The organism is Pseudooceanicola antarcticus (assembly GCF_900215355.1).
GTDB classification, from domain to species: domain Bacteria; phylum Pseudomonadota; class Alphaproteobacteria; order Rhodobacterales; family Rhodobacteraceae; genus Pseudooceanicola; species Pseudooceanicola antarcticus.
In genome coordinates this window covers 384925-441857 of record NZ_OBEA01000001.1, presented here as the reverse complement: position 1 = coordinate 441857, position 56933 = coordinate 384925, and the positions used below count along the sequence as shown (strand labels likewise).

Sequence of the window (56933 nt, the reverse complement as noted above, 5' to 3'; positions counted from 1 at the left end):
CGCTGAACGCTGCCAATGCCCGCTGGGGTTCGCTTTACGATGCGCTCTATGGCACCGACGCCCTGCCCGGCGCGCCCGAGGGCAAGAGCTATGACCCCAAGCGCGGTGCGCAGGCGGTGGCCTGGGCGGCCGAGTTCCTGGACCTGGCAGTGCCGCTGAAGACGATCTCTCATGCCGAGGTGACCGAGTACCGCCGCGGCGGCGAAGAGCTGGTGGCCGTGTCGCCTTCGGGCGTACATGGGTTCAAGGACCCCGCAGCCTTTGTCGGCTACCGCGAGGAAGGCGAGACCGCCACCTACATGCTGCGCCACAACGGCATGCACATCGGGTTGCTGATCGACCCCGCCCATCCGGTGGGCCGTGACAGCCCCTCTGGTCTGAAGGACGTGCTGCTGGAAAGCGCCCTGACCGCGATCCAGGATTGCGAAGACAGCGTTGCCGCCGTCGATGCCGCCGACAAGACCGCCGTCTATGCCAATTGGCTGGGCCTGATGAAGGGTGACCTTGAAGAGAGCTTCGAGAAGGGCGGCAAGCAGATGACCCGCCGCCTGGCCCCCGACATGGCGCTGCTCTCCCCCGCCGGAGAGCCGATGTCGCTGCAGGGCCGTGCCCTGCTGCTGGTGCGCAACGTGGGCCACCTGATGACCACCGACGCCGTGCTCTGCGAGGGCGAAGAGACCCCCGAGGGCATGCTGGACGCCCTGGTCACCGTCGCCTGCGCCATGCACGACCTGAAGAAGGAGAGCGGGCCGCGCAATTCCCGCAAGGGCTCGGTCTACGTGGTGAAGCCGAAGATGCACGGCCCCGAGGAAGTGGCTTTCGCCGAGAAGCTCTATGCCGAGGTCGAGGTGATCCTGGGTCTGCCCAAGAATACCGTGAAGCTGGGGGTGATGGACGAAGAGCGCCGCACCTCGGTGAACCTGCGCGAATGCATCCGCGCGGTGAAGGACCGGCTGGTCTTCATCAACACCGGCTTCCTCGATCGGACCGGCGACGAGATCCATACCTCGATGCAGGCCGGGCCCTTCATTCCCAAGGCAGAGATGGCCGGTGCCGCCTGGCTCCAGGCCTATGAGAACGGCAACGTGGACACGGGCCTGGCCTGTGGCCTGCAGGGGCGCGCCCAGATCGGCAAGGGCATGTGGGCCAAGCCCGACCGCATGGCCGAGATGCTGGAGGCCAAGACCGGCCATCCGATGGCCGGGGCCAATACAGCCTGGGTCCCCTCCCCCACGGCCGCCACGCTGCACGCGACGCATTACCACCAGGTCGATGTCTTCGCCCGCCAGGACGAGCTGAAATCGCGTGAGAAGGCCTCTCTCGACGCCCTGCTGACCCCGCCGCTGCTTGCGGGCCGCAACCTGACCGAGGAAGAGGTCTCCCGCGATCTGGACAACAATTGCCAGGGCATCCTGGGCTATGTGGTGCGCTGGATCGACCAGGGAGTAGGCTGCTCCAAGGTGCCGGACATCAACGATGTCGGGCTGATGGAGGATCGTGCCACGCTGCGGATCTCGTCCCAGTACCTGGCCAACTGGCTGCTGCATGGTCTGGTGACCGAGGCGCAGGTGGAAGAGGCGCTGAAGCGCATGGCGGTGAAGGTGGATGCCCAGAACGCGGGCGATCCCAGCTACACCCCCATGGCACCCGGTTTCGACGGCGTGGCCTTTGCCGCCGCGCGGGACCTGATCTTCACCGGCACCACCCAGCCCTCGGGCTATACCGAGCCAGTGCTGCATGCCCGCCGCCGCGAGGCCAAGGCCAAGGCAAGCCCCCAATGATCCAGGTCACCCGCCTCGACCTCGCCGATGCGCGCCTGTTGCTGGACGGTGCCAAGGCCAAGGCCACGGAAATCGGCGTGCCCATGTGCATCGCCATCACGGACGAAGGCGGCAACCTGCTGGCCTTCGAGCGGATGGAGGGCGGCAAGGTGACCTCGATCACCATCGCCATCGACAAGAGCTTTACCGCCTCGGGCGCGAAGAAGGCGACCCATGAGTATGGCGCCGCCGCCCAGCCCGGCGCGCCGGCCCATGGCATCGGTTCGGCCATTGGTGGGCGGCTGATGGTCGTGGCCGGTGGTCTGCCGGTCATGGCCGGCGGCGAATGCGTCGGCGGTATCGGTGTCAGCTCGGGCACGCCGGGACAGGACCGTGAGGTCGCCGAGGCCGGGCTTGCGGCATTCGAGGCGACACTCTGAGGCGCCAGCCAAGCCCCGGGATCACGCGCGGCCCCCTCGGGGGCCGTTTGCCCTTGCGGACTACAGGTAGCCTTCGGAGCGGAAGCTCATCTCGCGTGAGCGCCCGACGATGATGTGATCATGCAGCACCAGGCCAAGCGCCTGGGCTGCCGCATCTATCTGTGCCGTCATGTCGATATCCGCCTGGCTGGGTGTCGGATCGCCGGAGGGGTGGTTGTGCACCAGGATCAGGGCGGAGGCATTGAGGGCAAGCGCCCGTTTCACCACCTCGCGCGGGTAGACGGGCACGTGGTCGACCGTGCCCCTCCCCTGTTCTTCGTCGGCGATCAGCACGTTCTTCCGATCCAGGTAGAGCACCCGAAATTGCTCGGTCTCGCGGTGCGCCATGGCGGTGTGGCAATAGTCGATCAGCGCGTTCCACGAGCTGACGACGGGCCTTCCCATCACCCTTGCCCGCGCCAGCCTTTGCGCGGCGGCCTCGATCAGCTTCAGTTCGCAGATCACGGCCGGCCCGACCTGCGCGACCTCTACCAGATGCTCGGGCGGAGCAGTCACGACCGAGTTGAAATCCCCGAACCGTTCCAGCAGCCGCCTTGCCAGGGGCTTCATGTCCTGCCGCACATTGGCGCGGAACAGCACGAGCTCCAGCATCTCGTAATCCGGCAGGGCATTCGCCCCGCCCTGCATGAAGCGTTCCCGCAGGCGCTTGCGGTGGTCGGCGATATAGGAGGGCAGCTTGCCGGAGGGCAGCGGCACCTCCGGCGCTTCCTCCGAAGGGAAGAGCGGCAGAGAGGCTTCGTGAAAGGCGCGCGGGTCGGTCATGCGCACAGGGTGCGCGAGGGGTGGTTAATGGGGGGTGAAGGGGGGCGAATCTACAGCCTTCATAAAGTTCGTAGAATAGAGCAAAAAATGCGCAGATTTATACCGGAAAATTCTGTATTTTAGCTAGCGTGCTGGCGCATGGTAGATGGCATACGTCAGTGTTGATACCTATTTGAATTGTAAAGTGTTTTGGACGGTCGGACACGTGAACCGAAAATGCCAATGCAAATAGTCAGGATTCTGAAATGAAGAAAATAGATTGGCATCTAAGGATCGGAGTCCTGTCTGTTGTCGTTACTATTGCCTTGGCCTTCCTTGCGATGTGGTGGGATTACATGTTGGAAACAAGGACTTCGAGCTCAGATCGGTCTAATCTCGCTGCTAAAAGTGCGTCTAACCGGGTGTCCACCAAACCGCTGCCTGAGGTCGCCTCCGTCACCAACGATAAGCTTCATGTAGTTATAATAGTCGACATATCTGGTAGTATTGAGGATGAGTATACCCTGCTTAAGAGCCAAGTTAAGTCTTTAGCTGCAGGGTTGTGGAAGTATGGATTTTCAGATTCCATTATCTCGGTAGTTCATACTCCGCTGATAGCTCAAGGTCATGAACAAGATGGTGAGAGGGGCTATGCATATGAACATGAAGTGCCTCCAATTGGGCAGGAAAGCCCTATAGCCCGAACGTTCGAGGTGCCTCGCCAGACGGCAGACATTCTGGAGTACATGGATAGTTTTAGGGCTCATGGGCCAACCGAGTTGGAGCTAGTTCTGCAGGTTTCGACCCGTCTTGTAAGTGAAAGAGCGGCGGAACGAAGAAAGGCAATAGTATTCTTTTTCTCAGACGGTATCGTGAATGCATATCGATCTGGAAACTCTATTTTTGCTAGACCTACTCCCTTTGTCGTAAACCCTTGCGTAGAAGATCCAAATAGCGACCCGGAAATATGCTTGTCAGACCCAAAATTTCTTGATGCCGATGGAGAATTGGTTTTCGGGCTCAGTCAGCTTAATGGAACAGCGGACGGAAGCGACGAGATCGGAAACCTGAAGTTGATTACCGACTACATTGAATCATTCATGGTGGGAGGGTACGGCTGGGCTCAAGAGGACATAATGCAATCGATTTCGACCACGGGTACTTTTGCTTTACTTGAAGGTCCTGAAGATCGGCTACTACGCTGGGTTCCCTGGCTCTACCAGACCGGTAAAGTCAAAGGAAACTATACCCCGTTAGACTAATCTAGAGATGAGTGGGTTAATAAAAAGGGCGGCCCAACGGACCGCCCCTCTCAAATCTCACCGAAGCGCCCGGCCTCAGCTCTTCATCGAATCCCAGAAGCCCTTGACGGATTTGAAGAAACCCTCGCTCTCGGGGTTGTTCTCTTCCGACAGGTCCTCGAACTCGCGCAGCAGTTCCTTCTGGCGCGAGGTCAGGTTCACCGGGGTTTCCACCGCCAGTTCGATGAACATGTCACCCTGACCGCCGCCGCGCAGGGCGGGCATGCCCTTGCCGCGCAGGCGCATCTGGCGGCCCGATTGCGACCCCTCGGGGATCTTCACGCGGGAGCGGCCGCCGTCGATGGTCGGCACCTCGATATCGCCGCCGAGCGCTGCCTTGGCCACCGAGACGGGGACGCGGCAGAAGAGGTTGACGCCCTCACGCTCGAAGATCTCGTGCTTGGCGACCTCGATGAAGATGTAGAGATCGCCCGCCGGACCGCCGCGCAGCCCGGCTTCGCCCTCTCCGCCCAGGCGGATGCGGGTGCCGGTCTCGACGCCTGCGGGGATGTTCACCGACAGCTGGCGATCCCGCTCGACACGGCCCTGGCCGCCACAGGCGGAACAGGGGTTCTTGATGATCTGGCCCATGCCCGAGCAGGTCGGACAGGTGCGCTCGACGGTGAAGAAGCCCTGCTGCGCGCGGACCTTGCCCATGCCCGAGCAGGTCGGGCAGGTGGTGGGCTCTGCCCCGCCTTCGGCACCGGACCCCTCGCAGGTGCCGCATTGCACCGAGGTCGGCACGCGGATGGCCTTCTGCAGGCCGGCGTAGGCCTCTTCCATGGAGATGCGCAGGTTGTAGCGCAGGTCCGAGCCGCGGGTGGCACGCTGGCGTCCGCCGCCGGGCTGACGCCCGCCCATGAAATCGCCGAAGAGGTCGTCGAAGACATCCGAGAAGGCAGAGGCGAAGTCCGCCTGCCCGCCGGCGCCGGGACGGCCACCGCCACCCATGCCGCCCTCGAAGGCCGCGTGACCGTAACGGTCATAGGCAGCTTTCTTGTCGGGGTCCTTCAGGCAGTCATAGGCCTCGTTGGCCTCCTTGAACTGCTCTTCTGCATTGGGGTTGTCCGAGTTGCGGTCGGGGTGAAGCTCTTTCGCCTTCTTGCGATAGGCCTTCTTGATCTCCTCCGCCGAGGCCCCTTTGGCGAGGCCAAGCACCTCGTAGTAATCTCGTTTTGCCACGGTCGGTTATCCCTTGCCTCAGGAACGTGGAAGGCCGGCCCGCCCGAAGGGAGGACCGGCCCCAGAGGTTCCTCAGCGTGGGCTGAAAGGATCAGCCACGCTTGTTGTCATCCAGATCCTCGAAATCGGCGTCGACGATGTCGTCGTCATCCGAAGATCCCTCGGCGGCGCTGTCGGCGGCCTCGGGCTCGTCCGAGCCCTCGTCCATCTGCGACTTGTAGATCGCCTCACCCAGCTTCATCGACGCTTCGGTGACGTTCTGGATGCCCGCCTTGATCTTGTCGGCGTTGCCTTTTTCCAGCTCGTCCTTCAGCGCGGCGACGGCCAGCTCGATCGCCTCGACGGTCGAGGGGTCGACCTTGTCGCCGTGGTCCTCGATCGACTTCTCGGTCGAGTGGATCAGGCTTTCCGCCTGGTTGGTGGCTTCCACCAGCTCGCGGCGCTGCTTGTCCGCCTCGGCGTTCTCCTCGGCGTCCTTGACCATCTGTTCGATGTCGCTGTCCGAGAGGCCACCGGAGGCCTGGATGGTGATCTTCTGCTCCTTGTTGGTGCCCTTGTCCTTGGCAGAGACCGACACGATGCCGTTGGCGTCGATGTCGAAGGTCACCTCGATCTGGGGCATGCCACGCGGCGCCGGCGGGATGTCTTCCAGGTTGAACTGGCCGAGCATCTTGTTGTCGGCGGCCATCTCACGCTCACCCTGGAACACGCGGATCGTCACGGCGTTCTGGTTGTCCTCGGCGGTCGAGAAGACCTGGGACTTCTTGGTGGGGATGGTCGTGTTGCGGTCGATCAGGCGGGTGAAGACACCGCCCAGGGTTTCGATGCCCAGGGACAGCGGGGTCACGTCCAGCAGGACCACGTCCTTCACGTCACCCTGCAGAACGCCGGCCTGGATGGCGGCGCCCATGGCGACGACTTCATCCGGGTTCACGCCCTTGTGGGGTTCCTTGCCGAAGAACTTGGTCACCTCTTCGATGACCTTCGGCATGCGGGTCATGCCGCCGACCAGAACGACTTCGTCGATGTCGGAGGTGGACAGGCCCGCATCCTTCAGGGCTGCCTGGCAGGGCTTCAGCGAGCCCTTGATCAGGTCACCCACCAGGCTTTCCAGCTTGGCACGGGTCAGCTTCATGACCATGTGCAGGGGCTGACCGTTGGCACCCATCGAGATGAAGGGCTGGTTGATCTCGGTCGACTGGCTGGAGGAGAGCTCGATCTTGGCCTTTTCGGCGGCTTCCTTCAGACGCTGCAGGGCCATCTTGTCCTGGGTCAGGTCGACGTTGTGCTCTTTCTTGAACTCGCCGGCCAGGTAGTTGACGATCCGCATGTCGAAGTCTTCGCCACCCAGGAAGGTGTCGCCGTTGGTCGACTTCACTTCAAACAGGCCGTCGTCGATTTCCAGGATCGTGACGTCGAAGGTACCGCCGCCGAGGTCATAGACCGCGATGGTGTGGCTTTCTTCCTTGTCCAGGCCATAGGCGAGGGCAGCGGCGGTCGGCTCGTTGATGATCCGCAGCACTTCCAGACCGGCGATCTTGCCGGCATCCTTGGTGGCCTGACGCTGGGCGTCGTTGAAGTAGGCCGGGACGGTGATGACCGCCTGGTCGACTTCTTCGCCGAGGTAGCTCTCGGCGGTTTCCTTCATCTTGCCGAGGATGAAGGCGGAAATCTGGCTGGGAGAGTACTTCTCGCCCTTGGATTCCACCCATGCATCACCGTTGCCGCCGTCGATGACGTTGAACGGCAGGTTCTTCAGGTCCTTGGCCAGATCCGCGTCGTCTGCACGACGGCCGATCAGGCGCTTCACGCCGAAGATGGTGTTGGTGGAGTTGGTGACGGCCTGGCGCTTTGCGCTCTGGCCGACCAGCCGCTCTTCATCGGTGAAGGCGACGATCGAAGGCGTGGTACGTGCGCCTTCGGAGTTTTCGATAACTTTCGGCTGTGCGCCATCCATAATGGCGACGCAGGAGTTGGTGGTGCCGAGGTCAATCCCGATCACTTTACCCATGTTTGCAATCCCTTCTACTTAAGGCGATGGTCTGGCAGTCCGACCCGATTACGGCATCGGCTCTTCCGAGACCCGGTCCGGCGGGGGTTTCGCCCCGCCCGCCGGGCTTCGAGGGGTATATAAGGAGGGGGTTTCGGGCCTGCAAGCCGCTCACAAGCGCGAGATCGTCAAAAAATACTGCTAATCCCCGCGCCGCTACGTTCTTTGGTGTCGGTTTGGGCGGTTTTCCGGGATTCCGTTCTGCCGATTCTTCCCTTTCCTGCGGGACGTTCCGGGCCCGAGGCGCAGGAAACGGGTTGCCCGAGCGCCCTCCGGGCCTACCCTACGGCCAGGGAAACAGGAGCCCCGGATGAGTCTTCCCCCCAGCCTGACCCTGCGCGGGGTCCAGATCTACCAGCAGGCGCTTGACCGCGCCGCGCAGGAAGCGCTGCTCGAGGATCTGCGCGCCGTGCAGCGTGCCGCGCCGCTCTTTTCGCCCGAGACACGCTTCGGCCGGAAGATGTCGGTGCAGATGACCTCGGCGGGGAAATACGGCTGGTACTCGGACCGGCGCGGCTATCGCTACGAGCGGCGGCATCCCTCGGGGGTGGACTGGCCGCCGATCCCGCAGGCGGTGCTGGAGCTCTGGCATCGTATCACCGGCCTCGACCGCACCCCGGATTGCTGCCTGGTGAACTTCTACCGCGAGGGCGCCCGCATGGGGCTGCACCAGGACCGTGACGAGGCCGATTTCAGCTGGCCCGTGCTGTCGATCTCCCTGGGCGATGACGGGCTTTTCCGCATCGGCAACCTGGAGCGCGGCGGCCCTACCGAGTCGATCTGGCTGCAAAGCGGCGACGTGGCGGTTCTGGGCGGAGAGGCGCGGCTGCTGCACCACGGGGTCGACAAGATCCGCGCGGGGTCTTCCACGCTGCTGGCCCAGGGCGGTCGGATCAACCTGACCTGCCGGGTGGTGGACTAGGGCAGCGGCCCCTCAGCGGCGCGCGTTCCAGCTGAGCGAGGCATGGCGGCGGGTGTAGAACTCTCCGATCATGCCGATGCAGAAGATCGCCACCGCCACGATGAGCGCATAGGTCAGCGACGAGAAATGCGGATTGTAGTTGATGAAGGTGTAGCCGCGCGCCTGGTCGATGGTGTGATAGAGCGGGTTCCAGTCGAAGATGTTGCGCATCGACGGGGGCACCTGGTTGGCGACGAACATCTTGCCCGAGGCGATCATGTTGGCGCGGGTATAGAGCTGGGCGGCAATGCCGGTGAACTCGGGGAACCAGGGTTTCAGCGCCAGGAAGCAGACTCCGACCGCGATTCCGTAGAACCAGGCCACCATGATGCAGGCGAAGGCCCCGGCGGGATCGTAGATGTCGAAGGGCGTGACCGCGACGTGGTAGACGAAGAGGATCACGAAGAGCGTCAGGATCTGCAGGTAGAGCGTCGACATCGCCGAGGAGGCCAGCGCGATCAGCGTGTTCATCGGCGCGTGTTTCATCATCGGAGAGCTGGGGCCATCCGCCCCCATCACCGCCGAGACCGTCTTCACGTGTGTCATGTAGAGGAAGATCCCCGAGAGCATGAACAACAGGAAGTCGCCCCGGATCGCCGTGCGGCGCAGCCCGAGGATGGCGAACATGCCGTAGAAGACCGCCAGCATGATCGCCACGCGGATCAGGTTGTTGACGATCGACAGGATCGCGTTGTTGTGGCTCTTGCGGATGTTGTGGGCGGTGGAATGGAAGATGAGCTCTGCCATCGAGATGGCAGATTGCAGCCGTGTCTTCCTGGCGCGTTGCTGAAACATATGCCGAAACTCTGCCCTGGACCCGCCCGACCGCCGTTTCGGCGTGCCATTGGGGGTCTGTCCTGGGGCGAAGATAACCTGCCCTGCGGTGTCAGGCAAATGGGGTGATCACCCGCGCGATCAAGGGCGCCTTTCCCGGCATGTTCCCGGTGACCGAGGGCCCCGCCCCGAGGCCTTCGCGCAACACCCCTGACCCTCCGGACGGCTTGCCCGCCCCGGTTGTGCTGCGGCGCGGCGGCGTGAAAGCGCCGGCAACAGGCCCTTTGCCGGTTGTTTCGGCGGGCCGGCCCGGCCCGCGTGGCCGCGTGTTGCCGAAGGGCGCGCCCCGGCGGGCCTTGCGGGCGCGGGCCATGTGTTCCCTGGGTGCCTCCGTGACAGAGTTGTTGAATTACAAAAGCTTAGGGTGGTCCTTCGGCGGGGTCCGCTCGGATCTCAGCTTGGCGCGGGGCTGCCTGTGCTCCTGCTGACGGGGGCCAGAGGTGATGCGCGGGGCCTCCGGATCATGGATCCAATCACATTTTGCTTATTTCGTGGACTGCACTACCATGACCAGAAGCGCCCTGCGTCCGGCAGCGGCGCAATCGGAGCGCATGGGTGGAAGAGGAAGGCATCCCGGCTCGCGGCGAAAACTTTGGCAGATTCCGGGCAATGAGCCGCCCGTGGTCATCAAAGTCACCCGTCTGCTGTGGTAACTCCCCAGGGATTAAGCAATGGTCATCTTGGTCAGAGATTATTGGTCCATTCTACCTATCCAGCCGTGCGCGAAAGCCTCGGCATTCTTGTTGAAGCTGATGGGTCCTTGAACCCGAAGCACAGTCATTGAGGGCAAACAGTGAAGAACAAAGTCACCAAAGCCATTTTCCCCGTTGCCGGCCTGGGCACCCGTTTCCTTCCCGCGACGAAGTCGGTTCCGAAGGAGATCATGACCCTGGTTGACCGCCCGCTCATCCAGTACGCGATCGACGAGGCCCGCGCCGCCGGGATCGAGGAATTCATTTTCGTCACCTCGCGGGGCAAATCCGCGCTCGAGGATTACTTCGACCACAGCGCCATCCTGGAAGCCGAGCTTCAGGCCAAGGGCAAGGACGACCTGCTTGAGGTGCTCAAGTCCACCTACATGGACAGCGGTCAGATCGCCTATATCCGCCAGCACAAGGCCCTGGGCCTGGGTCACGCGGTCTGGTGTGCCCGCCGCCTGCTGCGCGCCGATGAACCCTTCGCGGTGATCCTGCCCGACGATGTCATCGCCGCCGAGAAGCCCTGCCTGCAGCAGATGGTCGAAGCCTTTGAAGAGAACCCCGCCTGCATGGTCGCCGCCATGGAAGTGCCCTCGGACAAGGCCAAGTCCTACGGTATCCTCGACGTGAAAGAGGACATGGGCTCTGTCGTGTCGGTCAAGGGCATGGTCGAGAAGCCCGCCCCCGGCACCGAGCCGTCGAACCTGGCGGTCATCGGCCGCTACGTGCTGACGCCGAATGTCATGGAAAACCTGCACCAGATGAAGACCGGCGCCGGTGGAGAGATCCAGCTGACCGACGCCATCGCCGACGAACTCACCGCCGGGCGCCCCGTCCACGGGTTCCGTTTCAACGGCCAGCGCTTCGACTGCGGCTCGAAGGCCGGGTTCCTGCAGGCCACCGTGTCCTTCGGTCTGGCCCGTGACGACCTGCGCGACGAGCTGATGGGCTACCTGCAGGATGTGGTTCAGCATCCGCAGGCCGCACAGTAAGGACGCAGGCCTTGGAGAACGTCCTCGTGACAGGGGGTGCGGGCTATATCGGCTCGCACGCCTGCAAGGCCCTGAAACGGGCCGGCTATACGCCCGTCACCTTCGATTCCCTTGTCACCGGATGGGAAGATTCGGTGAAATTCGGGCCTTTTGAACAAGGTGACCTTCTGGACCGCGCCCGATTGGACGCGGTCTTTGCCAAGTATGAGCCCGTCGCCGTGATGCATTTCGCCGCCCTCAGCCAGGTCGGCGAAAGCATGAAGGAGCCGGGGCTCTACTGGCGCAACAACGTCATGGGCTCTCTCAACCTGATCGAGGCCGCCGTTGGCGCGGGCTGCATGAATTTCGTCTTCTCCTCGACCTGCGCCACCTATGGCGAACACGACAACGTCGTGCTGGACGAAGAGACGCCGCAGCATCCGATCAACGCCTATGGCGCCTCCAAGCAGGCGGTGGAAGAGATCCTGAAGAACTTCGGCGAGGCCTACGGGCTGCGCCACGTGATCTTCCGCTACTTCAATGTCGCCGGCGCCGATCCCGAAGGCGAAGTGGGCGAGCATCACCGCCCCGAGACCCACCTGATTCCCATCATGCTGGAGGCCATCGACGGCCAGCGCGATGCGCTGACCATCTTCGGCACCGATTACGACACCCCCGACGGCACCTGCATCCGCGATTACGTCCATGTCTGCGACCTGGTGGATGCCCATGTGCTGGGGGTGAAGTGGCTGGAGAACGGCAAGGGCAACCGGGTGTTCAACCTGGGCACCGGCTCTGGCTTCTCGGTGCGGCAGGTGATGGACCAGTCACGTGTGGTGACCAACAAGGAGGTGCCGCACCGCGAGGGGCCGCGCCGGCCGGGCGATTGCACCAAGCTGGTGTCGGGCTCGGTCCGCGCCGAGACGGAACTGGGCTGGACTCCGCAGCGCTCAAGCCTCGATATGATGATCGAGGATGCATATCGGTGGCACAGGACAGGATCATATCAGAAGTGAGCCGCGGCGCGGACGGGGGGCCTCCGGGTCCGCCGCCGCGTCCCGGCCCGTGGCGGCGCTATCGGCAGAGGCTGTTGCGCCGCCGTCTGCTTTGGCGCGCGTTCCGGGCCCGTCATGCGCTGAGCCCGCTCTCCGACCGCACCGACGGGATCTCGGACGGCGAGGTTCTGCTTTTCGTTTGCCTGCGCAACGAGGCGCTCAGGCTGCCCTACTTCATGAGCCATTACCGTAGCCTCGGGGTGTCCCACTTCCTTGTCGTGGACAATGGAAGCCAGGATGGCTCCGCCGAGTGGATGGCCGACCAGGGCGATGTCTCGATCTGGCGCACAGGGCGCAGCTACCGGGCCGCGCGGTTTGGCATGGACTGGCTGGGCTGGCTGCTGATGCGCCACGGCCATGGTCACTGGTGCCTGACGGTGGATGCCGACGAGCTTCTGGTGACGCCGGGCATGGAGAGCCTGCCGCGCCTGACCCGCCGCCTGGAGGTCGCCGGGCGCCCGGCCATGGGCGCGCTGATGCTGGATCTGCTACCCGAGGCGCCCCTGGGCCAGGGCATCTACCAGCCGGGCGAGGACCCGGTGCAGCTGCTGACCCATTTTGACCCCGGCCCCTTCCGCGCCCGCTGGCAGGCGCGGCACGGCAATCTCTGGCTGCAGGGCGGCAGCCGCGACCGGGTCTTCTTCGCCGAGACCCCGGAGCGCGCGCCGACGCTGAACAAGCTGCCGCTGGTCCGGTGGAACCGCCGCTACGCCTATCTGAACTCGACCCATTCGCTGCTGCCGGCGCGGCTCAACGCGCTTTATTCCGGGCCCGAGGGCGATGACCCCTCGGGGGTGCTGCTGCACACCAAGTTCCTGCCCGACAGTCCTAGCCGGGCCCGCGAAGAGCGCAGCCGGCGCGAGCATTTCGGCGCGCCCGAGGACTTCGATGATTACTATCGCGCCGTCGCGGCGGGGGCGCAGATGCTCTCTCCTGCGAGCCTGCGCTACGAAAGCCCCGAGCAGCTGGAATATCTTGGCCTGATGCAAGCGCTGAAGCTTCCCTGAGCCCTGATGCCCCGCCCTGCTGCCAAGTTCCCGCTTTCAGTGGGTTCCTTTTTCATAGAGAAATGACTTGTAGAAGGATCGAAACAATGGCGGGGCCGGGACGCAGCCCGGTCGGGGAGCAGCGCATTGGGCCTGATGGACGCCTACAAACTGGGACGAGAGAGGCGCTTTCATCTCTACCGCGCCCTGCGCAAACGCCATCAGCTCAAGCCCGTAAGCAACCGTGCCCGCAAGATCCGCCGCCGCGATATCCTGGCCTTCACGACGCTGCGAAACGAGCGCGTCCGGCTGCCCTACTTCCTTGAATACTACCGCGATCTGGGGGTGAATCATTTCCTTTTCGTGGACAATGACAGCAGCGATGGCTCCCGAGAGTACCTGGCCGGGCAGGAGGATTGCTCGGTCTGGACCACCTCGGCCAGCTACCGGCAGTCGCGTTACGGCATGGATTGGATCAACTGGCTCTTGATGCGCTACGGCCACGAGCACTGGTGCCTGACCGTCGATCCCGACGAGTTCTTCGTCTACCCCTTCTGCGACACCCGCCCCATGGCCGCGCTCTGCGACTGGCTGGACGCCTGCGAGATCCGCTCGTTCTCGGCCATGCTGCTGGACATGTACCCCAAGGGGCCGCTCAGCGCGCAGCCCTACGTCGAAGGGCAGGACCCGCTTGAGATCGCCTGCTGGTTCGATGCGGGAAATTACACCATCAGCCGCAACTGGAAGCACGGAAACCTGTGGATCCAGGGCGGTCCGCGCATGCGGGTCTTCTTCGACGATGACCCCTGGAAGGCTCCGGCGCTGAACAAGATCCCGCTGGTGCGCTGGAGCCGGCGCTACGCCTACAACTCCTCGACCCATTCGCTGCTGCCACGCGGGCTGAACCTGGTCTTCGATGAGTGGGGCGGCGAGAAGGCCTCGGGCGCGCTGCTGCACACCAAGTTCCTGGATACCTTCGGCGCCAAGGCCCAGGAAGAGCTGCTGCGCGGTCAGCACTACGGCAAGTCGCGCGAATATATCGCCTATCACGAGCGCCTGCAGGCCGACCCCGATCTGTGGTGCAAATGGAGCGAGAAATACATCAACTGGCGCCAGCTCGAGATTCTCGGGCTGATGTCCAAGGGGAACTGGGCATGAGCGTCGGCATCGTCATGCTGGTGCACACCGCCCTTGGCCGGGCCGAGCAGGTGGCGCGGCACTGGGCCGCTGCCGGTTGCCCGGTGGTGATCCATGTCGATGCCAAGGTCTCGGATCGCCGCTACAAGGCCTTTCGCGAGGCGCTGTCGGATGTGGCCCTGATCCGTTTCAGCAGCCGACATGTCTGTACCTGGGGCGCCTGGGGCATCGTCGCCGCCACCCAGGATGCCTGCGAGATGCTGCTGGGGGACCATGCGGAGGTGCAGCATGTCTTCCTGTCCTCGGGCTCCTGCCTGCCTCTGCGCCCGGTGGACGAGCTGAAGACCTACCTGGCCGCCCGTCCGCGCACCGATTTCATCGAAAGCGCCACCACGGCCGATGTGCCCTGGACCGTCGGCGGCCTGGACGAGGAACGCTTCACCCTGCGCTTCCCCTTCTCGTGGAAGACCCAGCGACGGGCCTTCGACAGATACGTGGAGTTCCAGCGCAAGCTGGGCTTTCGCCGCCGTATCCCCGATGGCGTGGTGCCGCATATGGGCAGCCAGTGGTGGTGCCTGACCCGGCAGACCCTTCAGGCCATCCTGACGGACCCGCAGCGCGCCGAGTACGACCGCTACTTCCGCAAGGTCTGGATTCCGGACGAAAGCTATTTCCAGACCCTGGCGCGCAAGCATTCCACCCATGTGGAAAGCCGCTCTCTGACGCTGTCGAAGTTCGATTTCCAGGGCAAGCCGCATATCTTCTACGACGATCACCTGCAGCTGCTGCGCCGTTCGGATTGCTTCGTCGCCCGCAAGATCTGGCCCCATGCCAACCGGCTCTACCGGGTCTTCCTGACCGATGCCGAAGGCGCGATGAAGCGGCGCGAGCCGAACCCCGGCAAGATCGACCGCATCTTCTCGACCGCCTCGGAGCGGCGCACCCGCGGGCGCACCGGGCTCTACATGCAGTCGCGCTTCCCGCGCGAGGGCTGGGAGGGCGGGCTCACCGGGGCCAGGTATTCGGTCTTCCAGGGGTTCACCGAGCTCTTCGAGGATTTCGAGGCCTGGCTGTCGCGCACCGCGGGCTGCCGCGTGCATGGCCAGATCTTCGGCCCCGGCGACGCCGAGTTCTCGGGGGGGCAGCAGGTGATCAACGGCGCGCTGACGGCCAAGGCGGCGCTGCGCGATCACAGCCCGCGCACCTTCCTGACCAACCTGATCTGGAACACCCGTGGCGAGCGCCAGTGCTTCCAGTATTCCCCCCGCGCCAACCAGGCGGTTGCCTGGGACATGGCCAAGGATGGCAACGCCCATGTCTCGGTCATTGCCGGGGCCTGGGCGGTGCCGCTCTTCCGCACCCGCCGCCCCTTCGAGGAGATCCGCCGCGAGGCCGCGCGGCTGCAACGGATCGAGCATGAGTTTCTGGATGCGCTGCGCTCTCCCTGGGCGAAGGCGCGGGCGCAGATCTGGTCCATGGCCGAGGTGGTCGAGGCCCCCTCCGAGGCGCTGCAGGCCAGCATCGACGAGATGGGCCTGCGCACCGCCCGACGCCTGCCCGAGCTCCCCGAGATGCGCGACCTGACGGGGTTCGGGGCCTTCCTGCAATCGCTGAAGAACCAGGGGATGCACCCCTACCTGATGGGCGATTTCCCCGCCGAGGTCGACGAGCCGGCCCAGGACGAAGAGCCAGACGACAAGCCGCGCCGACCCTATATGGTGAAGAAATAGATGACCCGCTTCCACTCCTTCATCCTGCTCGCCGAGATGCGCACCGGCTCGAATCTTCTCGAGGCCAACCTGAATGCGCTTGAGGGCGTCTCGTGCCTGGGCGAGGTCTTCAACCCGGCCTTCATCGCCTATCCCAATGCCGAGGACTGCCTCGGCTTCGACAAGGCGGCGCGGGATGCCGACCCCCTTGCGCTGTTGCAGGCGATACGCCAGGCGCCGGGGCTCAACGGGTTCCGCTTCTTCCACGACCATGACCAGCGGGTGCTGGACCTGCTGCTGACCGATCCCGGCTGCGCCAAGATCGTGCTGACCCGCAACCCGGCGGAAAGCTATGTCAGCTGGAAGATCGCCCAGGCCACCGGCCAGTGGAAGCTGACCGACGTGCGCCGCCGCAAGGAGACCCGCGCCTCTTTCGACGCCGCCGAGTTCGAGGCCCACCTCGAGGCGCTCCAGGGCTTCCAGATGCGCGTGATGCGCAGCCTCCAGGTCACCGGGCAGACCGCCTTCTATGTCGATTACGACGACCTGCAGAGCCTCGAGGTGATGAACGGGCTGGCCGCCTTCCTGGGCGTCGAGGCGCGGCTGGAGGGGCTGGAGCAGAAGCTGAAGGTGCAGAACCCCGAGCCCCTCTCCGAGAAGGTCGAGAACTTCGCGGAGATGGCCGAGAGCCTCGCCCGGCTGGACCGTTTCAACCTCTCGCGCACCCCGAACTTCGAGCCCCGGCGCGGGCCGCAGGTGCCCAGTTTCGCCGCCTGCCGGGACGTGCCGCTGCTCTACATGCCGGTGAAGGGCGGGCCCGAGCGGCAGGTCTTGCAGTGGCTGGCCGCGCTGGAGGGGGGCAAGCCGCGGGATTTGCAGAGAAAACTCAGCCAGAAGGAGCTGCGGCAATGGCTGCGGGCGCGGCCCGGACATCGCAGCTTCACCGTGCTGCCCCATCCCGTCCGGCGGGCGCACAGGGTGTTCTGTGACAAGATCCTGGGCGGCGGTTTCGCCGAGATCCGCAAGGTGCTGCGCCAGCGCTACAAGCTGCCCATCCCCGGCACGCCCGGTGGTGCCTATTCGCAGGAGCAGCACCGCGAGGCCTTCCTGGGCTTCCTGGGTTTCCTGAAGGCCAACCTGGCGCAGCAGACCGGCCTCAGGATCGACCCCCATTGGGCCAGCCAGGCGGCGGTGCTCGAGGGGTTCTCTCAGTTCGTCACGCCGGACCTGGTGCTGCGCGAGGACGAGATGGAGGCCGATCTGGCGCATCTCGCCGCCCGTGTCGGGCGCGCGGCGCCGCAGCTGGCGGAGGGGCCGAAGGACAGCCCATTCGAGCTGGCGGAGATATACGACGAAGAGATCGAGGCCGCCGCCGCAGATGCCTATGCGCGTGACTACCTGCTGTTCGGCTTCGGCCCCTGGCGGTAGCAGGGCCCGCCCGCGGCCTGGGTACCGGCGCGGTGGTGGCGCCCCGGGACTTCACCGGGTTGAACCGGGCGCCTGGCTTCGACCTTGCGGTCTTCCGCTTGCAGCCCTGGTCGCGCGGCCGCCCCGGTCAGGCGGCCTGAACGTTCTGGTCCGAGGTCAGCAGCGCGTAGAGCGTCGAGGCATCGGGATTGGCGCGCAGCTTGCGGCACAGCGCCTGGTCGCGCAGCGAACGCGAGACGAGGGCCAGGGCCTTCAGGTGATCGACACCGGCTTCCTGCGGCGCGAAGAGCGCAAAGACCAGGTCCACCGGCTGGCGGTCGATGGCGTCGAAATCGACGGGCTTCTCGAGCATGATGAAGCAGCCACGGACCGAATCCACGCCGTCCAGGCGCGCATGCGGAAGCGCAACGCCATGGCCGACGCCGGTAGGGCCGAGCGATTCACGCTCTTGCAGCGCCTCGACAACGCGCGACTGGTTCAGCTTCAGAGCCGAATGGGCCAGTTCGCCAACGTCATGCAAAAGGCGTTTCTTGCTCGAAGCCGAGGCGATCACCTTGATCGCCTCGGGCTTGAGGATCTGTGACAGTTTCATTCTGCCTCACGTTTTTCGGGCGGTTCACCCCTGCAGAGGGGCGCCATGGCCTCTAACTGCGTGGGTCGATCCAGCCGATATTTCCATCATCGCGGCGATACACCACGTTCAGCCCGTTCTTACCTTCATTTCGGAACACCAACACCGGGGCTCCGGCCAGTTCCATTTGCATGACGGCCTCGCCGACGGAGAGCGACGGGATCCGGGTTTCCATTTCCGCCACGATGACGGGTTGCAGGCTTTCCGGTTCAGGGTCCGTGCTCTCTTGATCCGAGGCGAGGATATACGAGGACCCCTCCATAATTTCAACCGGGGTCGCCCGCGTTTTGTGGTGGTCCTTCAACCGGCGCTTGTAACGGCGCAGCTGCTTCTCCATCTTGTCGCAGCATTTCTCGAAAGCGGCGTAAATTTCGGTCGAATTTGCCTTGGCCTGGGCGGTCAGCCCGGTCGACAGGTGAACGGTGGTTTCGCAGGTATATTCGTGGGCGTCCTTGGAGAAGGTCACGCTCGCGTCCGTAGGTCGTTCGGCGTATTTCGCAATTGCCGCGTTCACGCCGTCCTTGACGTGGGTTTGCAACGCATCGCCGATGTCGATCTGTTTGCCGGTGATCTTGTAACGCATTCCGTCTCCTCTCATGACATGTCGGGCGTCAGCCTGCGGCGGGTGCCGCGGGCTCAGGCTCGAATGCTGCGGAAAATCGACAGGTTGCGGCGCCAATATCCCCCGCTTCCGCAAGGGCGGACCGAAAATCCGAATTCGGCGTGTCGCAAAGCTGTCATGGGTTCATTTGACGAGGAGTCGGGCGCTTCTGTCAATGAAATCCGGTAGGGTAGCTTGCCAAGGCGTAACCCTGCCCATGCCGGTGCGGCCTTGGGCTTTTTCCCGCCCTCTCAAGGGTTTGTGAGGGAAATGCCCTTGAAAACCGCGCCGGGACCGCACGGAAAAATCACTTGGATTGGCCCGGTTTGCGGGGCGGCCCGAGGTGGCCGGTGTCAGCCGATGCGGAAAGAGTCGCCAAGGTAGACGCGGCGCACATTGTCGTTCTGCACCACTTCGTCGGGGGTGCCCGACATCAGCACCTTGCCGTCGTGCAGGATATAGGCGCGGTCGACGATCTCGAGGGTTTCGCGGACGTTGTGATCGGTGATCAGCACCCCGATGCCGCGGGTTTTCAGGTCCGCCACCAGGTGGCGGATATCCGCGACCGAGATCGGATCGACGCCGGCGAAGGGCTCGTCCAGCAGCAGGTACTTGGGTTCGGCGGCAAGGCAGCGGGCGATCTCGACCCGGCGTCTTTCGCCGCCCGACAGGGCCAGGGCGGGGGCGCGGCGGAGGTGCTCGATCGAGAATTCCGACAGCAGTTCTTCCAGCCGCTCGCGCCGCTTGTGGCGGTCGGAATAGGTGATGTCGAGAATCGAGGCGATGTTGTCCTCGACGTTCATGCCGCGGAAGATCGACATCTCCTGCGGCAAATAGCCTATGCCCAGCTTGGCGCGGCGATACATCGGCAGGCCGGTCACGTCGGTGCCGTCGAGAATCACCCGGCCGCCCTCGGGAATCACCAGCCCGGCGATGGAATAGAAGGTGGTCGTCTTGCCGGAGCCATTGGGCCCGAGCAGCGCCACCACCTCGCCCCGGTCCAGGCTCATCGAGACATCGCGGATCACCACGCGCTTGCGATAGGCCTTGCGCAGGGACTGGATGCGCAGGCCCTGCTGACCTTCCTCAAGCGTGAGATGGGCGGCGGTCATGGCTCAGTTACCGTCCTGGGTCAGGAAGGTGCGCACGCGGCCTTCCATCACGGCGGTGCCGGCGTCGACATTGATGCGCATCCGCTCGGCCGAGATGGTCGAGAGGCCGCGCACCAGCAGCACGTTGCCGGAAAGCACGAGATCGCCATCCTCGACAGCGTAATCGGCGCGATCGGCCTCGGCGGCGTCCTCGCCCGAGACCAGGGTCACACCGCCGGTGGCTTCGAGCCGCTCGATGCGGGACTGGTCCTCGTCATAGATCACCTCGACCCTGGCGGCGGTCAGGCGCATTTCGTCCTGCTCGACCAGCACGGCCCCCTGGAAGATCGCCGCGCCATCGTCCTGGCTGACCGAGAGCGTCTCGGATTCGACCTGGATCGGTGCGGCGCTGTCCGAGGCGGTGCCGAAGGGGATCGAGGTCTCCTGGGCCTGGGCGCCGAGGCTCATCGCGGCAAGCATCCCGGTCACGAGGGTGAGGCTGCGCAGCGAAATCTGGCGGGTCTTGGCGCGGGTCATGGCGGTCACTCCTCGGTCGTTCCGGGCAGATATACCAGCTTCACCCCTTGGGTGAAAACCAAATAGGGCTTGCCGGTTTCCGGGTCGGTGGTCAGTTCCATGCGCCCGGCGGTGAAGCGGCCCGGCGGACCTTCGGCGCGGATCTCTCCGGCGGTCTGGGCGCGCAGGGCCTTCATGCCCATGTCGATCTCTTCGGTCTGGATCCGGTAGCCGGTGGTGGTGGTGATCAGCACCCCGCCCGCCAGCGTCGCGGTATCGGCGGGCTGGTCGATCAGCCCCGTCGCGGCGCTGACGTCGAGCCCGTTGCCGGAGGTCATGTCGATCCGCGCGTTGAGCTCGGTGGCGTCGAGCCGGTTGTCGTCGCGGGGGCGGGCCTCGGCGGCGGTGAAGGCGATCAGGTCGCCCTCGGCACTGGCGCCGGCGAAGCTGGGCCGGGTGACGCGCTGGCTGCGGGCGGATTCCTCGAGGTCGATGGTCGAGAAGGGGATCTCGGCCATGGGATCGGCATTGTCCGAGAGCAGGAAGAGCGTCGACAGCAGGGCCATGGCCGCCAGCGGCAGGGCGATCTTCAGCCAGCGGATATACCGGGCGCGGGATGCCTCGCTGACGGCCATTGGCGCTCCTTACGAATGGGCGAAGATGTCGATCTCGGGCCAGCCGGCCAGGTCGAGCTTGGCGCGCATCGGCAGGAAGTCGAAGCAGGCCTGGGCCATCTCCGTGCGGCCTTCACGGGCGAGGCGCTGGTCCAGCTTGTCGCGCAGCTGGTGCAGGTAGAGGACATCCGAGGCCGCGTAGTCGAGCTGCGCATCGGTCAGCTCGGGCGCGCCCCAGTCCGACATCTGCTGCTGTTTCGAGATATCGACGCCGATCAGCTCCTGGGTCAGGTTCTTCAGCCCGTGGCGGTCGGTATAGGTGCGCACCAGCCGGCTGGCGATCTTGGTGCAATAGACCGGCGCGGCGAGCGCGCCGAAGGCATTGTACATGGCCGCGATGTCGAAGCGCCCGAAGTGGAAGAGCTTCAGGACCTGCGGGTCCTCCAGCATGCGGCAGAGGTTCGGGGCCTCGGTTTGGCCCTTCTCGACCTGGACGATATGGGAATTGCCGTCGCCCCCGGACATCTGGATCACGCAGAGCCGGTCGCGGTGCGGGTTCAGGCCCATGGTCTCGCAGTCGATGGCCACCACGGGGCCGAGGTCCAGACCGTCGGGCAGGTCGTTCTTGTACAGGTGATTGGTCACGGGCGGCATCCTTCGGCAGTTGGAAATGACTTAGGGCGTTGCGGGGCAGGATGCAAATGTCGCTTGGGGGTGGGGGCTCTGCCCCCCTTGAGCCTGCGGCTCAATTCCCCCCCGGAGTATTTTCAGCCTGGTGATGAGGCTAGAGGAGCCCGGCAAGGCCGCGGGTCGCGGTGACCGCTGCCGTGACGCCCAGCAGGGCGGTGGCGGCGGTGCGGTAGCCGCCTTCGCCCAGTTTCTCGAAGGCGCGGCCTCCGGCCCAGGTGCCGATCAGCAGCGCCGGGAAGGCGATCAGGGCCTGGGTGAAGGTTTCCGCATGTAGCCGGCCGGTCAGCCAGAGGCCCGGCATGGCGATCAGCGAGGTCAGGAAGAAGAAGACCATGAGCGAGGCGCGGGTCTGTTTCGCCGGGGTTTCCGTGCCCAGGAAGTAGGCGATGGCGGGCGGGCCGGGCATGGCCGCCAGCCCCGAGAAGAGCCCCGAGGCGAAGCCCGCGCCAATGGCCGGGCCGGGGCCCGGCGGCAGGCGGGTCTTCAGGATCAGCGCGGCGAGGCCGATGCCGACGATCCCCGCCAGCACCAGCCGCATGACATCCGCCGGCAGCAGCGTCAGCCCCCAGATGCCCAGTGGCGTGCCGATCAGCGCGCCCGCGCCCATCAGGCCAAGCGCTCGGAATTGCACCAGTTTCCGCATCAGCGCCAGGTCGCGCAGACCCACCATGCATTGCAGCAGGATGGCGATGGTCACCGCCTGCGCCGGGTCCAGGAAGAGACTGAGCGCGGGCACCGCCGCCAGGGCGAAGCCGAAGCCCGTCAGCCCGCGCAGCACCGCCGCCGCGAAGACGGCGGTGCAGATAAGCGTGATCTGATCCATCAGTCGAAGTTCAGAACGATGGTTTTCGACCGGGTGAAATGTGCCAGCATGGCCTCCAGCGAGGCCTCCTTGCCCAGCCCCGAGCGCCCGAAGCCGCCGTAGGAGACATTGGGCTGGATGGTCAGGTTCTGGTTCACCTGCACGTAGCCCGCGTTGAGTCGCGCCGTGCTGTCGAGCGCGGTGGACAGAGAGGTCGTCCAGACCGAGGCCGCGAGGCCGTAGTGGGTGTCATTGGCCTTGGCCATCACCTCTTCGTAGTCGGTCCAGGCCTCCAGATAGGCGACGGGGCCGAAGATTTCCTGCTGGATGCAGGGGTGATCGGCGGGCAGGTCCATCAGCAGCGTGGGCTGCAGGAAGAGATCGGGCGAGAGGTCAGTGCCCTCGGGCAGCTGGCCGAAGCGCAACACGCGGGCGCCGGGGGTCTCTTCCGCCTTGGCGACGAAATCGCGGATCACCTTTGCCTGCTTGGCGTTGATGATGGTGCCGACGTCGGTGGACTCGTCCAGCGGGTCGCCGATCTTCAGCTTCTCCAGTGCCTCGGTCAGCTGGGACAGGAAGGGCTCCATCAGGTCGGCGTGGACGTAGATGCGGCTGGCGGCGGTGCAGCTTTGCCCCTGGCGGGTGAAGCGCATGCCCGAGATGGCCCCGGAGACAGCCTTGCCCAGATCCGCATCGGCGCAGACGATCATCGGGGATTTGCCGCCGAGTTCCAGGCTGACCGGGATGATTTTCTTGGCGGCGGCTTCATAGACGGCCTGGCCGACGGCCTCGGAGCCGGTGAAGGTGATCTTGGCGACCTTCGGGTGGGCGCAGAGCGGTGCGCCGCAGGCCGGGCCGGTGCCGTTGATCACGTTCACCGTGCCTTCGGGCAGGATCCGGGCGATCAGGTCGACCATGGCGAAGGTGGCGAAGGGGGCCTCTTCGGAGGCTTTCACCACCACGGTGTTGCCCGCCACCAGCGCCGGGGCGATCTTCAGCATCATCAGCACCAGCGGCACGTTCCAGGGCAGGATGGCGCCGACCACGCCGAGCGGTTCGCGGATGGTGGTGGTCAGCGAGCGGGGGTGGAAGGGCACCGTCTCGCCCTTCAGCTCGGAGCCGAGGCCGGCGTAGAAGTCCAGGATGTCGATAGCGGTGGCGACTTCACCGCGGCATTCGGTGCGGATGGCCTTGCCGGTCTCGCGGGCCAGGACCTGGGCGATGACCTCGGCGTTGGCGCTCAGCGCGCGGGCGGCTTCGGCGACCAGCTTGCCACGGGCGCGGGCCGGGGTCTGCGACCAGGCGGTGAAGGCGGCGGCGGCGACCTCGATGGCGACGGCGGTCTCGGCTTCGTCCGAGGCGGCGGCCAGGCCGATCTGCGCGCCGGTGGCGGGGTTCATCACCGGCAGGGTCGCCGCAGCAGGGACCTTCGCGCCGCCGACCAGGTTGACGCCTTCATAGGTGGCGATCAGGGCTTCGGGGGAGTGGGGAAGGACAGGCGTGGTCATTGTTGTTCTCCTTGGCGCCTCGGGCGCATGGGTCGCAATTGGGGGAGGGGCCGCCTCGGAGGAGATGCGGCCGGTCGGCGCGAACCTAGGAGGATCGGGGCGGGGCCGATAGGGCCAGAATCGCGCTTTGATGTGGCCAGATCAGCGCAGGCTGTCGGCAGCGCGTCCCAGCTCTGCCAGGCCGTCGTCGATCCGCGCTTCGTCGATATGAGAGATCCCGAGGCGCAGGAAGCGCCCGGCCTGTTCTTCGGGGACGAAGGCGTCACCGGATTCGATCAGTACCCCGCGCCGGGCGGCTTCCGTGATCAGGGCGCGGCCGTCCAGGCCCTCGGGGCATTCCAGCCAGAGCGAGGTGCCGCCCGAGGTCTCGGGGTGACGGAAGCCCGGCAGGTAGCGGGCGCAGGCGGCCAGCACCTCGGCGTGGCGGCGCATGAGGGCCTCGCGCAGGCGGCGTTGCAGGGCCAGGTAGTGGCCTTCGGCCAGGAAGATCCCGGCGGTGCGCTGGTTGTTCAGCGGGGCAGAGCGGTGGATGAGGCGACGCAGCCAGCGGGCCTCGGCCACCAGCGCCGGGTCGGCGACGAGGAAGCCAAGCCGCACGCCCGGCGCCAGGATCTTCGACAGCGTGCCCAGGTAGGCGACCCGGCCCGAGCGGTCGAGCCCGCGCAGGGTGGTGGTGCCTGGCGCGGCGGTGGCGCCTTCGTAATCGTCCTCGATCAGCAGGATGTCGTCGCGGGCGGCGCGGTCCAGCACCTCGGCCTGGCGGGCGGGGGACATGGTGACCATGGTGGGGCTCTGGAAGCCCGGTGTCAGCACGGCCAGGTCCATGGCCCCCTCCAGCCTTGCCCCTTCGCCGTCCACCGACAGGTCGCGGATCGCGGCGCCCGAGAGCTGCATGATGTGGCGGCTGTCGGGATAGCCGGGGCGCTCGCAGCCCACGGTGGTGCCGGGCCCGGCCAGCAGGCGGGCCAGCAGGTAGAGCCCCTCCTGCGCGCCGAGCGTCACGAGGATCTCGTCGCTGCGGGCGTAGATCCCGCGCTGGGGCAGGATCTGGCTGCGAATCTGCTCGACCAGCAGGGGGTCGTCCTCGTCGGCGCGGTCGGCGGTCCACCAGTCGATGGCCGAGCGGCCAAGCGCATCGCGGGAACAGCTGCGCCAGGTGTTGATCGGAAACAGGCTGGGATCGACCTGCCCCGAGATGAAGGGATAGCGGTAATCCTGCCAGTTCGAGGGCTTCTGCAGGTGGCGCAGGCGCGAGGGGCGCTGGTTCAGGCGGGTGTCCCAGTCGGGCCCGTCGCCGGGGCGGGGGCGCGGCGCGGTGCCGGGTTCGGCGGGCAGGTCGCGGGCGACGAAGACGCCCAGCCGGGGCCGCGATTCCAGGTAGCCGCGCGCCACCAGGTCCTCGTAGACCGCCGTCACCGTGTTGCGGGCAATGCCGAGCTGCCCGGCCAGCTGCCGCGAGGCGGGCATCTTCTGGCCCAGTTGCATCTGGCCCGAGTGAATCGCATCCACGATGCCCCGCCGCAGCTGCGACTGGATCGGCTCTGAGCCGTGACGGGAGATGAAATTCAGCATGGTTCGTGGTCTACTGGCGGGGTCCGGGGCCGCAGGATAGCCCCTTGGCTGCCGAATGTCGCGGCACCGGGGCGGGTGATCCGGCGGAAATCGGGCGAAAACGCCTCTGGCCCCATGGAAGTCCGCCCGCTGGACCTGTCCCAACACCGGTCAGATGGTCTTTTAGGGCGCAGAACCCCTCAGGGAGAAGAACATGTACGATAACGATCTCAGCGATGTCGTGGCCGCCGACAAGGCCCACGTCTGGCACCACCTGACCCAGCATAAGCCCTTCGAGACCTCCGATCCCCGCGTGATCGTCGAGGGCAAGGGCATCCATGTCTGGGATGCCAAGGGCACCCGCTACCTGGACGCCGTCTCGGGCGGGGTCTGGACGGTCAATGTCGGCTATGGCCGCGAAAGCATCGCCGATGCGGTGCGCGAGCAGCTGGTGAAGCTGAACTACTTCGCCGGTTCCGCGGGCTCGATCCCCGGTGCGAAGTTCTCGGAAAAGCTGATCGAGAAGATGCCGGGCCTGAGCCGCGTCTACTATTGCAACTCGGGCTCCGAGGCGAACGAGAAGGCCTTCAAGATGGTCCGCCAGATCGCGCACAAGCGCTTTGGCGGCAAGAAGACCAAGATCCTGTTCCGCGAGCGCGACTACCACGGCACCACCATTGCCGCCCTGTCGGCCTGCGGTCAGCCCGAGCGCCACATGCAGTACGGCCCGCTGACCCCCGGCTTCGTCGAGGTCCCGCATTGCCTTGAGTACCGCAAGCAGTGGGATGTCGAGGACTACGGCCAGCGCGCCGCCGATGCCATTGAAGAGGTCATCCTGCGCGAAGGCCCCGAGACCGTCGGTGCCATCTGCCTGGAACCCGTCACCGCCGGCGGTGGCGTTATCACCCCGCCCAAGGGCTACTGGGAGCGCGTGCAGGAGATCTGCAAGAAGTACGAAGTGCTGCTGCACATCGACGAGGTCGTCTGCGGCGTCGGCCGGACCGGCACCTGGTTCGGCTATCAGCACTATGGCATCAAGCCCGATTTCGTCACCATGGCGAAGGGTGTGGCCTCGGGCTATGCCGCCATCGCCTGCCTTGTCACGACCGAAGAGGTCTTCGACATGTTCAAGGACGATGCCAGCGACCCGCTGAACTACTTCCGCGATATCTCCACCTTCGGCGGCTGCACCGCTGGTCCGGCGGCGGCCCTGGCCAACATGGAGATCATCGAGAACGAAGGTCTGCTGGAGAACACCACCCAGATGGGTGAGTACTGCCTGACCAAGCTCGAAGAGCTGATGGAGAAGCACAAGGTCGTGGGCGACGTGCGCGGCAAGGGCCTGTTCCTGGGTGCCGAGCTGGTGGCCGACCGTGCCACCAAGGAACCCGTGGCCGAGAAGCTGGCCCAGCAGGTGGTGGCCGAATGTGGCGCCCAGGGCGTGATGATCGGTGTCACCAACCGCTCGCTGCCCGGCTTCAACAACACGCTCTGCCTCAGCCCCGCGCTGATCGCGACGAAGGACAATATCGACGAGATCACCGGCGCCATGGACGTGGCCCTGACTCGCGTCTTCGGCTGATCGGTCCCTCTTCCCCGGCCGGCCCCTGGCCCCGGCTCCCGACATCGGGCGCCGGGGTTTTTTCGTCCGGCCCGGTCCTGCGTCGCCGCATCGGTCGGCTGGCCGTGGCCGGGGGACCTTGCGGGGCGTTTCTGGAAGGGTGCCCTGGGGCTTGGGCAACAAAAAACCCCCGGAAACCAGAGGTTTCACGGGGGCTTGTTTGTGGTGCCCAGGAGAGGACTCGAACCTCCACACCCTTGCGAGTACTAGCACCTGAAGCTAGCGCGTCTACCAATTCCGCCACCTGGGCCGGTGTCGTGGAGGGCGATATATGGGTCAGCCCGGAGAGTGTCAACGAGGTTTTTTCGTATTTTCCGAAACTCCGTAGCGCAAAGCTGCCAAGCGCCTTGCTCACAAGGAAAAGCGGGGCTAGGAACAGGAAGAATTCGATCAGCCGGAGGTCTTCCATGCCCAATTCGAAGCTTGTCACCATTTTCGGCGGGTCGGGATTCGTCGGCCGTTATATCGCCCGGCGCATGGCGCAGCAGGGCTGGCGCGTGCGTGTGGCCTGCCGTCGGCCCGGCGAAGCGGGTTTCGTGCGCACCTATGGGGTCGTCGGCCAGGTCGAGCCGATCTTCTGCAACATCCGCGATGACGATTCGGTGCGTGCCGCCACCCGCGGCTCGGACGTGGTCGTGAACTGCGTCGGCACCTTCGCCGCCAAGGGCAAGAACAACTTCGAGGCCGTTCAGGCCGAGGGCGCGGGGCGCATCGCCCGTATCGCCGCCGAAGAAGCCGTGGCCGGCATGGTGCATGTCTCGGCCATCGGGGCGGATGCCGAGAGCGAAAGCCTCTATGCGCAGAGCAAGGCCGCCGGTGAAGAGGCCGTTCTGGACGCCATGCCCGGCGCCGTGATCCTGCGCCCCTCGGTGATCTTCGGGACCGAAGACGCGTTCTTCAACCGTTTCGCCAACATGGCCAAGATGAGCCCGATCCTGCCGCTCTTCGGTGCCGGCTCCAAATTCCAGCCGGTCTGGGTGGATGATGTGGCCGCCGCTGCCGAGAAGGCCGTGCTGGGCCAGGCCGATGCCGGCGTCTACGAGCTGGGCGGGCCCGAGGTCGACACCTTCTCCGGTTGGGTCAAGACCATGCTGGGCATCGTGCAGCGCCGCCGCCTGATCATGGGCCTACCCTTCGTGGTCGGCCAGTTCATGGCCTGGTGCCTGGATCTGGCGCAGACGCTCAGCCTTGGCCTGTTCAACAACAGCGTTCTGACCCGTGACCAGGTGCGTCAGCTGCGCTCGGACAATGTGGTTGCCGAAGGCGCCAGGGGCTTTGCCGACCTGGGCCTCGAGCCCGTCGCGCCGGAAGCGGTGATGCCCGACTACCTCTGGCCGCACCGCCCCTCGGGCCAATACGCGGCCATCAAGGCCTCGGCGGCGAATCTCAAGAACTGAGAGCGCCCCGCCTGACAGTGAAAGCCCGGCCATTGGCCGGGCTTTTTCTTTGGCTGATCGGGAAGGTGGATGCCGATCCACCTTCAGGCGCCAGTTTCTTCAGGCGTAGGCCCACCACAGCAGGAAGGCTCCCAGCAGGACCCGATAGATCACGTAGGGCGTGAAGCTGACTGACTTCAGAAGCCGCATCATCAGCACCAGGGCCAGCAGCGCCGACAGGAACGAGAAGAAGGCCGCGATGGTGCCGTCGATCGCCGCCCTGGCATCCGCCGTGGCGATGACCTCGCCCGAGAGATAGGCCGCCGAGGCCAGGATCATCGGAATCGACATCAGCATCGAGATCTTCGCCGCCGCCTGGCGGTCGAAGCCGCCGAAGAGCGCGCCGGTGATGCAGATGCCCGACCGCGAGGTGCCGGGAATCAGCGCCACCGCCTGCCAGAGGCCCAGCACCAGCGCATCGCGCAGGGTCCAGTCCTTGGCGGCGCGGCCGCTGTCTCCGCGCCGGTCGGCGATAAAGAGCACCACGCCGAAAATCAGCATGGTCCAGCCGATCACCGCGACCGAGCGCAGCTTGTCGTCGATGCCGGTGATGGCAAGGAAGAGCCCGAAGAGCACGCCGGGAATCGTCGCAATGATCAGCAGGAAGGCCATTCGCGCGCCGGGCGTATCGGTCTTTCCGCGCAGGAGACGTGGAATGCCGCCGAGGGCCTCTCTCACATCGTCCCAGAAATATAGCACAACGGCGCCAAGAGTGCCGACATGAACGGCAACATCGATCACCTGGCCCTGATCCTGCATGCCGGTCAGGCCGGGCAGGAGAATCAGGTGACCTGAGGAAGAAATCGGAAGAAACTCGGTAATACCCTGAATAATCGCGAGAAGAAGTAGCTGAAAGAGGGGCATGTGAAATCCTGGAGGAGAAAGCGTGCCTGAAGGATTAACCCTTTGGGAGTCAGAGGGAAGCACGTTAATTGTTCCGAACCGGACCTAATAAACCGAAGAAAAATGCACTTGGGGCCTCGGGGTGGTGTGAAAGCTGGGATATAGGTCACTACTTCTGACTTTTATTCCTGAAACACCTGCTGTAGAAGGCGCCCCACAAGGTAGCGACAATCGAAACGAGGAGTTGGCCGTGGCGAAGCAACCGATGCTGAAATTCGTGAACGTCGACCGGGACATGCCCGAGAAGCGCGATGCGAAGGTCCGCTCGCATGATTTCGACGAAATCTATGCCGAATATGCTGCCGCCAAGGCTGAAGAGCAGGCGAGCCGCTGCAGCCAGTGTGGCGTGCCCTACTGTCAGAGCCATTGCCCGCTGCACAACAACATCCCCGACTGGCTGCGCCTGACCGCGACCAACCGGCTGGAAGAGGCCTACGCGGTGTCGCAGGCCACCAATACCTTCCCCGAGATCTGTGGCCGCATCTGCCCGCAGGACCGCCTCTGCGAAGGCAATTGCGTCATCGAGCAGTCGGGTCACGGCACCGTCACCATCGGCGCCGTCGAGAAGTACATCACCGATACCGCCTGGGAGAACGGCTGGGTCAAGCCCGTCGTCCCCGATGTCGAGCGCGAGGAGAGCGTTGCGATCATCGGCGCCGGCCCCGGTGGCCTGGCGGCCGCCGACATGCTGCGCCGCGCCGGTGTGCAGGTCACGGTCTACGACCGTTACGACCGCGCCGGTGGCCTGCTGACCTACGGCATTCCCGGCTTCAAGCTGGAAAAGGACGTGGTCATGCGCCGCGTCGCCCAGCTCGAGGCCTCGGGCGTCGAATTCGTGCTGAACTGCAACGTCGGCGAGGATATCTCCTTCGACGCGATCCGCGGCAAGCATGACGCCGTGCTGATTGCCACCGGCGTTTACAAGACCCGCGACCTCACCGGCCCCAATGCGGGTGCCGAGGGCATCGTGCGCGCCATCGACTATCTGACCTGCTCCAACAAGGTCTCCTTCGGTGACGAAGTTGCCGAATACGAGAGCGGCGAGCTGAACGCCAAGGGCAAGAAGGTCGTCGTGGTCGGCGGTGGTGACACCGCGATGGACTGCGTCCGCACCGCGATCCGCCAGGGCGCCGAGAGCGTGAAGTGCCTCTACCGCCGCGACCGCAAGAACATGCCGGGCTCGCAGCGCGAAGTGCAGAACGCCGAGGAAGAAGGCGTGGAATTCGTCTGGCTGTCCAACCCCGTCGGTTTCACCACCGGCGTGATCGAGCCCGAGGGCGCCGGTGCCGGTGCCGGTCGTGTTCGCCAGGCCATGGTGCAGAAGATGCGCCTGGGCCAGCCCGACGCCTCGGGCCGTCAGAGCCCCGAGGTGATCGAGGGCAGCGACTATGCCGAAGAGGCCGACCTGGTGATCAAGGCCCTGGGCTTCGAGCCCGAGGATCTGCCCGCCCTCTGGGATACCGAGGGCCTGGAAGTGACCCGCTGGGGCACCGTGCGCGCCGACTTCGGCTCGGGCCGGACCTCTCTGGACCGGGTCTATGCCGTCGGCGACATCGTGCGCGGTGCCTCGCTGGTGGTCTGGGCGATCCGGGACGGGCGCGATTGCGCCGCCGCGATCCTCGAGGATCTGGATGCCCCCGCCGCGGTGGCCGCGGAATAAGCAGAACCATGGCGCGCCGGCCCGCCCCGGCGCGCGTCAGCAGGCAGCAGAGGATGGCCCCGGCGTCCGGGGAGGTGACATGGCCGATGAACTCGACATCTCCGTTGTATCCGACAGCGATCAGCTGAAGGTCTGGCTGTACCGTGGCACCAGCAAGCGTCTCGTGCTGTCCTTCTGGGACAGCGAAGAGGGCGGGGCGCCGCTGGCGGCCTTCGCCCATGCCGCCAGCCATGGTGGTCGCGACAACGTGCTTTTCTTCGCCGATCCCGGTGATACTTGGCTCAACGGCGAGCGCCTGGTGGAAGAGATCGTCGAATGGGCCATCGCCTATCGCCGCGAATGCGAGGCGCAGAGCGTGATGGCCCTCGGCCAGGGGATGGGTGGCTTCATGGCGCTCGCCATGCCCGCCTATATCGAGATCGACGTGGCGCTGGCGCTGAGCCCGCTCTACGCCATCCCGACCCGCGCCATCCCCGAGGGCCAGAGCCTGGAAGACCTGCGCCTGCACAACCTCGGCGAGGTCATGGGGCAGCATGCCGATTACTACCTCATCCACGGCGAAGCGCCGGGTGAGGCCGCCCACCTGGAAAGCTTCCCGGTGGCGCCGAACATTCATCAATATGTCCTGCCGACCGGCACCAACACGGTGCCCGAGCTGCTGGACGAGGCCGGACTGACCGGAGAGGTGCTGGAACGCGCCTTCCTCAACCAGGCCCGCAAGCTGCGGCTCGCCCTGGAACCGCTTGGCGTCTACCGCCGTGAAGATGTGCTGCCCGAAGGTGGCGAAACCGAAACAGCCGGAGAGCAGGGCTGAGGCCCGCTCTTCCCCGCAAAAACCCGCCACTTCGGCAAAGGGAGACCTGATCATGACCAAGTACGATGCAGACTGGGTGCGCGCCGAGGAAGCCAAGCGCAAGTGGATGGAAGAGAACGGCCTGTTCCGCGAGGAGCATGAGCATTCCTCCTGCGGCGTTGGCCTCGTCGTGTCCATCGACGGCAAGCCCTCGCGCAAGGTCGTCGAGGCGGGCATCACCGCGCTGAAGGCGATCTGGCACCGTGGTGCCGTGGACGCCGACGGCAAGACCGGCGACGGCGCGGGCATCCACGTGCAGATCCCCGTTCCCTTCTTCTACGACCAGATCAAGCGCACCGGCCACGAGCCCCGCAAGGATGAGCTGATGGCCGTCGGCCAGGTCTTCCTGCCGCGCACCGACCACGGTGCCCAGGAAACCTGCCGGACGATCGTCGAATCCGAAGTCCTGAAGATGGGCTACTACATCTACGGCTGGCGTCACGTGCCCGTGGACATCGACTGCCTGGGCGAGAAGGCCAATGCCACCCGCCCCGAGATCGAGCAGATCCTGATCTCGAACATCAAGGGCGTCGACGAAGACACCTTCGAGCGCGAGCTCTACGTGATCCGCCGCCGGATCGAGAAGGCCGCCGCCGCGGCAGGCATCAACGAGCTCTACCTGGCGTCGCTCAGCTGCCGGTCGATCATCTACAAGGGCATGATGCTGGCCGAGCAGGTCGCCGTCTTCTACCCGGACCTGATGGACGAGCGCTTCGAATCGACCTTCGCGCTCTATCACCAGCGCTATTCCACCAACACCTTCCCCCAGTGGTGGCTGGCCCAGCCCTTCCGCATGCTGGCCCACAACGGCGAGATCAACACGCTGAAGGGCAACGTCAACTGGATGAAGAGCCACGAGATCCGCATGGCCTCGGGCGCCTTCGGCGACCTGGCCGAGGATATCAAGCCGATCATCCCCGGTGGGTCCTCGGACTCTGCCGCGCTGGATGCGGTTTTCGAGGTGCTGGTGCGTGCCGGTCGCTCGGCGCCCATGGCCAAGACCATGCTGGTGCCCGAAAGCTGGTCCAAGCAGGCCGAAGAGCTGCCCGAAGCCTGGCGCGACATGTATTCCTACTGCAACTCGGTGATGGAGCCCTGGGACGGTCCCGCCGCCCTGGCCATGACCGATGGTCGCTGGGTCTGCGCCGGCACCGACCGTAACGGTCTTCGCCCGATGCGCTACGTCGTCACGGGCGACGGCCTGCTGATCGCCGGTTCCGAGGCGGGCATGGTGCCGACCAACGAAGGTACCGTCCGCGAGAAGGGTGCGCTTGGACCGGGTCAGCTGCTGGCCGTGGATACCCGCGAGGGCAAGCTCTATCACGACGTCGAAATCAAGGACAAACTGGCCGCCGGTCAGCCCTTCGGCGAATGGGTCGGCAAGATCTCCGAGCTGGACGAGGTCCTGGACCAGGTCGAGGAAAAGCCCCTCTTCGAGGGTGCCGAGCTGCGCAAGCGCCAGATCGCGGCCGGCTATTCGGTCGAAGAGCTGGAAACCATGCTGGCGCCCATGGCCGAAGACGGCAAGGAGGCCCTGGCCTCGATGGGCGATGACACGCCCTCTGCCGTGCTGTCGAACAAGTACCGCCCGCTGAGCCACTTCTTCCGCCAGAACTTTAGCCAGGTGACCAACCCGCCGATCGACTCCCTGCGCGAATTCCGCGTGATGAGCCTGAAGACCCGCTTCGGCAACCTGAAGAACGTGCTGGACGAAAGCAGCGCCCAGACCGAGATCCTGGTGCTGGATACGCCCTTCGTCGGCAACGCCCAGTTCACCGAGCTGCAGAAGCACTTCAACGCCGAGATGGTCGAGATCGACTGTACCTTCCCGGCCACCGGCGAGCGCGGCGCGCTGCGCGAGGCGCTGAACCGTATCCGCCAGGAAGCCGAGGACGCCGTGCGCTCCGGCGGCGGTCACATCATCCTGACCGATCAGCACCAGGGCCCCGACAAGGTGGCCATGCCGATGATCCTTGCGACCTCTGCGGTGCACTCCTGGCTGACCCAGAAGGGCCTGCGGACGTTCTGCTCCATCGGTGTGCGCTCTGCCGAATGCGTCGACCCGCATTACTTCGCCGTGCTGATCGCCTCGGGCGCGACCATCGTGAACGCCTACCTGGCCGAGGATTCCATTGCCGACCGCATCAAGCGCGGCCTGCTGGATGGCACCCTGACCGAGAACATGAAGCGCTACCGTGACGCCATCGACCAGGGTCTGCTGAAGATCATGGCAAAGATGGGCATCTCGGTGATCAGCTCCTACCGCGGTGGTCTGAACTTCGAGGCCGTCGGCCTGTCGCGCGCCATGTGCGCCGAATTCTTCCCCGGCATGCTGTCGCGGATCTCGGGTATCGGCATCTACGGTATCCAGAAGAAGGTCGAAGACGTCCACGCCCTTGGCTGGAAAGGCACGCAGGACGTGCTGCCCATCGGTGGTTTCTACAAGTCCCGCAAGTCGGGCGAGACCCACGCCTGGGAAGCCCAGACCATGCACATGCTGCAGGCCGCCTGCGACCGTGCCAGCTACGAGATCTGGAAGCAGTATTCCGCCCGGATGCAAGCGAACCCGCCGATCCACCTGCGCGACCTGCTGGCGATCAAGCCCTTGGGCAAGTCGATCCCCATCGAGGAAGTCGAATCGATCACCTCGATCCGCAAGCGCTTCGTCACCCCCGGCATGTCCCTCGGCGCCCTGTCGCCCGAGGCGCACAAGCTGCTGAACGTCGCCATGAACCGTATCGGCGCCAAGTCCGACTCGGGCGAGGGCGGTGAAGATCCGGCACACTTCGTGCCCGAGCCCAATGGCGACAACCCCTCTGCCAAGATCAAGCAGGTGGCCTCGGGTCGTTTCGGCGTCACCGCCGAATACCTGAACCAGTGTGAAGAGCTCGAGATCAAGGTGGCCCAGGGCGCCAAGCCCGGCGAGGGCGGCCAGCTGCCCGGCATGAAGGTCACCGACTTGATCGCCCGTCTGCGCCACTCGACCAAGGGCGTGACGCTGATCTCGCCGCCGCCGCACCACGATATCTACTCGATCGAGGATCTGGCGCAGTTGATCTACGACCTGAAGCAGATCAACCCCACCGTGAAGGTGACGGTGAAGCTGGTGTCGTCTTCCGGCGTCGGCACGATTGCGGCGGGTGTGGCCAAGGCCAAGGCCGACGTGATCCTGATCTCGGGCCACAACGGCGGCACGGGGGCCTCTCCGGCGACCTCGATCAAGTTCGCGGGTCTGCCGTGGGAGATGGGTCTGACCGAAGCCCACCAGGTTCTGGCGATGAACAAGCTGCGCGAGCGTGTGACGCTGCGCACCGACGGCGGTCTGCGCACCGGCCGTGATATCGTCATGGCCGCCATGATGGGCGCCGAGGAATACGGTATCGGCACCGCCGCCCTGATCGCCATGGGCTGCATCATGGTGCGTCAGTGCCAGTCCAACACCTGCCCGGTCGGCGTCTGTACCCAGGACCCGAGCCTGCGCGCCAAGTTCACCGGCACGGCGGACAAGGTGGTGAACCTCATCACCTTCTACGCCCAGGAAGTGCGCGAGATCCTGGCCGAGATCGGCGCGAAGTCCCTGGATGACGTGATCGGCCGCGCCGATCTGCTGCACCAGGTGTCGCGCGGTGCCGAGCACCTCGACGATCTCGACCTGAACCCGCTGCTGATCACCGTCGATGGCGCCAAGGACATCCACTACGACCGTCTGAAGCCGCGCAACGCGGTGCCGGACACGCTGGATGCGGAAATCGTCCGCGACGCGGCGCGCTTCCTCAAGGACGGCGAGAAGATGCAGCTGTCCTACGCGGTGCAGAACACGCACCGGACAGTGGGCACGCGCACGTCCAGCCACATCGTCCGGGCCTTCGGCATGCGCAACGCGCTGCAGCCCGACCACCTGACGGTCAAGCTTGAAGGCTCTGCCGGTCAGTCCCTGGGCGCCTTCGCGGCCCCCGGTCTGAAGATCGAGGTCTCGGGCGAGGCGAACGACTACGTGGGCAAGGGCCTCTCGGGCGGCACCGTGGTGGTGCGTCCCTCGATGCAGTCGCCCCTGGTCGCCTCCGAGAACACCATCATCGGCAACACGGTGCTTTACGGCGCAACCGACGGCTATCTCTTTGCCGCCGGCCGCGCGGGCGAGCGTTTCGCGGTCCGCAACTCCGGCGCCAAGGTGGTGATCGAGGGCTGTGGCTCGAACGGTTGCGAGTACATGACCGGCGGTATCGCGGTGATCCTCGGCTCCATCGGGCCGAACTTCGGCGCGGGCATGACCGGAGGCATGGCGTATCTCTACGACCCCGAGGGTCGCGCCCAGACGCTGATGAACATGGAGACCCTGGTGACCTGCCCGGTGACCGTGGATCACTGGGAGCAGCAGCTGAAAGGCCTGATCGAGCGTCACCATGCTGAAACCGGCTCGCGCAAGGCCGGGGACATCCTTCAGCACTGGGACATGGAGAAGGGCAACTTCCTGCAGATCTGCCCGAAAGAGATGCTGGTGCACCTGTCGCATCCGCTCTCGAACAAGGAAGCTGCTGTTCCGGCTGAATAATTCCAGCCAGTAGAAGCCAAGATCCCGCTTTCAAGAGGGGCCCGCACCGTCGGGCCCCTCTTTGCGTTTTGGGGACGATTTCAGGCTTTCAAGCGGCGGATTTCGGCTAGTTTTGAACTTGTAAGTCTATTTGTTCAGTCTGGAATGAATTATGAAAATACATAAAAATCAGATACTTAGTTTGATCTGTATGTTTTCCTGAAAACTGTCGGGCCATTTTGCGATGTTTGATGTGCATGGATGCACTTCACTCTGCCCGAGGCGACCCCTATCTTCATTCCATCAGACGACGCCGCAAACGAAACAAGCCGGCGCCGACAACTCAAGAAGTGGATTTAGAAATGAAAACCCTCAAAGCCTTCGGCATCGCAACCCTGATCGCCGCCTCCGCCACCACCGCCGCCTTCGCAAGCGATGACGCAGCCGAGCAAACCCCCTTCGTCTATGGCGCAGCTGAAAACGCCGCTCCGACCGTGGTCCGCGTGAACCGCGGCACCGAAGACGCCGCTCGTCAGACCCCCTTCGTCTACGAAGAAGCCTCCAACGCGACCTCGCGCGGCGACACTTCGGTCCTGAACTCCTTCTTCGTCTCCGATGAGGACGACGCGGCTGCTCAGACCCCCTTCGTCTATGCCGAGTAATCGGACCCTCCGGAGCGGGCTGACCACTCGGTTCAGATCCCCGTCGGCCAGGCCGGCCAGCCCGACCCGGATGAAACGACCTCCTCCCCTCTGGTCGTAGAAAGGGGCTCTTCCCTCCCCGGGGAAGAGCCCCTTTCGCATTTTCACGCAGATGTCAGAAGATCAGGCCGGTTTTCTGCCGCTGCCCGCCGCTGCGGCAGCCCTGCGCCCCCCTCTCCTCCATTCAAGTTGAACGCTTTTCCTGCACCGCCTTGGCACGTATATCGGGACGGTGGCACGCAAGGCGAAACCCAAGAGCAGCACCCGCAAGCGCGGCAAAGGCAAGGCGGCATCCCGGCGCCCGGCCCGCAGCCTGCTGCGCCGTGCCGTTCACAACCTGGCCCGCGCCTTTCTCGGCGTGGTGGCGGTGGTGATCTTCGTCATCGCCCTGCACGGTTTCCTGCGGCCCTGGCCCGGTCTCTACATGACCAGAGAGCACCTGCGACTCGATGAGATCCAGCGCCAGTGGGTGCCGATGGACAAGATCGCCCCGGTGATGGCGCGCTCGGTCGTGGCGGCGGAGGATGCGAATTTCTGCCTGCACTGGGGCGTCGACATGACCGCCCTGCGCGAGGCCATCTCGGAGGGCGGCAATCGCGGTGGCTCGACCCTGACCCAGCAGGTGGTGAAGAACGTCTACCTCTGGCACGGGCGCACCTATACCCGGAAGGCGCTGGAGGCCCTGCTGACCCCCCTGGTCGAGCTCTTCTGGTCGAAGCGCCGCATCCTGGAGGTTTACATGAACGTCGCGGAGTTCGATGAGGGCGTCTTCGGTGTCGAAGCGGCGGCGCAGCATTACTTCGGCGTCTCCGCCGAGGCGCTCTCGGACCAGCAGGCGGCGCGGCTGGCCTCGGTGCTGCCCTCGCCCAAGTCGCGGTCGGCCAGCAAGCCCACGGAATATCTGCAGCGCCGCTCGGCGGCAATCCGCGATGGTGCGGCGACCATCGACCGGGACGGGCGCGCGGCCTGTTTCCAGAGTTGAACTTCACGTCCCGGCGCGGCAAGACGGGTCAGGTAAGAGGATGTTGTCGATGATTTCTGCCGAGCTTTACCACGTTCCCCTGTCCCCCTTCTGCCGCAAGGTCCGCCTGTCGCTGGCCGAGAAGAAGGTCGAAGTGAAGCTGATCGAAGAGCGCTACTGGGAGAAGGACCCCGACTTCCTGCGCCGCAATCCCGCCGGCAAGGTGCCGGTGCTGAAGCTGGACGGCCATGCGCTGGCCGAGAGCGCCGCGATCTGCGAGTACCTCGAAGAGCTTTACCCCGAGCCCGCGCTGATGCCCTCTGACCCGCTGACCCGGCACGAGGTGCGCCGCCTGGTGATGTGGTTCGACGACAAGTTCCACCACGAGGTGACCTCGAAACTGCTCTACGAGCGGGTGAACAAGAAGATCACCGGGCAGGGTTTCCCCAATTCCACCAATGTCATGGCCGGTCTTCGGGCGATCAAGTTCCACCTCGATTACATGGGCTGGCTGCTGGATCACCGCCGCTGGCTGGCGGGCGACCGCATGACCCTGGCCGATTTCGCCGCCGCCGCGCACCTGTCCTCGCTCGACTACATCTCGGACGTAGACTGGGATCGCGCACCGGGGGTGAAGGACTGGTATGCCAAGATCAAGTCCCGGCCTGCCTTCCGGTCGATCCTGATGGACCAGGTGCCGGGCTTCCCGCCGCCGGCCCACTACGCCGACCTGGATTTCTGATCTGCGCGCAAGACGGGCCGCCGATGGCCCTTGCCGGTGTTTTCTGGCAGAACGGTGCCCATGACGATGCCCGGCGACACCCTTGTCGAAACGCTGAAACGGCAGGCCCTGGCCGAGGGCTTTTCCGCCGTGCGCATCTGCGCGCCCGAGGCGGTGCCGCAGGTGGCCGGGCGGCTGCAGGCCTTTCTCGAGGCGGGTTTCCACGGCCAGATGCAGTGGATGGAAGAGCGCAGCCACTGGCGCGGCGACCCGGCGCAGCTCTGGCCCGAGGCGCAGAGTATCATCATGCTGGCCGAGAACTACGGACCCGACCATGATCCGCTGGCGGTGCTGGAGCAACCCGACCGGGCGGGTATCTCGGTCTATGCGCAGAACAAGGACTACCACGATGTGGTCAAGAAGCGCCTGAAGCGGCTGGCGCGCTGGCTCATCGCCGAGGCCGGGCCCCAGGAGGATGGCGCGGCGGCGCAGGTGAAGGTCTTCGTCGATACCGCGCCGGTGCCGGAAAAGGCCCTGGGCCAGGCCGCCGGGCTGGGCTGGCAGGGCAAGCACACCAACCTGGTCAGCCGCGAGCTGGGCAGCTGGTTCTTCCTGGGCGCCATCTTCACCACGCTGGAGCTGCCGCGCGACGCGCCGGAGGTCGACCATTGCGGCCAGTGCCGCCGCTGCCTGGATGCCTGCCCGACCGATGCCTTCCCCGCGCCCTACCAGCTTGATGCGCGGCGCTGCATTTCCTACCTGACGATCGAGCACAAGGGCCCGGTGCCCGAAGAGCTGCGCCCGGCGCTCGGCAATCGGATCTACGGCTGCGATGACTGCCTTGCGGTCTGTCCCTGGAACAAGTTCGCCCGCCGCGCATCAGAGGTGAAGTACCACGCCCGCGACGACCTGAACGCCCCCGCGCTGGCAGAGCTGGCGGGGCTTGATGATGCGGCGTTCCGGGCGCGGTTCTCGGGGTCTCCGATCAAGCGCATCGGACGGGACCGTTTCCTGCGCAACGTGGCCTATGCCATCGGCAACTCGGGCCGGGCCGATCTGCGCACGGCGGTGGCGCCGCTGGCCGAGGACCCCGATCCGACCCTGGCCGAGGCGGCCCGCTGGGCCCTCGACCGGCTGCCCTCCGCATGAGATCACACCCGGAAGCGAGCTCCGGGTGTGATCGTGATCTTGGTCCGTGAGTGGGGCAGCGTCGCGCCTCAGGCGCGGTCGTCGACGATCAGCCAGAGGCTGCCATCGGTCTTGCGGTAGAAGCCCACCACATCCTGGGGCCACCAGCCTTCACCGACCAGCCAGGAGGCCAGCGGACGGTTCGAGGCCACGCGCTGGCGCAGGTTGGCGATCCAGCCCTGCGACTGAGAGATCTTCCAGTCGAACCATTGCAGGTCGATCTCGCGGCGGCGCTGCAGCTGGGTCACCGTCACCAGGCCGAAGGCCGAGGGCGGGGCCGTGGCGACCACAGAGGTGCTGGTATCGGCAAAGGCGAAGGTATTTCCACCGGTGGTGTTCGTCGTGGTGGTGCTGGTCGTGGTGCCCTGCGCGGTGGTGGTGCCCGTGCCGGAGCCACCGGAACCCGAGCCGCCGTTGGTGGTCACGCCCAGATCGGCGCCCAGATCGGCAATCGACTGGCTCAGGACATCTGCATCGACCTCTGCGTCGACGCCCAGCCCATCATCGCCACCGACACCGGCCACGACATCGGCATCAGCGGTAACGCCGTCACCGCCGCCCAGACCGGCGCCGATGTCGGCATCCGCAGTGACGCCGTCACTGCCACCGAGCCCGGCATTCAGGTCTGCGTCGGCGTTCACGCCATCGTCGCCGCCGATACCGAGGCCGACGTCGGCATCCGCGTTCACCCCGTCATCTCCGCCCAGACCGAGGTCCAGGTCGACGTCTGCCTGGACGCCGTCATCCAGCCCCAGATCAACGTCCAATCCAATGTCTGCCTGCGCCGCGGCGGGGGCCATAAGGGCGAGTACGGCGGTAGTAAGTGCTGCTTTCTTAATAAATGTACCAGTCATGAGCTACTTCCTCCATCAGCTCGTTGGGGCCGGAATAATGTCCGGGCCTTGCATGGAAGAAACGTGAGAGACGCAGAGGCGGTTGCAACCAGGGGGAGAGTTGGCGAATTTTCGCTCCTGTCGAGAGGGTCAAATTTGTGACCAAAGCATTTGACGAGACAAGAATCTCTTGTGAATCAAACGTTAACGTGATGTTCCGTGTGCCGGCGAATTCTTGCCGATAAACGCGAAAAGCCCCCGCCCGAACCGGGCGGAGGCATCCGTTTTCAAACCTTGGCGCGCCTGGAAAAGCGGCGCTGATCCGGGGATCAGCTGCGGTCGTCGATCACCAGGCGGGTGCTGCCATCGGCCATTGCCTGGGCGCCGATCACGTCCTCTGCGGCATAGCCTTCCGCGTCCAGGGCAGCCGAAAGCTCGGCATCTGCGGCAATGGCGTCGCGCATCGAGGCAATGGCCTCGGCGTTGGCCGAAACGGCGGCGTCCAGGCCCTCTTCGTCGATGGAGCCCTTGGCCATCAGCTCGGTCACCGTGGTGGCGTTCAGCTCGTCGCCGTCCAGCATGCTCGAGAGCAGCAGGCCGCCCGAGGCCTCACCCTCATCGGTCGAGACATTGGCAGAGCCATCAGCGGCAAGCGAGCCTTCCGCTTCGCCATCGGCATCGGCGTTCAGCGCGCCGCCCAGATCCGCGTTCAGACCGTCTTCGGAGGCATTCACCGAGAGGCCGCCGTCGGTGCTGATGCCGCTGTCGCCGACGGACACCCCGAGCGAGCCGCCGGTATCGAGAGAGATATCGGCCATGGCGGCGCCGGAAATGGTGGTGGCAAGCAGGGTGGCGAGCGCGATGGAGCGGGTCTTGGTGGTCATGTCGTTTCCTTTGACGTTAGTTCAATATGGGCCGGTGATTGGTGCCGGTCGCTGCATCAACGGAAGGCCGCGCGGCCCGGTTCCTGCGGTCTTAGGGAAAGTCGTTTGGTGGCAGGGGCTTGCCTGTCGAACCCGCGTCAGTTGGCAAGCCGCTGCCGGTTTTGGCCAGGGGTCAGGCCTGGGTGAAACTATCCCGCCCCATCCCCGTTTCTGACGCCTTCCGCCGGTGCGCCCCTTTCCTTTCGCCCAGGCTTGCCCACATAAAGCAGCAGCAATGGAGGAACCCATGACGGAGTACCGCAAGACCGAAGAGGCCCTCGCCCGACTGAGCCCCGAGGAATACCGGGTGACCCAGGAAAGCGGCACCGAGCGGCCCTTCACAGGCGCCCTGCTGGGCAACAAGCGGGTCGGGATCTACGTTGACGTGGTCTCGGGCGAGCCGCTTTTTGCCTCCTCGGCGAAATATGAAAGCGGCTGTGGCTGGCCCAGCTTCGTGAAGCCGATCGAGGAAGAGAACATCGTCAACCTGCGTGACGAGAGCCATGGCATGGTGCGCATCGAGGTGCGCTCGAAACATGGCGACAGTCACCTGGGCCATGTCTTCCCCGATGGTCCGACCGAACGCGGCGGGCTGCGCTATTGCATCAATTCGGCCTCGCTGCGTTTCGTCCCCAAGGACGAGATGGAGGCAGAGGGCTACGGCAAATACCTCGATCAAGTGGAGGAAGTGGAATGAGTGAAGCACGTGCAGTTCTGGCCGGCGGCTGTTTCTGGGGCATGCAGGACCTGATCCGCAAGAAGCCCGGCGTCGCCCGCACCCGCGTCGGCTATACCGGCGGCGATGTGCCCAATGCGACCTACCGCGACCACGGCACCCATGCCGAGGGGATCGAGATCATCTACGACCCCGAGGTGATCTCGTACCGCGATCTGCTGGAGTTCTTCTTCCAGATCCATGATCCGACCACGCCGAACCGCCAGGGCAATGACATCGGCATGTCCTACCGCTCGGCCATCTACTACGTGGACGAAGAGCAGAAGCAGGTGGCGCTGGATACCATCGCCGATGTGAACGCCTCGGGCATCTGGCCCGGCAAGGTGGTCACCGAGGTCGAGCCCGTGGGCGATTTCTGGGAAGCCGAGCCCGAGCACCAGGATTACCTGGAGCGCATCCCGAACGGCTATACCTGCCACTTCCCGCGCCCCGACTGGGTGCTGCCCAAGCGCTCTGCGGCGGAGTAGGCGCTAGAGCCCGTCCGGCGGACCCGCCAGGACGAAGGCCAGCACGATGATCAGGATCGCGGCGAGCCAGCTGGCCGCGATCCGCAAGGCCAGAGCCGGGATCTTGCCCGGCAATCGCAGGATCTGGCGCCCGCCAAGGGCAGGCCCCAGCACCGCAAGCATCACCCCCGACAGGCTTCCAAGGATCATCGCCATGGGCGGTGTGGCGCTGCCGCCGTGGTAGAGGCTAGCCACGGCCAGCCCCGGCAGCAGCACCGCAGCGGCACCTTGCAGCGCGGCGGGCAGGGGGGGCGGGCAGAGCGCCGTGACCAGCGCCAGGAGGCAGCCGGCCCCGAGGGCGGCAGCGCCGATGCCCTCGGGCGCCAGGCCAGCGAGGCTCAGCCCCGCGCCGAGGCCGATCAGCATGGGCAGCCAGGGCAGGCGCGGGCGGCCGGCCAGTGCCAGGCCCAGGGCGATCAGGGGCAACAGACTTTCCAGCAGACCCAGCGAGAGGCCCAGGCCAAGGGTGAAGTCCCCGGCCTGGTGTTGCAGCGTGCTGCCCGGATGCGCCAGGGCCGTGCCGGGCAGGGCCATGCCTGGCAGGGCAAGGACCCCGAGGTTGGTCAGGACGCTGGGCAGGAGGCGGAGCTGTGCCTGGCGCAAGGGCTCAGGCGAGGCCGGTCAGGAAGGCGCCTCCGGCGGCGGCGATGGCAAGGCCGGCGGCGCGCACCGCAAGGCGGCCTCGGGGCGAGGTCCAGAGCAGGCCGAAGCCGATGCCCGCCATGTGCAGCAGCCCGGTGCCCAGCACGAAGCCCAGGCCATAGGCCAGCGGCCCCGCCGTGCCCGGCAGCTCGGTGCCATGGGCGTGGCCGTGGAAGATGGCGAAAGCGCCGGTGATCAGGGCGGCCACCCAGAGCGGCGCGGGCCAGGCCAGAGCCACCATCAGCCCCAGCACGACGCCGGACAGCGCGATGCCGGTCTCGACGGCGGGCAGCGGCAGGCCGAGGATGCCGGCGGCGGCACCAAGCGCCATGACCAGCGGGAAGACCAGCGGCAGCAGCCAGAGCGCGGGACGGCCAAGCACCGCCCCCCAGAGACCCACGGCCACCATGGCCACCACGTGATCCCAACCCAGGATCGGATGGGCAAAGCCGCTGGCGAAGCCGCCTGCTCCGGTGCTGGTATGGGCCTGGGCCACGCCGGTCTGCAGGGCAAGGACGGCAAGGGCGAGGGGCAGCAGGGGAAGGCGGTTCAGGCGCATGGGGGGATCTTTCGTGGCGGGGATTGCGCGCCAAGATGACCTTTCGGCCACGGAGGGTCAATCTGGCTCGGGCCCTGTCGGGCCGCCGGGGCGGAAGCTGTGGCGCGGATGCAAACCCGCCTTGGCAATTGACCTCCTACCTGCCGCGCGCGACAAACGCCGCGTAACCCACCGGAAAGGCAAGGGCCATGCAGCCGCTCAAGGGCATCCTCCTGAAACTCGTCGCGGTGCTCTGCTTCATCACCATGTCCTCGCTGATCAAGGCCGGGTCGGCCGAGGTGCCGCCGGGCCAGTCGGTCTTCTTCCGTTCGTTCTTCGCCCTGCCGGTGATCCTGGGCTGGCTGGCCCTGCGCGGTGACCTGACCACCGGCTGGCGGGTGAAATCACCCCAGGCCCACGTCTGGCGCGGGCTCATCGGCACCATGGGCATGGGGTGCGGCTTTGCCGGCCTGGCCCTTCTTCCGCTGCCCGAGGTCACCGCGCTTGGCTATGCGGCACCGCTGCTGACGGTGGTCTTCGCCGCGATGTTCCTGTCCGAGAAGGTCGGCATCTACCGCCTGGGCGCGGTCTTCCTGGGCCTGGTCGGCGTGCTGATCGTGCTGGCGCCACGGCTCAGCACCCTGGGCGACGACACCATGCAGGTGACCGAGGCGGTCGGCGCGATCATCGTCCTTTTCGGCGCGGTCTGCGCCGCCCTTGCCCAGGTTCACATCCGCAACATGGTGCGGAGCGAGCAGACCTCGGCCATCGTCTTCTGGTTCTCGGTCACCTCGACCCTGCTGTCGCTGCTGACCCTGCCCTTCGGCTGGGCCGTGCCCTCGATACCGACGGTGCTGATGCTGATCACGGCGGGGCTCATCGGCGGGATGGGGCAGATCTTCCTGACCTCCAGCTACCGCTTCGCCGATGCTTCGGTGGTGGCGCCCTTCGACTATGCCTCGATGCTCTTTGCCCTGGGCATCGGCTATTTCATCTTCGACGAGGTGCCGACCCCGCAAATGCTGCTCGGGGCGGCGATCATCATCTCGGCGGGGGTGATCATCATCCTGCGCGAGCGCCATCTGGGCCTGAAGCGCGAGGCGGCGCGCTCGGCCAAGACCCCGACCTGAGGCGACGGTACCGGGGCGGGGGCAGGGACCCGCTCCACCGCCGCCCCTTGCAGAGCCTTGTCCTTCTCCAGCATGGTTGGCGCAGGCGACAACAGGAAACCGGGTTTGTAAGCAATTGGGTCTTTATCTTCGCTCTCTCCGGCCGGTTCAGCTGCGCCTGATCTCTGCCATCTCCACCCATGGCAAGCTGCGCCTGGCGGCAGACGCCTGCGGCATGACCACGCCCGCCGCCTCGCGCATGCTGGCCGACATGGAGACGCAGCTTGAAACGGAATTGTTCGAGCGCAAGGCCAAGGGCATGGTGCCGACCCCGGCAGGCCAGGTCCTGGCCCGACATGCCCGCAAGCTGGTCCATGATGTCGACCAGATGGCAGAGGAATTCTCGGCCCATCTCGGCGGGCAGGGCGGTGCCGTGCGGGTCGGCGCGGTGACCGGCGGCGCGCTGGCGGTGCTGATCCCCTCGATCCTGGATCTCAAGCACATCGCGCCGCAGGTCGATGTCTCGCTCGATGTCTCGTCCTCGTCGCATCTCATGCTGGGGCTGGAGCGGGGTGACTACGACTTCACCCTGAGCCGCGTGGGCTCGCATGATTATTCCCGCGACTTCGACATCATCCCCGCCAAGACCGAGTCGATCCTGCTCATGGTGCGGCGCAGCCATCCGCTGGCCGACGCCGGCCCGATAGCCCTGGCCGAACTTCAGGACGCATTGTGGACCATGCAGGACCGTGGCGCGCCGATTCGCCATGCGCTCGAGATCGCCTTCTACGAAGAGGGCATCGACCTGCCGCAGAGCATGATCAAGACCGCCTCGGTCGTCGCGATCATGGCGCTGCTGCGGGATTCGGACGTCATCGCGGTGGTCACCCAGGAGGTCGCGGACCTGCTGCTCTCGCCGCCCTATTGCGCCGATCTGACCCTGCTCGAGACCGAAAGACCCATCGCGATCGAGCCATATTACGTGCTTTGCCCGCGAGATCGCCTGATTTCTCCGGCCGCTTCGCGCCTTCTAGATCTGGTCAAGAGCCGTATTTCAGGGGCGTAAACCGCCTTTTGTTATCAATTCTGTCAACGCGAGAGAAGAAAAAGTAAATTTCTGTTAACGCTTCCGCTGCGTAGGGTCCCGTCAATCAGGATTCGTATCGGGAGGGGCTATGAAGGGCCGCGCAACAGTTCATCGGGACTACAAGATCGCCAGGATTGATGATCGTCTCTATTCCGCCTTCATCGAGCATATGGGCCGCGCCATCTACAGCGGCATCTATGAACCGGACCATCCCACGGCCAATGCGCAGGGGTTCCGCACCGATGTCCTGGAGCTTGTCCGGGGGCTGAACATCCCCGCGATCCGCTATCCGGGTGGCAACTTCGTCTCGGCCTACAAGTGGGAGGACGGCATCGGTCCGCAAGAGGATCGTCCGGTGCGTCTCGATCTTGCCTGGCGCTCGAAGGAGACCAACCAGGTCGGCATCAACGAATTCGCCGGTTGGGCCGAGGATGCGGGCATCGAGATGATGCTGGCGGTCAACCTGGGCACCCGCGGCATCGAGGAGGCGCGCAACTTCGTCGAATATTGCAACCACCCCTCGGGCACCTACTGGAGCGACCTGCGGCGCAGCCACGGGGTCGAGAGCCCCTATGGCGTGAAGATGTGGTGCCTCGGCAACGAGATGGATGGCCCCTGGCAGATCGGTCACATGGAGGCCAAGGAATACGGTCGCCTGGCGGATGAGACCTCGAAGGCGGTGAAGGCCTTCGGCGGCGGGATCGAGACCGTGGTCTGCGGCTCGTCCAACGATGGCATGCCCACCTATCCCGACTGGGAACGCCAGGTGCTGGAGGAATGCTATGAGAACGTCGATTACATCTCGCTGCACAAGTACTTCGGCAACACCAGCCGCAACACGCTGAACTACTTCGCCAAGATCGAAGAGACCGGCCGCTACATCCAGTCCATCGCCGGGGTCATCGACTACGTGAAGGCCAAGAAGCGGGCCAAGAACGATATCTACATCTGCTTCGACGAGTGGAACGTCTGGTATCACAACCGCGAGCAGGACAGTAAGAACTGGCACTCCTGGGACTGGCCCGAGGCGCCGGCGCTGCTGGAAGAGGATTACAACCTCGAGGATGCGATCTTCGTCGGCGGTCTGCTGAACGAGTTCATCCGCCGTTCGGACCGGGTGAAGATCGCCTGTATCGCGCAGCTGGTGAACGTGATCGCCCCGATCCGCACCACCAGGGGCGGCAGCGCCTGGGCGACCTCGATCTACTATCCCTACCAGTTCGCCAGCCTCCATGGCCGCGGCACCGCGCTCAACGTCGCCGTGGACTGCCCGCGCTACGACGAGGATGCGGCGCAGGACGTGAACTTCCTAGATATCGCCGCCGTGCTGGCGCCCGACGGCAAGTCGGTGACCCTCTTCGCCATCAACCGCAGCCTCGAGGAACCGATGGAGGTCAGTCTGGACCTGCAGGGCTTCGACAACGTGACGATCATCGACCACCAGGTGATGGGCGGCGACTTCAGCGAGGCGCGGGTGGCCAACACCGAGGCCGAGCCCGACCGCATCAAGCCGCGCAAGGGCGACAAGCTGGGAGTCGTCGACGGATCGCTCAAGGGCGAGCTGCCGGCCTTCTCCTATTCCTTGATCCGGCTCTCGGTCGGATAAACAGGGGGGAGACGAGCTGAAAGACATGAATATGGGGGGAGGAACCGCCATGGAGGACATGGGCGTTCATCTGCAAGGGGTCCAGAAGAGCTTTGGACCGATGAAAGTGATCCGCGGCGTGGACATGGAGATCCGCCGCGGGGAATTCGCGGTCTTCGTCGGCCCGTCGGGTTGCGGGAAGTCGACCCTGCTGCGCATGGTGGCGGGGCTTGAGGACACCACGGATGGCAAGATCCATATCGGTGAACGGGAGGTCACCGACGAGGATCCTGCCGATCGTGGCGTCGCCATGGTCTTTCAGTCCTATGCGCTCTACCCGCATCTGTCGGTCTTCGAGAACATGGCCTTCAGCCTGCGCCTGGCCAAGCGTCCCAAGGCCGAGGTCACCAAGAAGGTCCAGGAGGCGGCAGCGATCCTGCAGCTGACCGACCACCTCGAGAAGAAGCCCTCGCAGCTTTCCGGCGGCCAGCGCCAGCGGGTCGCCATCGGCCGCGCCATCGTCCGCGCGCCCGAGGTCTTCCTGTTCGACGAGCCGCTGTCGAACCTCGATGCCGAGCTTCGGGTGCAGATGCGCCTCGAGCTGGCGCGGCTGCACAAGGCGCTTGGCGCGACGATGATCTACGTCACCCATGACCAGGTCGAAGCAATGACCCTGGCCGACAAGATCTTCGTGCTCCAGGGCGGCTACGTGCAGCAATCCGGCGCGCCGCTGGATCTCTACGACGACCCGTCCAACCGCTTCGTGGCAGGGTTCATCGGCTCTCCGTCGATGAACTTCTTCGCCGCGACGGTGACCGCGCGGACCGCGGGCGGCATCACCGCGCAGCTGGACGGACAGGGCGACCAGAGCTTCGACGTGGCCCTGGAGAATCCGCCCGCCGAGGGCGCGAAGATCACCATCGGCATCCGCCCCGAGCACCTCAGCCTGACCGATGGTCCCGGCCTGCGCGTGGCGGTGGACGTGGCCGAGGAACTGGGCGGCATGTCCTACCAGCACGGCACCCTTGAGGGGGGGGAGCCCGTGATCTTCCAGCAATCCGGTGCCCGCCACGACATGGGCGGCACGACGCAGACGGTCACCCCCGAGGGTGGCCGCATCTTCGTCTTCGACGAAGAGGACAAGAGAATTCGGTGAAAAACTGAATATTTTGGAGGAGGAGAAAACATGAAACGGACTTTCAAGACATTAGCAGCGGTCTCCGCGCTGACCCTGGGCCTTGCGGCTCCGGCCATGGCGCAGGTCGAAGTCGAATGGTGGGACTTCCTCGGCGGCGGTGACGGCGTGCGGATGAAGGCGCTGATCGAGGAGTTCAACGCCGAGCATTCCGACATCCAGATCAACGGCACCACTCTGGACTGGGGCCTGCCCTTCTATACCAAGGTGCGTACTTCGGTCGCCGTCGGCCAGGGACCCGACGTGATGACCTACCACCTGTCGCGCCTGCCGCTGGCGCTGGAAGAGGGCGTGCTGTCTCCGATCACCGCGGCGGATCTCGAGACCGCGGGCCTGTCGGCCGGTGACTTCTTCGAGGCCCCGCTGGCCGCAGCCTCGACCGATGACGGCACGCTGATGGCGGTGCCCTTCGACATCCACGCCGTGGTCACCTACTACAACCGCACCGCGCTCGAGGGCACCGACTGGCTGGACGCCGACGGCAACCTCACCGGCCTCGACTCGGTCGAGGACATGACCGAGCTGTTGACCTGGGCCAAGGAGCAGGGCTTCAGCGATCCGCTCAGCTTCCAGTCCGAAGGCGGCGGCGGCACCTGGCGGATGTTCTACACCCTCATGCGTCAGCAGGGCGGCGAGATGCTGACCGATGGCGAGGTCCTGGCCGGCGACAACCTGGACAAGGCCGTGAAGTCGATCCAGATCCTGGCCGACTGGCGCGCCGAGGGGCTGATCCCCGAGCAGGCCTCCTACGAGGCGTCGGTGGCGCTCTTCTCGGGCGGCAAGTCGCTGCTGCACATCAACGGCGTCTGGGAGGTCCCGACCTTCAAGGATTCCGCCGAGGCCGAGACCCTGGGCTTCGACTGGTTCGCCAACGAGGTGCCCCAGTTGCTCGAGCAGCCCGCCACCTGGGCGGACAGCCACGCCTTCGCCATCCCCAATGATCCCGACATGTCCGCCGAGACCCGCGACGCGGTCCTGACGGTCATCGGCTGGATGCAGGAGCATTCGCTGGCCTGGGCCGGTGCGGGCCACATTCCCGCCTATACGCCCACGGTCGACAGCGACGCCTACGCCGCGCTGCAGCCCAATGCCACTTATGCCTCGCTGGCACAGAACGCGGCCTTCGATCCGCGCTCGAAGATCGCCGGTGTGGCTTCGCCCATCTACGATGCGGTGGATAATCTGATCGCCCCTGCCGTTCATGGTTTCCTCAGCCCTGAAGACGCTGCGGCACAGATGAAAGACCAGCTGCAATCGCTGCTGGACTGATCGAGACCGCCGGGGGCCTGCCCGTCAGGGCCGGCCCCCGGCATCCGAAGACCAAAGTGGATGGAAGGCCCCCATGTTGACACCCAAGCGTCGGCGCAGAGAACGCCGGACGGCATTCCTGATGATTGCCCCGTTCCTGTCCATCTTCATCGCCTTCTTCCTCTACCCGACGTTCAGTGTCATCGCGCTCAGCTTCACGGATGCGCCGCTGATCGGTAAGGGCGAGTGGATCGGCCTGGGCAATTACGCCAAGCTGCTGAACGACCGGCTGTTCTACACCTCGCTGTGGAACAACTTCTATTTCGTGCTGCTGACGGTGATCCCGACCACGGTGATCGCGCTGCTGATCGCGCTGGCGGTGAGCAAGCTGAAGGGCCGCATGCAGGCCCTGGTGCTGACCCTGTTCTTCCTGCCCTTCGTGCTGCCGGTCTCGGTGGTGACGATGATCTGGGCCTGGATGCTCGACTTCCAGTTCGGCATCCTGCAGCCGGTGATCGCCGCCATCACCGGCAAGCCGGTGCCGGTGTTCATGAACCCCTACTGGGTGATGCCGATGATCGCCGTGGTGACCATCTGGTGGACCAATGGCTTCAACGTGCTGCTGCTGATTGCCGGGCTGCGCAACATCCCCGCCGATCTCTACGAGGCCGCCGCCCTGGACGGGGCCACCGCCTGGCAGCGCTTCCGGCGCGTCACCTGGCCCCTGCTCTGGCCGGTCATCGCGCTGGTGCTGACCCTGCAGCTGATCCTTCAGCTGAAGATCTTCGACCAGGTCTACCTGCTGTCCAACGGTGGGCCCTTCAACCGCTCCTACGTCGTGCTGATGCAGATCTACCGCGAGGCCTTCCAGCTGAACCACGGAGGCTACGCCTCGGCCATCGCCATGGTGCTGTTCCTGTTCATCGTCGTGCTGTCGGTTCTGCAATTCCAGCTGCTGCGCATGGGAGGCCGCAAATGATCACCATCAAGCAGGCCCGCAACATCGCCTTCACCACCCTCGTGCTGATCGCCGCGGCGATCTGGATCTTCCCGCTCTACTGGGCACTCACCACCTCGCTGCGCAGCGAGAACCGCATCGTCGCCGATGCCGGCTGGCTCATCGACGAGCTCAACTTCGCCGCCTTCGTCGAGATCCTGAAGAACTCGAAACTGCCGGTCTGGTACCTGAACTCGGTCGGGACCTCGCTGATCATCACCGCGGTGGTGCTGCTCACCGGCATGATGTGCGCCTATGCGCTGTCGCAGCTGCGCTTCCCCGGCCGCCGCCTGCTCTACCTGGTGGTGGTAGGCAGCTTCATGGTGCCGGTTCCGGCGCTCTATGTCGCGCAATTCGTGCTGATGAACGACCTCGGGCTGGTGAACACCTGGTGGGGCATCATCCTGCCGCAGCTCATCGTTCCGGTGGTGATCATCGTCTACAAGCAGTTCTTCGACGCCATCCCGAAAGAGATGCGCGAAGCCGTGGTCCTGGACGGAGGCGGCGACTTCGCGCTGCTCTTCAAGCTCTACCTGCCGCTCAACTGGGGCATCACCGCGGCGCTGGGGATCATCACCTTCATCTCGGCCTGGAACAACTTCTTCTGGCCCTTCCTGGTGGTGACCAGCGAAGGCATGATGACCATCCCGGTCGGGATCACCCAGGTGACGGATTCCTTCGGCGTGGCCTATGCCCGGATGATGGCCCTGGCGCTGCTGGCCGCGGCCCCGGTGATCATCGGCTACCTGATCTTCCAGAAGCGCGTGACCGAGGCCGTGATGATCTCGGCCGGTGTGAAAGGCTAGGGCCGCAGGCCTGGCACGGCGGGGCCCTTCACAGATCGAAGAGCTTCGCCATGCCGTATTCCGCCGCCAGGAAGGCGCGGCGGAAACGCCCCAACGGGAAGCGCGGGGGCGGGGCGGCGAAGGCGGCGGGCAGGATCTCGGAAGGGGTCTCTCCGCGCGACAGCTCTGCCATCCGCGCCCCGAGGTAAGATCCCATGGCCACCCCGTTGCCGTGATAGCCGAAGGCGGCGAAGACGCCGGGCATGTCGGGGATCGGTCCGCAATAGGGCGTCAGCGAGGCCGTCAGGCAGACCATGCCGGACCAGTGGTGCGGCGTCTCGACGTGGCGCCAGGCGGGGAAGGCGGCCTCGAAGTCGGCCCGGACGCGGGCGGCGATCTTCGCTTCGACCCGTGGCGAGGACAGCAACCCGCCCCTCTGGCCGAAGACCATGCGGCCGTCCGGCGTCAGGTGGAAGTAATGCAGCAGCCGCCGTTCTTCATAGGCCATCTGACGCGACCAGTAGCCCTGGGCCTCGAGCTCGTCCTGGCTCATCCGGCGGGTGGTCAGGACCGAGCTCTGCGCCGGCAGCAACCGCCCCCTGAGCCAGGGCAGCAGGCTCTCGGCGGTATAGCCATTGGTGGCGATCAGCACACGGTCGGCGTGGATCTCGGCGGCAGGCGTCGTGACACGCAGGCCCGTCGCCGCCTGTTCGACACGCAGGGCAGGTGTGCCCCCGTGGATGCGCGCGCCCGCGCGCTCGGCCGCCGCCAGCAGGCCGGCGGCGTATTTGCGCGGATGCAGGGCGAACCCGATGGGCACATGCAGACCGCCATGCCAGGTGGGGCCCTCCAGCCCCTCGCAGCCCAGGTCCGATTTCTCCAGCACCCGGCAGGTGACGCCATAGGCCTGCGAAAGCGCCTCTGCCTCGTGCCTCAGGGCGCGCATGGCCCTGGGCGAATGGGCCAGGATGGTCTCTCCGGTAGAGTGGCGGTCCACGTCCAGGTCGAGATCCTTCACCAGCCGTTCCACATGGGCCACGGCGGCGGCCTCGGCGCGGCGCACCGAGGCGGGTTCTTCGGGGCCGAAGCGGCGCAGCTGCCGGTCCGAGGCGCGCGAGGAGCCGAGGCAGCAGAAACCGCCGTTGCGCCCCGAGGCGCCGAACGCCGGGAACTGGGCCTCGATCAGCATCACCTCTTCGCCGGCGCGGGCCAGGTCGAGCGCGGCGTTCAGCCCGGTGAAACCGCCGCCGATGACCAGCACCGGCACCCGGTGGCTGCCCTCGAGAACGGGACGTTCGAGACTGGCGTCGGGCACGTCCTCGGACCAGTAGCAGGTTTCGATGGGCGCGCGGGAGTAGGTGTAGCCGGGATAAATCCGGCGTTCTGTATTGGTCATGAGAGGTCTTTAGGCTTCGTCCCGTACCGCGTCACGCTCTTCCTGCATCTGCCGCACCGAGGCCCGCTTCGAGGCCAGGGAGAAGATGATCACGCCGATGGCCACGATGCCGATCATGATGGTCGAGAGCGCGTTGATCTCGGGCGAGACCCCGAGGCGCACGGCCGAGAAGATCTTCATCGGCAGCGTGGTCGACGAGGGGCCGGCGGCGAAGGAGGCGATCACCAGGTCATCCAGCGACAGGGTGAAGGCCAGCAGCCAGCCCGAGACCACCGCCGGCGCGATGATCGGCAGGGTGACCAGCCGGAAGCTCTGCCAGGGGGTGCAGCCGAGGTCCAGCGCCGCTTCCTCCAGCGAGATGTCGAAGGAGGCCAGCCGCGAGGAGACCACCACCGAGACGTAGCACATCGAGAAGGTGGTATGGGCCAGCACGATGGTCAGCACGCCACGATCCAGCCCGATGCCGATGAAGAGCAGAAGCAGCGACAGGCCGGTGATCACTTCGGGCATGACGAGCGGCGCGTAGATCATGCCGGAAAACAGCGTCCGCCCCAGGAAACGTCCCGAGCGCACCAGGATCCAGGCCGCCATGGTGCCCAGCACCGTGGCGATGGTCGAAGAGATCAGCCCGACCTTCAGCGTCACCAGGGCGGCGTCGAGGAAGGCCTCGTTGCGGATCAGCTCTCCGTACCAGCGGGTCGAGAAGCCGGCCCAGACGGTGACCAGCTTCGAGGCGTTGAAGCTGTAGATCACCAGGATCAGCATCGGCAGGTAGAGGAAGGCCAGGCCGAAGGTCAGCGAGACCACGTTGAAAGCGCTCATCCGTCTCATTTGCCGGCCTCCCGGTTCTTCTGCTCGTTGCGCTGGAAGAGCACGATGGGGATGATCAGGATCAGCAGCAGCACCACGGCCACCGCCGAGGCCACGGGCCAGTCACGGTTGTTGAAGAACTCTTCCCACAGCACCTTGCCGATCATCAGCGTGCCCGAGCCGCCAAGCAGCGAGGGGATGACGAATTCGCCGAGGGCAGGGATGAAGACCAGGAAGCAGCCGGCGATGATGCCGGGCCGCGACAGCGGAATGGTGACCAGCCAGAAGGCCGAAGCGCGCGAGCAGCCCAGGTCCTCGGCCGCCTCGATCAGCGAGACATCCAGCTTCTCGAGCGTGGCGTAGATCGGCAGGATCATGAAGGGCAGGTAGGTATAGACGATACCGATATAGACCGCGATCTCGGTGTTCATGATGGTCAGCGGCTCGCTGATCAGCCCGGTCCACAGCAGGAAGCTGTTGAGGATGCCGTTCTGGCTGAGGATACCCATCCAGGAATAGACGCGGATCAGGAAGGAGGTCCAGAAGGGCAGGATCACCAGCATCATCAGCGTCGGGCGCCACTCGGGCGCGGCCGAGGCCATGGCATAGGAGATGGGGTAGCCCACCAGCAGCGTCAGCACGGTCGAGATCAGCGCGATCTTCAGCGACGACAGGTAGGCGCGCCAGTAAAGGTCATCCGAGGCCAGGAAGGCGAAGTTCTCGAAGTCGAGTTGAGAGAAGAAGTCCTTCAACCCGGCCCAGCCGGCGGCGAAATCGACCTGCGGCAGATAGGGCGGGCGCGCCAGCGCCACGTCCGACAGCGAGATCTTCACGACGATCAGGAAGGGCACCAGGAAGAGCGCCAGCAGCCAGAGATAGGGAAGGGCGATCAGGATCAGGCGGCGCATGGGATGCCTCCGCTGGTGCTCGTGCCGAGGGGGGCGGGGGGGCGCTGCCCCCCGTCTCCGTGCCGGAGACTCCCCCCGGAGGTATTTTCGGCCTGGTGATGGAACAGGTCGTGCCCCCGAAGCGGCCTACTTTCCCAGTGAGAGCGTGCAAACGCCTGTGGCAAAACGAGGCCGCCCTTCCGGGCCATGTCCCGCTGCATCACCAGGCTGGAAATACCTCCGGGGGAGTCGGGCTTGCCCGACCGGGGGCAGAGCCCCCGCTGACCGGCGTGCCGGTCGTCCAGCGGGATGGGCCTGCGCACGCTCACCGCTCCAGCACCACGGCGGCGGTGTCGGACCAGCTGAGCCAGACCTTGTCTTCCCAGGTGAAATTGCGGCGCGAGATGCGACGGGTGTTGGTGGACTGAGCCTTGATCATCTCTCCGGTCGGCAGCTTGACGTGGTAGGTCGAGATATTGCCCAGGTAGCCGATGTCGATGATCTCGCCATGGACCTTGTTGCTGGTCTCGGGCTCTTCGGAAGAGATGGTGATCTTCTCGGGGCGGATGGCCAGGTAGCAGGTCTGGTCCTTCTGCAGCAGGGCGGTCGAGGTGGCGACGAGCGGCGAAGCGCCCTCGGCCCAGCTGACCAGCACCTTGTCGCCGGACTGGCTGGCGCTGCCCTTGATGATGTTCACGTCGCCGATGAAATCGGCCACGTAGACCGAGTTCGGGTTCTCGTAGATCCGGTCGGGGGTCGAGACCTGCACGAGCTGGCCCTCGTCCATCACCGCCACGCGGGAGGCGACGGTCATCGCCTCTTCCTGGTCGTGGGTGACGATGACGAAGGTGGTGCCGGTCTTCTCCTGGATGTCCATCAGCTCGAACTGGGTTTCCTCGCGCAGCTTCTTGTCGAGCGCGCCGAGCGGTTCATCGAGCAACAGCAGTTTCGGCGCCTTGGCGAGCGAACGGGCCAGGGCCACGCGCTGGCGCTGGCCACCCGAAAGCTGGTGCGGCTTGCGGCGGGCGAATTTCTCGAGCCGGGTCAGGCGCATCATGTCGGCGACGCGGGTTTCGATATCGCTCTTGTCGCGGCCCTCGCGCTTCAGGCCGAAGGCGATGTTGTCCCAGACCGACAGATGCGGAAACAGCGCGTAGCTCTGGAACATCATGTTCACCGGGCGCTTGTTCGGCGGCGTCGCGGCGATGTCCTCTCCGCCCAGCAGGATCTTGCCCGAGGTGGGCGTCTCGAAGCCTGCCAGCATCCGCATCAGGGTGGTCTTGCCGCAGCCCGAGGGGCCCAGGAGAGCGAAGAACTCGCGGGTGTAGATATCGAGGTCGATATTGTGGATCGCCGTGAAGTCACCGAATTTCTTGGTGACGTTCTGGAAGCGGATCAGCGGCTTCTCCTCGGGATCTTCCCAGGGGGCAAAGACGGTCTGGGGCATGCGCGGGCCGGGCTCCTAGGCATGAGTGATCCCGCGCCATGGGGGCATGGCGCGGGAAGGATGGCGAGGCGGGATCAGAGACCCGACTTCACCTCGGTCCAGAGCTTGGTCAGCTTGCGCTGAGAGCGCAGGTCGAAGGGCGTGACCGTGTAGAGGTTCTCCAGCGTCGCCTCGTCGGGGTAGATGGCGTTGTCGCCGATCACGTCCTCGATGAGGTATTCCTGGGAGGCCTTGTTGCCGTTGGCGTAGTAGACGTAGTTCGACGCCGCGGCCATGTTCTGCGCATCCATGATGAAGTTCAGGAAGGTATGCGCCGC

At 65.3% G+C, this 56933-nt stretch carries 51 protein-coding genes and 1 tRNA gene (2 of these 52 only partly in view); 28 read left to right on the top strand and 24 right to left on the bottom strand.

Annotated features, from left to right (window positions below; all coding sequences use genetic code 11):
- Nucleotides 1–1781: the 3' portion of a malate synthase G gene (locus CRO50_RS02175; protein WP_097144225.1), read on the top strand. The gene continues 379 nt to the left of window position 1, outside the view; 1781 of the gene's 2160 nt are visible here — the last part of the coding sequence; its start codon lies off the left edge, out of view; it ends in the stop codon at nt 1779–1781.
- Nucleotides 1778–2200, top strand: coding sequence for a GlcG/HbpS family heme-binding protein (locus tag CRO50_RS02170; protein ID WP_097144224.1), 423 nt, complete (start codon nt 1778–1780; stop codon nt 2198–2200). Before CRO50_RS02175 ends, CRO50_RS02170 begins: the two co-directional genes overlap by 4 nt.
- Before the next feature lie 60 nt (nt 2201–2260).
- Here the strand turns inward: CRO50_RS02170 and radC are convergent, their stop codons facing one another.
- Entirely contained in the window at nt 2261–3022 is a 762-nt protein-coding gene (gene radC, locus CRO50_RS02165; RefSeq protein ID WP_097144223.1) for a RadC family protein, read from the bottom strand.
- 245 nt (nt 3023–3267) lie between these two features.
- On the opposite strand from radC, the gene CRO50_RS19855 reads away from it, so the two are divergent.
- Nucleotides 3268–4263 carry a vWA domain-containing protein gene (locus tag CRO50_RS19855; protein ID WP_143516839.1) on the top strand — a complete coding sequence of 332 codons (996 nt, stop codon included), beginning with the start codon at nt 3268–3270 and terminating at the stop codon, nt 4261–4263.
- A gap of 75 nt (nt 4264–4338) precedes the next feature.
- Here the strand turns inward: CRO50_RS19855 and dnaJ are convergent, their stop codons facing one another.
- Together dnaJ and dnaK are read right to left on the bottom strand one after the other, a co-directional pair.
- Complete coding sequence (dnaJ, locus tag CRO50_RS02160; RefSeq protein WP_097144222.1) at nt 4339–5484, bottom strand: molecular chaperone DnaJ; 1146 nt, start codon at nt 5482–5484, stop codon at nt 4339–4341.
- Nucleotides 5485–5575: 91 nt separating this feature from the next.
- On the bottom strand, nt 5576–7495 hold the full coding sequence (gene dnaK / locus CRO50_RS02155) for a molecular chaperone DnaK (RefSeq protein WP_097144221.1): 1920 nt from the start codon (nt 7493–7495) through the stop codon (nt 5576–5578).
- Nucleotides 7496–7844: 349 nt separating this feature from the next.
- Between dnaK and CRO50_RS02150 the strand changes: the two genes are divergently transcribed.
- Entirely contained in the window at nt 7845–8456 is a 612-nt protein-coding gene (locus CRO50_RS02150) for an alpha-ketoglutarate-dependent dioxygenase AlkB family protein (RefSeq protein WP_097144220.1), read from the top strand.
- A 12-nt stretch (nt 8457–8468) separates the two neighbouring features.
- On the opposite strand, the gene CRO50_RS02145 is transcribed toward CRO50_RS02150, so the two are convergent.
- A complete protein-coding gene (locus CRO50_RS02145; protein ID WP_097144219.1) occupies nt 8469–9290 on the bottom strand; it encodes an ABC transporter permease in 822 nt (273 codons plus the stop codon).
- A gap of 832 nt (nt 9291–10122) precedes the next feature.
- On the opposite strand from CRO50_RS02145, the gene CRO50_RS02140 reads away from it, so the two are divergent.
- The 6 genes from CRO50_RS02140 (at nt 10123) to CRO50_RS02115 (ending at nt 17313) form a co-directional block, all read left to right on the top strand.
- A complete protein-coding gene (locus CRO50_RS02140) occupies nt 10123–11019 on the top strand; it encodes a UTP--glucose-1-phosphate uridylyltransferase (RefSeq protein ID WP_097144218.1) in 897 nt (298 codons plus the stop codon).
- Between the two features lie 11 nt (nt 11020–11030).
- Nucleotides 11031–12014, top strand: coding sequence for a UDP-glucose 4-epimerase GalE (galE, locus tag CRO50_RS02135; RefSeq protein ID WP_097144217.1), 984 nt, complete (start codon nt 11031–11033; stop codon nt 12012–12014).
- A gap of 74 nt (nt 12015–12088) precedes the next feature.
- Nucleotides 12089–13060 (top strand): glycosyltransferase family 2 protein, encoded by a 972-nt coding sequence (locus CRO50_RS02130; RefSeq protein ID WP_232617775.1) that lies wholly within the window; start codon nt 12089–12091, stop codon nt 13058–13060.
- A 135-nt stretch (nt 13061–13195) separates the two neighbouring features.
- Nucleotides 13196–14197, top strand: coding sequence for a glycosyltransferase family 2 protein (locus CRO50_RS02125; protein WP_179747188.1), 1002 nt, complete (start codon nt 13196–13198; stop codon nt 14195–14197).
- A complete protein-coding gene (locus CRO50_RS02120; protein ID WP_097144214.1) occupies nt 14194–15906 on the top strand; it encodes a DUF5927 domain-containing protein in 1713 nt (570 codons plus the stop codon). The genes CRO50_RS02125 and CRO50_RS02120 overlap by 4 nt, the downstream gene beginning before the upstream one ends.
- Nucleotides 15907–17313 carry a nodulation protein NodH gene (locus CRO50_RS02115; RefSeq protein WP_097144213.1) on the top strand — a complete coding sequence of 469 codons (1407 nt, stop codon included), beginning with the start codon at nt 15907–15909 and terminating at the stop codon, nt 17311–17313. It begins immediately after the preceding gene.
- Nucleotides 17314–17440: 127 nt separating this feature from the next.
- Here CRO50_RS02115 and CRO50_RS02110 read toward each other — a convergent pair whose 3' ends face one another.
- The 9 genes from CRO50_RS02110 to CRO50_RS02070 form a co-directional block, all read right to left on the bottom strand.
- A complete protein-coding gene (locus CRO50_RS02110) occupies nt 17441–17905 on the bottom strand; it encodes a PTS sugar transporter subunit IIA (RefSeq protein WP_097144212.1) in 465 nt (154 codons plus the stop codon).
- Between the two features lie 52 nt (nt 17906–17957).
- A complete protein-coding gene (gene hpf, locus CRO50_RS02105) occupies nt 17958–18527 on the bottom strand; it encodes a ribosome hibernation-promoting factor, HPF/YfiA family (protein WP_097144211.1) in 570 nt (189 codons plus the stop codon).
- A gap of 371 nt (nt 18528–18898) precedes the next feature.
- Nucleotides 18899–19657: an LPS export ABC transporter ATP-binding protein gene (gene lptB, locus CRO50_RS02100; protein WP_097144210.1), complete on the bottom strand. Its 759-nt coding sequence runs from the start codon at nt 19655–19657 to the stop codon at nt 18899–18901.
- A gap of 3 nt (nt 19658–19660) precedes the next feature.
- Complete coding sequence (locus CRO50_RS02095; protein ID WP_232617776.1) at nt 19661–20173, bottom strand: LptA/OstA family protein; 513 nt, start codon at nt 20171–20173, stop codon at nt 19661–19663.
- Nucleotides 20174–20178: 5 nt separating this feature from the next.
- Nucleotides 20179–20787 carry a hypothetical protein gene (locus CRO50_RS02090; RefSeq protein WP_097144209.1) on the bottom strand — a complete coding sequence of 203 codons (609 nt, stop codon included), beginning with the start codon at nt 20785–20787 and terminating at the stop codon, nt 20179–20181.
- A 9-nt stretch (nt 20788–20796) separates the two neighbouring features.
- Nucleotides 20797–21411 carry a ribonuclease D gene (locus CRO50_RS02085; protein WP_097144208.1) on the bottom strand — a complete coding sequence of 205 codons (615 nt, stop codon included), beginning with the start codon at nt 21409–21411 and terminating at the stop codon, nt 20797–20799.
- Nucleotides 21412–21550: 139 nt separating this feature from the next.
- Nucleotides 21551–22279 carry a sulfite exporter TauE/SafE family protein gene (locus CRO50_RS02080; RefSeq protein WP_097144207.1) on the bottom strand — a complete coding sequence of 243 codons (729 nt, stop codon included), beginning with the start codon at nt 22277–22279 and terminating at the stop codon, nt 21551–21553.
- The gene (locus tag CRO50_RS02075; RefSeq protein WP_097144206.1) at nt 22279–23766 is read right to left on the bottom strand and encodes an aldehyde dehydrogenase family protein; all 1488 of its coding nucleotides are present in this window, start codon (nt 23764–23766) and stop codon (nt 22279–22281) included. The genes CRO50_RS02080 and CRO50_RS02075 overlap by 1 nt, the downstream gene beginning before the upstream one ends.
- 141 nt (nt 23767–23907) lie before the next feature.
- Nucleotides 23908–25338 carry an aminotransferase-like domain-containing protein gene (locus CRO50_RS02070; RefSeq protein WP_097144205.1) on the bottom strand — a complete coding sequence of 477 codons (1431 nt, stop codon included), beginning with the start codon at nt 25336–25338 and terminating at the stop codon, nt 23908–23910.
- Nucleotides 25339–25531: 193 nt separating this feature from the next.
- Here CRO50_RS02070 and CRO50_RS02065 point away from each other — a divergent pair, with 193 nt between their 5' ends.
- The gene (locus CRO50_RS02065; protein ID WP_097144204.1) at nt 25532–26899 is read left to right on the top strand and encodes an aminotransferase family protein; all 1368 of its coding nucleotides are present in this window, start codon (nt 25532–25534) and stop codon (nt 26897–26899) included.
- A 202-nt stretch (nt 26900–27101) separates the two neighbouring features.
- Here the strand turns inward: CRO50_RS02065 and CRO50_RS02060 are convergent.
- Nucleotides 27102–27188, bottom strand: a tRNA-Leu gene (locus CRO50_RS02060).
- A 157-nt stretch (nt 27189–27345) separates the two neighbouring features.
- Between CRO50_RS02060 and CRO50_RS02055 the strand changes: the two genes are divergently transcribed.
- Nucleotides 27346–28335 (top strand): complex I NDUFA9 subunit family protein, encoded by a 990-nt coding sequence (locus tag CRO50_RS02055; RefSeq protein ID WP_097144203.1) that lies wholly within the window; start codon nt 27346–27348, stop codon nt 28333–28335.
- Nucleotides 28336–28434: 99 nt separating this feature from the next.
- Here the strand turns inward: CRO50_RS02055 and CRO50_RS02050 are convergent, their stop codons facing one another.
- Entirely contained in the window at nt 28435–29238 is an 804-nt protein-coding gene (locus CRO50_RS02050) for an undecaprenyl-diphosphate phosphatase (protein WP_097144202.1), read from the bottom strand.
- A 229-nt stretch (nt 29239–29467) separates the two neighbouring features.
- Between CRO50_RS02050 and CRO50_RS02045 the strand changes: the two genes are divergently transcribed.
- From CRO50_RS02045 to queG, 7 genes are all read left to right on the top strand, one after another.
- Nucleotides 29468–30937 carry an NAD(P)-dependent oxidoreductase gene (locus CRO50_RS02045; protein WP_097144201.1) on the top strand — a complete coding sequence of 490 codons (1470 nt, stop codon included), beginning with the start codon at nt 29468–29470 and terminating at the stop codon, nt 30935–30937.
- Nucleotides 30938–31016: 79 nt separating this feature from the next.
- On the top strand, nt 31017–31751 hold the full coding sequence (locus CRO50_RS02040; RefSeq protein ID WP_097144200.1) for a hypothetical protein: 735 nt from the start codon (nt 31017–31019) through the stop codon (nt 31749–31751).
- A 52-nt stretch (nt 31752–31803) separates the two neighbouring features.
- Nucleotides 31804–36342 (top strand): glutamate synthase large subunit, encoded by a 4539-nt coding sequence (gltB, locus tag CRO50_RS02035; RefSeq protein ID WP_097144199.1) that lies wholly within the window; start codon nt 31804–31806, stop codon nt 36340–36342.
- Between the two features lie 341 nt (nt 36343–36683).
- On the top strand, nt 36684–36983 hold the full coding sequence (locus tag CRO50_RS02030) for a hypothetical protein (protein WP_097144198.1): 300 nt from the start codon (nt 36684–36686) through the stop codon (nt 36981–36983).
- Nucleotides 36984–37254: 271 nt separating this feature from the next.
- Nucleotides 37255–38004: a monofunctional biosynthetic peptidoglycan transglycosylase gene (mtgA, locus tag CRO50_RS02025; protein ID WP_097144197.1), complete on the top strand. Its 750-nt coding sequence runs from the start codon at nt 37255–37257 to the stop codon at nt 38002–38004.
- 49 nt (nt 38005–38053) lie between these two features.
- A complete protein-coding gene (gene fzlA / locus CRO50_RS02020) occupies nt 38054–38725 on the top strand; it encodes an FtsZ-binding protein FzlA (RefSeq protein WP_097144196.1) in 672 nt (223 codons plus the stop codon).
- Nucleotides 38726–38785: 60 nt separating this feature from the next.
- Nucleotides 38786–39853 (top strand): tRNA epoxyqueuosine(34) reductase QueG, encoded by a 1068-nt coding sequence (queG, locus tag CRO50_RS02015; protein WP_416061093.1) that lies wholly within the window; start codon nt 38786–38788, stop codon nt 39851–39853.
- 68 nt (nt 39854–39921) lie between these two features.
- On the opposite strand, the gene CRO50_RS02010 is transcribed toward queG, so the two are convergent.
- Nucleotides 39922–40659: a hypothetical protein gene (locus tag CRO50_RS02010; protein WP_143516838.1), complete on the bottom strand. Its 738-nt coding sequence runs from the start codon at nt 40657–40659 to the stop codon at nt 39922–39924.
- 395 nt (nt 40660–41054) lie between these two features.
- Nucleotides 41055–41609, bottom strand: a complete 555-nt coding sequence (locus tag CRO50_RS02005) for a hypothetical protein (protein WP_097144194.1) — start codon at nt 41607–41609, stop codon at nt 41055–41057.
- Nucleotides 41610–41895: 286 nt separating this feature from the next.
- On the opposite strand from CRO50_RS02005, the gene msrB reads away from it, so the two are divergent.
- Nucleotides 41896–42345 carry a peptide-methionine (R)-S-oxide reductase MsrB gene (msrB, locus tag CRO50_RS02000; protein WP_097144682.1) on the top strand — a complete coding sequence of 150 codons (450 nt, stop codon included), beginning with the start codon at nt 41896–41898 and terminating at the stop codon, nt 42343–42345.
- On the top strand, nt 42342–42851 hold the full coding sequence (gene msrA / locus CRO50_RS01995; RefSeq protein WP_097144193.1) for a peptide-methionine (S)-S-oxide reductase MsrA: 510 nt from the start codon (nt 42342–42344) through the stop codon (nt 42849–42851). The genes msrB and msrA overlap by 4 nt, the downstream gene beginning before the upstream one ends.
- Before the next feature lie 3 nt (nt 42852–42854).
- On the opposite strand, the gene CRO50_RS01990 is transcribed toward msrA, so the two are convergent.
- Both CRO50_RS01990 and CRO50_RS01985 read right to left on the bottom strand, forming a co-directional pair.
- Nucleotides 42855–43493, bottom strand: coding sequence for a hypothetical protein (locus CRO50_RS01990; protein WP_097144192.1), 639 nt, complete (start codon nt 43491–43493; stop codon nt 42855–42857).
- A gap of 4 nt (nt 43494–43497) precedes the next feature.
- Nucleotides 43498–44091 carry a HupE/UreJ family protein gene (locus CRO50_RS01985; RefSeq protein ID WP_097144191.1) on the bottom strand — a complete coding sequence of 198 codons (594 nt, stop codon included), beginning with the start codon at nt 44089–44091 and terminating at the stop codon, nt 43498–43500.
- 188 nt (nt 44092–44279) lie between these two features.
- Here CRO50_RS01985 and CRO50_RS01980 point away from each other — a divergent pair, with 188 nt between their 5' ends.
- The 7 genes from CRO50_RS01980 (at nt 44280) to CRO50_RS01950 (ending at nt 52097) form a co-directional block, all read left to right on the top strand.
- Nucleotides 44280–45200: a DMT family transporter gene (locus CRO50_RS01980; protein WP_097144190.1), complete on the top strand. Its 921-nt coding sequence runs from the start codon at nt 44280–44282 to the stop codon at nt 45198–45200.
- A gap of 115 nt (nt 45201–45315) precedes the next feature.
- Nucleotides 45316–46245 (top strand): LysR family transcriptional regulator, encoded by a 930-nt coding sequence (locus CRO50_RS01975; RefSeq protein WP_097144189.1) that lies wholly within the window; start codon nt 45316–45318, stop codon nt 46243–46245.
- 109 nt (nt 46246–46354) lie between these two features.
- Complete coding sequence (gene arfA / locus CRO50_RS01970; protein ID WP_097144188.1) at nt 46355–47872, top strand: arabinosylfuranosidase ArfA; 1518 nt, start codon at nt 46355–46357, stop codon at nt 47870–47872.
- A gap of 31 nt (nt 47873–47903) precedes the next feature.
- On the top strand, nt 47904–49007 hold the full coding sequence (locus CRO50_RS01965; protein ID WP_269778115.1) for an ABC transporter ATP-binding protein: 1104 nt from the start codon (nt 47904–47906) through the stop codon (nt 49005–49007).
- Between the two features lie 30 nt (nt 49008–49037).
- Complete coding sequence (locus CRO50_RS01960) at nt 49038–50315, top strand: extracellular solute-binding protein (protein ID WP_097144186.1); 1278 nt, start codon at nt 49038–49040, stop codon at nt 50313–50315.
- 121 nt (nt 50316–50436) lie between these two features.
- Nucleotides 50437–51273, top strand: coding sequence for a carbohydrate ABC transporter permease (locus CRO50_RS01955; protein ID WP_232617777.1), 837 nt, complete (start codon nt 50437–50439; stop codon nt 51271–51273).
- Nucleotides 51270–52097, top strand: a complete 828-nt coding sequence (locus tag CRO50_RS01950; RefSeq protein WP_097144184.1) for a carbohydrate ABC transporter permease — start codon at nt 51270–51272, stop codon at nt 52095–52097. Before CRO50_RS01955 ends, CRO50_RS01950 begins: the two co-directional genes overlap by 4 nt.
- A gap of 28 nt (nt 52098–52125) precedes the next feature.
- Here CRO50_RS01950 and CRO50_RS01945 read toward each other — a convergent pair whose 3' ends face one another.
- From CRO50_RS01945 to CRO50_RS01925, 5 genes are all read right to left on the bottom strand, one after another.
- The gene (locus CRO50_RS01945; RefSeq protein WP_097144183.1) at nt 52126–53472 is read right to left on the bottom strand and encodes an NAD(P)/FAD-dependent oxidoreductase; all 1347 of its coding nucleotides are present in this window, start codon (nt 53470–53472) and stop codon (nt 52126–52128) included.
- Between the two features lie 9 nt (nt 53473–53481).
- Nucleotides 53482–54303 (bottom strand): ABC transporter permease, encoded by an 822-nt coding sequence (locus CRO50_RS01940; RefSeq protein WP_097144182.1) that lies wholly within the window; start codon nt 54301–54303, stop codon nt 53482–53484.
- Nucleotides 54300–55190: an ABC transporter permease subunit gene (locus tag CRO50_RS01935; protein WP_097144181.1), complete on the bottom strand. Its 891-nt coding sequence runs from the start codon at nt 55188–55190 to the stop codon at nt 54300–54302. The genes CRO50_RS01940 and CRO50_RS01935 overlap by 4 nt, the downstream gene beginning before the upstream one ends.
- A gap of 304 nt (nt 55191–55494) precedes the next feature.
- Entirely contained in the window at nt 55495–56616 is a 1122-nt protein-coding gene (locus CRO50_RS01930; protein WP_097144180.1) for an ABC transporter ATP-binding protein, read from the bottom strand.
- 74 nt (nt 56617–56690) lie between these two features.
- Nucleotides 56691–56933, bottom strand: the final stretch of a protein-coding gene (locus CRO50_RS01925) for a polyamine ABC transporter substrate-binding protein (protein ID WP_097144179.1). The gene runs 846 nt beyond the window's last position; the window shows 243 of its 1089 coding nt (coding positions 847–1089); its start codon lies beyond the right edge, outside the window; it ends in the stop codon at nt 56691–56693.

Coding starts and splice junctions, on each gene's coding strand:
- CRO50_RS02170 (WP_097144224.1), top strand. CDS start 1,778: ATGATCCAGGTCACCCGCCTCGACCTCGCCGATGCGCGCCTGTTGCTG.
- radC (WP_097144223.1), bottom strand. CDS start 3,022: ATGACCGACCCGCGCGCCTTTCACGAAGCCTCTCTGCCGCTCTTCCCT.
- CRO50_RS19855 (WP_143516839.1), top strand. CDS start 3,268: ATGAAGAAAATAGATTGGCATCTAAGGATCGGAGTCCTGTCTGTTGTC.
- dnaK (WP_097144221.1), bottom strand. CDS start 7,495: ATGGGTAAAGTGATCGGGATTGACCTCGGCACCACCAACTCCTGCGTC.
- CRO50_RS02150 (WP_097144220.1), top strand. CDS start 7,845: ATGAGTCTTCCCCCCAGCCTGACCCTGCGCGGGGTCCAGATCTACCAG.
- CRO50_RS02145 (WP_097144219.1), bottom strand. CDS start 9,290: ATGTTTCAGCAACGCGCCAGGAAGACACGGCTGCAATCTGCCATCTCG.
- CRO50_RS02125 (WP_179747188.1), top strand. CDS start 13,196: ATGGACGCCTACAAACTGGGACGAGAGAGGCGCTTTCATCTCTACCGC.
- CRO50_RS02120 (WP_097144214.1), top strand. CDS start 14,194: ATGAGCGTCGGCATCGTCATGCTGGTGCACACCGCCCTTGGCCGGGCC.
- CRO50_RS02115 (WP_097144213.1), top strand. CDS start 15,907: ATGACCCGCTTCCACTCCTTCATCCTGCTCGCCGAGATGCGCACCGGC.
- CRO50_RS02110 (WP_097144212.1), bottom strand. CDS start 17,905: ATGAAACTGTCACAGATCCTCAAGCCCGAGGCGATCAAGGTGATCGCC.
- hpf (WP_097144211.1), bottom strand. CDS start 18,527: ATGCGTTACAAGATCACCGGCAAACAGATCGACATCGGCGATGCGTTG.
- lptB (WP_097144210.1), bottom strand. CDS start 19,657: ATGACCGCCGCCCATCTCACGCTTGAGGAAGGTCAGCAGGGCCTGCGC.
- CRO50_RS02095 (WP_232617776.1), bottom strand. CDS start 20,173: ATGACCCGCGCCAAGACCCGCCAGATTTCGCTGCGCAGCCTCACCCTC.
- CRO50_RS02090 (WP_097144209.1), bottom strand. CDS start 20,787: ATGGCCGTCAGCGAGGCATCCCGCGCCCGGTATATCCGCTGGCTGAAG.
- CRO50_RS02080 (WP_097144207.1), bottom strand. CDS start 22,279: ATGGATCAGATCACGCTTATCTGCACCGCCGTCTTCGCGGCGGCGGTG.
- CRO50_RS02075 (WP_097144206.1), bottom strand. CDS start 23,766: ATGACCACGCCTGTCCTTCCCCACTCCCCCGAAGCCCTGATCGCCACC.
- CRO50_RS02070 (WP_097144205.1), bottom strand. CDS start 25,338: ATGCTGAATTTCATCTCCCGTCACGGCTCAGAGCCGATCCAGTCGCAG.
- CRO50_RS02065 (WP_097144204.1), top strand. CDS start 25,532: ATGTACGATAACGATCTCAGCGATGTCGTGGCCGCCGACAAGGCCCAC.
- CRO50_RS02055 (WP_097144203.1), top strand. CDS start 27,346: ATGCCCAATTCGAAGCTTGTCACCATTTTCGGCGGGTCGGGATTCGTC.
- CRO50_RS02050 (WP_097144202.1), bottom strand. CDS start 29,238: ATGCCCCTCTTTCAGCTACTTCTTCTCGCGATTATTCAGGGTATTACC.
- CRO50_RS02040 (WP_097144200.1), top strand. CDS start 31,017: ATGGCCGATGAACTCGACATCTCCGTTGTATCCGACAGCGATCAGCTG.
- gltB (WP_097144199.1), top strand. CDS start 31,804: ATGACCAAGTACGATGCAGACTGGGTGCGCGCCGAGGAAGCCAAGCGC.
- CRO50_RS02030 (WP_097144198.1), top strand. CDS start 36,684: ATGAAAACCCTCAAAGCCTTCGGCATCGCAACCCTGATCGCCGCCTCC.
- fzlA (WP_097144196.1), top strand. CDS start 38,054: ATGATTTCTGCCGAGCTTTACCACGTTCCCCTGTCCCCCTTCTGCCGC.
- queG (WP_416061093.1), top strand. CDS start 38,786: ATGACGATGCCCGGCGACACCCTTGTCGAAACGCTGAAACGGCAGGCC.
- CRO50_RS02005 (WP_097144194.1), bottom strand. CDS start 41,609: ATGACCACCAAGACCCGCTCCATCGCGCTCGCCACCCTGCTTGCCACC.
- msrB (WP_097144682.1), top strand. CDS start 41,896: ATGACGGAGTACCGCAAGACCGAAGAGGCCCTCGCCCGACTGAGCCCC.
- msrA (WP_097144193.1), top strand. CDS start 42,342: ATGAGTGAAGCACGTGCAGTTCTGGCCGGCGGCTGTTTCTGGGGCATG.
- CRO50_RS01985 (WP_097144191.1), bottom strand. CDS start 44,091: ATGCGCCTGAACCGCCTTCCCCTGCTGCCCCTCGCCCTTGCCGTCCTT.
- CRO50_RS01980 (WP_097144190.1), top strand. CDS start 44,280: ATGCAGCCGCTCAAGGGCATCCTCCTGAAACTCGTCGCGGTGCTCTGC.
- arfA (WP_097144188.1), top strand. CDS start 46,355: ATGAAGGGCCGCGCAACAGTTCATCGGGACTACAAGATCGCCAGGATT.
- CRO50_RS01965 (WP_269778115.1), top strand. CDS start 47,904: ATGGGGGGAGGAACCGCCATGGAGGACATGGGCGTTCATCTGCAAGGG.
- CRO50_RS01960 (WP_097144186.1), top strand. CDS start 49,038: ATGAAACGGACTTTCAAGACATTAGCAGCGGTCTCCGCGCTGACCCTG.
- CRO50_RS01955 (WP_232617777.1), top strand. CDS start 50,437: ATGATTGCCCCGTTCCTGTCCATCTTCATCGCCTTCTTCCTCTACCCG.
- CRO50_RS01950 (WP_097144184.1), top strand. CDS start 51,270: ATGATCACCATCAAGCAGGCCCGCAACATCGCCTTCACCACCCTCGTG.
- CRO50_RS01945 (WP_097144183.1), bottom strand. CDS start 53,472: ATGACCAATACAGAACGCCGGATTTATCCCGGCTACACCTACTCCCGC.
- CRO50_RS01940 (WP_097144182.1), bottom strand. CDS start 54,303: ATGAGACGGATGAGCGCTTTCAACGTGGTCTCGCTGACCTTCGGCCTG.
- CRO50_RS01935 (WP_097144181.1), bottom strand. CDS start 55,190: ATGCGCCGCCTGATCCTGATCGCCCTTCCCTATCTCTGGCTGCTGGCG.
- CRO50_RS01930 (WP_097144180.1), bottom strand. CDS start 56,616: ATGCCCCAGACCGTCTTTGCCCCCTGGGAAGATCCCGAGGAGAAGCCG.